The sequence below is a fragment of the Sphingobium sp. MK2 genome, assembly GCF_040170545.1.
GTDB lineage: Bacteria > Pseudomonadota > Alphaproteobacteria > Sphingomonadales > Sphingomonadaceae > Sphingobium.
In genome coordinates, this window is record NZ_JAZDXA010000002.1 from 115,344 (window position 1) to 173,014 (window position 57,671).

The 57,671-nt window shown below is 62.7% G+C and carries 48 protein-coding genes (2 of these 48 cut by a window edge); 17 read left to right on the plus strand and 31 right to left on the minus strand.

Going from position 1 to position 57,671, the window contains the following annotated elements; all coding sequences use genetic code 11:
• Positions 1-581, minus strand: the 5' portion of a protein-coding gene (locus tag V2I08_RS02040) for a dienelactone hydrolase family protein (protein WP_349633678.1). The gene continues 331 nt to the left of window position 1, outside the view; the window shows 581 of its 912 coding nt (coding positions 1-581); its start codon is at positions 579-581; its stop codon lies off the left edge, out of view.
• A 164-nt stretch (positions 582-745) separates the two neighbouring features.
• Here V2I08_RS02040 and V2I08_RS02045 point away from each other — a divergent pair, with 164 nt between their 5' ends.
• Positions 746-1,759: an aldo/keto reductase gene (locus V2I08_RS02045; RefSeq protein WP_349633679.1), complete on the plus strand. Its 1,014-nt coding sequence runs from the start codon at positions 746-748 to the stop codon at positions 1,757-1,759.
• Positions 1,760-1,852: 93 nt separating this feature from the next.
• Positions 1,853-2,758: a CoA ester lyase gene (locus V2I08_RS02050; RefSeq protein WP_349633680.1), complete on the plus strand. Its 906-nt coding sequence runs from the start codon at positions 1,853-1,855 to the stop codon at positions 2,756-2,758.
• Positions 2,759-2,792: 34 nt separating this feature from the next.
• On the opposite strand, the gene V2I08_RS02055 is transcribed toward V2I08_RS02050, so the two are convergent.
• Entirely contained in the window at positions 2,793-3,839 is a 1,047-nt protein-coding gene (locus V2I08_RS02055) for an aromatic ring-hydroxylating dioxygenase subunit alpha (protein WP_349633681.1), read from the minus strand.
• A 120-nt stretch (positions 3,840-3,959) separates the two neighbouring features.
• Here V2I08_RS02055 and V2I08_RS02060 point away from each other — a divergent pair, with 120 nt between their 5' ends.
• Positions 3,960-4,604, plus strand: a complete 645-nt coding sequence (locus tag V2I08_RS02060; RefSeq protein ID WP_349633682.1) for a TetR family transcriptional regulator — start codon at positions 3,960-3,962, stop codon at positions 4,602-4,604.
• 15 nt (positions 4,605-4,619) lie between these two features.
• On the opposite strand, the gene V2I08_RS02065 is transcribed toward V2I08_RS02060, so the two are convergent.
• Entirely contained in the window at positions 4,620-5,681 is a 1,062-nt protein-coding gene (locus V2I08_RS02065; RefSeq protein ID WP_349633683.1) for a LacI family DNA-binding transcriptional regulator, read from the minus strand.
• Positions 5,682-5,914: 233 nt separating this feature from the next.
• Between V2I08_RS02065 and V2I08_RS02070 the strand changes: the two genes are divergently transcribed.
• The 7 genes from V2I08_RS02070 (at position 5,915) to V2I08_RS02100 (ending at position 17,526) form a co-directional block, all read left to right on the plus strand.
• The gene (locus V2I08_RS02070; protein ID WP_349633684.1) at positions 5,915-8,305 is read left to right on the plus strand and encodes a TonB-dependent receptor; all 2,391 of its coding nucleotides are present in this window, start codon (positions 5,915-5,917) and stop codon (positions 8,303-8,305) included.
• A gap of 58 nt (positions 8,306-8,363) precedes the next feature.
• Positions 8,364-10,073, plus strand: a complete 1,710-nt coding sequence (locus V2I08_RS02075) for an arylsulfatase (protein ID WP_349633685.1) — start codon at positions 8,364-8,366, stop codon at positions 10,071-10,073.
• A gap of 71 nt (positions 10,074-10,144) precedes the next feature.
• Positions 10,145-11,779, plus strand: a complete 1,635-nt coding sequence (locus tag V2I08_RS02080; protein ID WP_349633686.1) for a glycoside hydrolase family 3 N-terminal domain-containing protein — start codon at positions 10,145-10,147, stop codon at positions 11,777-11,779.
• Positions 11,773-13,698: a glycoside hydrolase family 3 N-terminal domain-containing protein gene (locus V2I08_RS02085; RefSeq protein WP_349633687.1), complete on the plus strand. Its 1,926-nt coding sequence runs from the start codon at positions 11,773-11,775 to the stop codon at positions 13,696-13,698. Before V2I08_RS02080 ends, V2I08_RS02085 begins: the two co-directional genes overlap by 7 nt.
• A gap of 8 nt (positions 13,699-13,706) precedes the next feature.
• Entirely contained in the window at positions 13,707-14,639 is a 933-nt protein-coding gene (locus tag V2I08_RS02090; protein WP_349633760.1) for a formylglycine-generating enzyme family protein, read from the plus strand.
• Complete coding sequence (locus V2I08_RS02095; RefSeq protein WP_349633688.1) at positions 14,636-16,276, plus strand: sulfatase; 1,641 nt, start codon at positions 14,636-14,638, stop codon at positions 16,274-16,276. Before V2I08_RS02090 ends, V2I08_RS02095 begins: the two co-directional genes overlap by 4 nt.
• On the plus strand, positions 16,273-17,526 hold the full coding sequence (locus V2I08_RS02100) for an MFS transporter (RefSeq protein WP_349633689.1): 1,254 nt from the start codon (positions 16,273-16,275) through the stop codon (positions 17,524-17,526). Before V2I08_RS02095 ends, V2I08_RS02100 begins: the two co-directional genes overlap by 4 nt.
• Positions 17,527-17,542: 16 nt before the next feature.
• Here V2I08_RS02100 and V2I08_RS02105 read toward each other — a convergent pair whose 3' ends face one another.
• The 10 genes from V2I08_RS02105 to V2I08_RS02150 form a co-directional block, all read right to left on the minus strand.
• Positions 17,543-20,569, minus strand: coding sequence for a glycosyltransferase (locus V2I08_RS02105; protein WP_349633690.1), 3,027 nt, complete (start codon positions 20,567-20,569; stop codon positions 17,543-17,545).
• Positions 20,570-20,607: 38 nt separating this feature from the next.
• On the minus strand, positions 20,608-21,738 hold the full coding sequence (locus V2I08_RS02110; protein WP_349633691.1) for a cytochrome P450: 1,131 nt from the start codon (positions 21,736-21,738) through the stop codon (positions 20,608-20,610).
• Positions 21,735-22,586 carry a phytanoyl-CoA dioxygenase family protein gene (locus V2I08_RS02115; RefSeq protein ID WP_349633761.1) on the minus strand — a complete coding sequence of 284 codons (852 nt, stop codon included), beginning with the start codon at positions 22,584-22,586 and terminating at the stop codon, positions 21,735-21,737. Before V2I08_RS02115 ends, V2I08_RS02110 begins: the two co-directional genes overlap by 4 nt.
• Positions 22,586-24,220: a fatty acyl-AMP ligase gene (locus V2I08_RS02120; protein WP_349633692.1), complete on the minus strand. Its 1,635-nt coding sequence runs from the start codon at positions 24,218-24,220 to the stop codon at positions 22,586-22,588. The genes V2I08_RS02115 and V2I08_RS02120 overlap by 1 nt, the downstream gene beginning before the upstream one ends.
• Entirely contained in the window at positions 24,217-25,041 is an 825-nt protein-coding gene (locus V2I08_RS02125; RefSeq protein WP_349633693.1) for a phytanoyl-CoA dioxygenase family protein, read from the minus strand. Before V2I08_RS02125 ends, V2I08_RS02120 begins: the two co-directional genes overlap by 4 nt.
• Entirely contained in the window at positions 25,038-25,925 is an 888-nt protein-coding gene (locus tag V2I08_RS02130; RefSeq protein ID WP_349633694.1) for a glycosyltransferase family A protein, read from the minus strand. The genes V2I08_RS02125 and V2I08_RS02130 overlap by 4 nt, the downstream gene beginning before the upstream one ends.
• Positions 25,922-26,206 carry an acyl carrier protein gene (locus V2I08_RS02135; protein WP_349633695.1) on the minus strand — a complete coding sequence of 95 codons (285 nt, stop codon included), beginning with the start codon at positions 26,204-26,206 and terminating at the stop codon, positions 25,922-25,924. Before V2I08_RS02135 ends, V2I08_RS02130 begins: the two co-directional genes overlap by 4 nt.
• Positions 26,203-27,498, minus strand: a complete 1,296-nt coding sequence (locus tag V2I08_RS02140; protein ID WP_349633696.1) for a polysaccharide pyruvyl transferase family protein — start codon at positions 27,496-27,498, stop codon at positions 26,203-26,205. The genes V2I08_RS02135 and V2I08_RS02140 overlap by 4 nt, the downstream gene beginning before the upstream one ends.
• Positions 27,495-29,222 carry a hypothetical protein gene (locus V2I08_RS02145; protein ID WP_349633697.1) on the minus strand — a complete coding sequence of 576 codons (1,728 nt, stop codon included), beginning with the start codon at positions 29,220-29,222 and terminating at the stop codon, positions 27,495-27,497. The genes V2I08_RS02140 and V2I08_RS02145 overlap by 4 nt, the downstream gene beginning before the upstream one ends.
• Before the next feature lie 121 nt (positions 29,223-29,343).
• Positions 29,344-31,296, minus strand: coding sequence for a polysaccharide pyruvyl transferase family protein (locus tag V2I08_RS02150; protein WP_349633698.1), 1,953 nt, complete (start codon positions 31,294-31,296; stop codon positions 29,344-29,346).
• Positions 31,297-31,454: 158 nt separating this feature from the next.
• Here V2I08_RS02150 and V2I08_RS02155 point away from each other — a divergent pair, with 158 nt between their 5' ends.
• Both V2I08_RS02155 and V2I08_RS02160 read left to right on the plus strand, forming a co-directional pair.
• On the plus strand, positions 31,455-32,045 hold the full coding sequence (locus V2I08_RS02155; protein WP_349633699.1) for a class I SAM-dependent methyltransferase: 591 nt from the start codon (positions 31,455-31,457) through the stop codon (positions 32,043-32,045).
• A gap of 31 nt (positions 32,046-32,076) precedes the next feature.
• Complete coding sequence (locus V2I08_RS02160) at positions 32,077-33,807, plus strand: methyltransferase domain-containing protein (RefSeq protein ID WP_349633700.1); 1,731 nt, start codon at positions 32,077-32,079, stop codon at positions 33,805-33,807.
• 7 nt (positions 33,808-33,814) lie between these two features.
• On the opposite strand, the gene V2I08_RS02165 is transcribed toward V2I08_RS02160, so the two are convergent.
• From V2I08_RS02165 to V2I08_RS02225, 13 genes are all read right to left on the minus strand, one after another.
• The gene (locus tag V2I08_RS02165; protein WP_349633701.1) at positions 33,815-34,975 is read right to left on the minus strand and encodes a GGDEF domain-containing protein; all 1,161 of its coding nucleotides are present in this window, start codon (positions 34,973-34,975) and stop codon (positions 33,815-33,817) included.
• 169 nt (positions 34,976-35,144) lie between these two features.
• Positions 35,145-36,080, minus strand: a complete 936-nt coding sequence (locus tag V2I08_RS02170) for a glycoside hydrolase family 43 protein (RefSeq protein WP_349633702.1) — start codon at positions 36,078-36,080, stop codon at positions 35,145-35,147.
• On the minus strand, positions 36,077-37,288 hold the full coding sequence (locus V2I08_RS02175) for a glycosyl hydrolase 53 family protein (protein ID WP_349633703.1): 1,212 nt from the start codon (positions 37,286-37,288) through the stop codon (positions 36,077-36,079). The genes V2I08_RS02170 and V2I08_RS02175 overlap by 4 nt, the downstream gene beginning before the upstream one ends.
• Positions 37,285-37,671, minus strand: coding sequence for a hypothetical protein (locus V2I08_RS02180; RefSeq protein ID WP_349633704.1), 387 nt, complete (start codon positions 37,669-37,671; stop codon positions 37,285-37,287). Before V2I08_RS02180 ends, V2I08_RS02175 begins: the two co-directional genes overlap by 4 nt.
• Positions 37,672-37,743: 72 nt before the next feature.
• Complete coding sequence (kduD, locus tag V2I08_RS02185) at positions 37,744-38,499, minus strand: 2-dehydro-3-deoxy-D-gluconate 5-dehydrogenase KduD (protein ID WP_349633705.1); 756 nt, start codon at positions 38,497-38,499, stop codon at positions 37,744-37,746.
• A 137-nt stretch (positions 38,500-38,636) separates the two neighbouring features.
• Positions 38,637-39,476, minus strand: a complete 840-nt coding sequence (kduI, locus tag V2I08_RS02190; RefSeq protein ID WP_349633706.1) for a 5-dehydro-4-deoxy-D-glucuronate isomerase — start codon at positions 39,474-39,476, stop codon at positions 38,637-38,639.
• Positions 39,477-39,576: 100 nt separating this feature from the next.
• On the minus strand, positions 39,577-40,185 hold the full coding sequence (locus V2I08_RS02195) for an LUD domain-containing protein (RefSeq protein ID WP_349633707.1): 609 nt from the start codon (positions 40,183-40,185) through the stop codon (positions 39,577-39,579).
• A complete protein-coding gene (locus V2I08_RS02200) occupies positions 40,182-41,576 on the minus strand; it encodes a lactate utilization protein B (protein ID WP_349633708.1) in 1,395 nt (464 codons plus the stop codon). The genes V2I08_RS02195 and V2I08_RS02200 overlap by 4 nt, the downstream gene beginning before the upstream one ends.
• Complete coding sequence (locus V2I08_RS02205) at positions 41,573-42,328, minus strand: (Fe-S)-binding protein (RefSeq protein ID WP_349633709.1); 756 nt, start codon at positions 42,326-42,328, stop codon at positions 41,573-41,575. Before V2I08_RS02205 ends, V2I08_RS02200 begins: the two co-directional genes overlap by 4 nt.
• Positions 42,325-43,293 (minus strand): alpha/beta hydrolase, encoded by a 969-nt coding sequence (locus V2I08_RS02210; protein WP_349633710.1) that lies wholly within the window; start codon positions 43,291-43,293, stop codon positions 42,325-42,327. The genes V2I08_RS02205 and V2I08_RS02210 overlap by 4 nt, the downstream gene beginning before the upstream one ends.
• A complete protein-coding gene (locus tag V2I08_RS02215; RefSeq protein WP_349633711.1) occupies positions 43,290-44,129 on the minus strand; it encodes a rhamnogalacturonan acetylesterase in 840 nt (279 codons plus the stop codon). The genes V2I08_RS02210 and V2I08_RS02215 overlap by 4 nt, the downstream gene beginning before the upstream one ends.
• A gap of 92 nt (positions 44,130-44,221) precedes the next feature.
• The gene (locus V2I08_RS02220) at positions 44,222-44,986 is read right to left on the minus strand and encodes an SDR family NAD(P)-dependent oxidoreductase (protein WP_349633712.1); all 765 of its coding nucleotides are present in this window, start codon (positions 44,984-44,986) and stop codon (positions 44,222-44,224) included.
• A 24-nt stretch (positions 44,987-45,010) separates the two neighbouring features.
• A complete protein-coding gene (locus V2I08_RS02225) occupies positions 45,011-45,838 on the minus strand; it encodes an IclR family transcriptional regulator (protein WP_349633713.1) in 828 nt (275 codons plus the stop codon).
• A gap of 191 nt (positions 45,839-46,029) precedes the next feature.
• Here V2I08_RS02225 and rhmD point away from each other — a divergent pair, with 191 nt between their 5' ends.
• From rhmD to rhaT, 5 genes are all read left to right on the plus strand, one after another.
• A complete protein-coding gene (gene rhmD, locus V2I08_RS02230) occupies positions 46,030-47,214 on the plus strand; it encodes an L-rhamnonate dehydratase (protein ID WP_349633762.1) in 1,185 nt (394 codons plus the stop codon).
• Between the two features lie 18 nt (positions 47,215-47,232).
• The gene (locus V2I08_RS02235) at positions 47,233-48,090 is read left to right on the plus strand and encodes a fumarylacetoacetate hydrolase family protein (protein WP_349633714.1); all 858 of its coding nucleotides are present in this window, start codon (positions 47,233-47,235) and stop codon (positions 48,088-48,090) included.
• Positions 48,087-48,836, plus strand: coding sequence for an SDR family NAD(P)-dependent oxidoreductase (locus tag V2I08_RS02240; protein WP_349633715.1), 750 nt, complete (start codon positions 48,087-48,089; stop codon positions 48,834-48,836). Before V2I08_RS02235 ends, V2I08_RS02240 begins: the two co-directional genes overlap by 4 nt.
• A gap of 70 nt (positions 48,837-48,906) precedes the next feature.
• Positions 48,907-49,809, plus strand: coding sequence for an amidohydrolase family protein (locus V2I08_RS02245; protein ID WP_349633716.1), 903 nt, complete (start codon positions 48,907-48,909; stop codon positions 49,807-49,809).
• Entirely contained in the window at positions 49,806-50,870 is a 1,065-nt protein-coding gene (gene rhaT / locus V2I08_RS02250; protein WP_349633717.1) for an L-rhamnose/proton symporter RhaT, read from the plus strand. Before V2I08_RS02245 ends, rhaT begins: the two co-directional genes overlap by 4 nt.
• 73 nt (positions 50,871-50,943) lie before the next feature.
• On the opposite strand, the gene V2I08_RS02255 is transcribed toward rhaT, so the two are convergent.
• The 5 genes from V2I08_RS02255 to V2I08_RS02275 form a co-directional block, all read right to left on the minus strand.
• Entirely contained in the window at positions 50,944-51,906 is a 963-nt protein-coding gene (locus tag V2I08_RS02255; RefSeq protein WP_349633718.1) for a glycoside hydrolase family 43, read from the minus strand.
• On the minus strand, positions 51,903-53,084 hold the full coding sequence (locus tag V2I08_RS02260; protein ID WP_349633719.1) for an SGNH/GDSL hydrolase family protein: 1,182 nt from the start codon (positions 53,082-53,084) through the stop codon (positions 51,903-51,905). Before V2I08_RS02260 ends, V2I08_RS02255 begins: the two co-directional genes overlap by 4 nt.
• Before the next feature lie 13 nt (positions 53,085-53,097).
• The gene (locus V2I08_RS02265; RefSeq protein ID WP_349633720.1) at positions 53,098-54,600 is read right to left on the minus strand and encodes an MFS transporter; all 1,503 of its coding nucleotides are present in this window, start codon (positions 54,598-54,600) and stop codon (positions 53,098-53,100) included.
• A gap of 84 nt (positions 54,601-54,684) precedes the next feature.
• Positions 54,685-55,800: a glycoside hydrolase family 88 protein gene (locus V2I08_RS02270; RefSeq protein ID WP_349633721.1), complete on the minus strand. Its 1,116-nt coding sequence runs from the start codon at positions 55,798-55,800 to the stop codon at positions 54,685-54,687.
• 6 nt (positions 55,801-55,806) lie between these two features.
• Positions 55,807-57,671, minus strand: the 3' portion of a protein-coding gene (locus V2I08_RS02275; RefSeq protein WP_349633763.1) for a beta-galactosidase. It continues 1,135 nt past the right edge of the window; the window shows 1,865 of its 3,000 coding nt (coding positions 1,136-3,000); its start codon lies off the right edge, out of view; it ends in the stop codon at positions 55,807-55,809.

Consider the following 57,671-nt stretch of genomic DNA (forward strand, 5'->3'; position numbering starts at 1 on the left):
CAGAAGCCGATGGCGGCGATCTTGCCATTGCTGCCCGTCATCGTTCGCGCATGGGTGGCCGCCGCGACGAAATCCTCGCCGATCTTGTTGCGGTCCAGCGTCGCAAAGGCGGTGCGCGCCTTGTCCTCATCGCCCGGATAGCCGCCGATCGTCGTCAGCGCATCGGGCGCGACCGCCATATAGCCATCGACCGCGATCCGCCGGGCGATGTCCTCGATATGCGGATTGAGCCCGCGATTTTCATGCGCGACGATGATGACCGGCAGCTTCGCCCCCGCCTTGCCCGCAGGCCGCGCGACATAGGCGCGTACCGTGCCATTGCCATCGGGCGAGGCGATATCGACATGGCTGATGCTGACCCGCTTGTCGTCGGGCTTGATCACCTGTCCGCGCGCGAAATCGGGGCTGAGCGCGGCCAATGTGGCGGTGGCGGCTACCGTGCCGCCGACATGCAGAGCGCATTGGCTGAGGAAACCGCGCCGGTCGATCGCGCCATGCACATAGGCGTCGAACAGGTCGAGCACCGCGCGCGGGAAGGCGGCGGCTCCTGTCTTGTCTCCGGTTCCTGCGTCCTGGGTCATCTCGCCATCCTTTTGTCCAAGCCCCTGTGGCCGACTATCGCCGCCTTTCCTGCCCAAGCCAATAGGCTGTGCATCATGGGGCACCACGATCCCATGGCTGGCCCCCGGCTCGATCGGTCGCTAAGGGGAGGGCACCCCAACGGAAACAGGATATCGCCTCGCCCATGAGTCCATTGCCCTCGTCCCGCACCATCGCTCCCTTCACGGTCAAGGCGATCGGCCTTGGCTGCATGAACCTCAGCCACGCCTATTTGCCGCGCCCCGACGTGCAACAGGCAGAGCGGCTGCTGCGCCACGCCCTCGATGTCGGCGTCGATTTCTTCGATACCGCAGCGCTTTATGGCTTTGGTGCGAATGAGGAATTGCTGGGCCGCACGCTGATGCACCGGCGCGATGACTTCACGCTGGCCAGCAAATGCGTGCTGGGCGGCAAGGACGGGCAGCGCGGCCTCGACGGATCGCCAGCGGCGATTACCGCGACGCTGGAGGATTCGCTGCGGCGGTTGCAGGTCGAGCATATCGACCTTTATTATCTCCACCGGCTCGATCCCAATGTGCCGATCGAGGAGTCGGTCGGCGCGCTGGTGCGCGCGGTGGAGGCGGGCAAGATCGGCGCGATCGGCCTGTCGGAAATGTCCGCCGCGACGCTGCGCCGTGCCCATGCGGTGCATCCGATCGCGGCGATGCAGACCGAATATTCGCCCTGGACCCGCAATGCCGAAGTTGCGGTGCTGGACGCCTGTGGGGAACTGGGCGTCGGTTTCGTCGCCTTCTCGCCGGTCGCGCGCGGTGTGCTGGCGGGCAGCGTCGGGCCGGAGGGTGTACCGGAAGGGGATGTCCGCGCGTCCATGCCGCGTTTCCACCCGCCGCATCTCGACCATAATCTTCAACTTGCCGCCGCCTTTGGCCGCATCGCGGCGGAGTCGGGCTGCACCATGGCGCAATTGAGCCTTGCCTGGGTCTTGTCACGCCGCCCCTATGTCGTCGCCATCCCCGGCACCACCAGCATCGCCCATCTGGACGAGGATCTGGCGACGTTGACGCTTGACCTGTCGGCCGACACACTGGCGGCGGTGGATGCGCTGTTCACCTTTGAGGCGGTGTCCGGTCCGCGCTATCCGCGCGCGGCACAGGCGCAGGTGGATACCGAAACCTGGGACGGTGAACCGCTGGCATAAGGGGGCAAGGGGGCGGCCATGCGCCGCCCGGATGATCCTTGCTGACAGGCGTTGTCCCTACATCCAAATCTTAAAAAAGACGGAGAGATGATCATGACCACCCCAGCCGCGATGGTTCCGACCCCTTTGGTCAGGATGCGCTCCTGGCTGTTCGCGCCAGGTGACAGCGAGAAGAAAATGGCCAAGGCCGCCGACAGCGCGGCCGACATCGCCCTGTTCGACCTTGAAGATGCCGTCGCTACCGAAAATAAGGGGCTGGCGCGCCAACTCGTCCACGACTTTCTGGCCAGCCGGACCGAAGGCCGCGAACGCCTCTGGGTTCGGATCAATCCGCTGGATGGTCCCTACACGCTGCTCGACCTGGCGGCCGTCATGCCCGCACGACCCGGCGGCCTCATGCTGCCCAAAGTCTATGGGCGGCAGGATGTCGACCGGCTCGATCACTATCTGTCCGCGCTTGAAGTCGCCAATGGTATCGAGCCGGGGTCCACGCCCTTGATCGTGCTGATCACCGAAACGGCCGAGGCCATGTTCCACACCGGCGACTATAAGGGCGCACCGCGCGTCGTTGCGCTCACCTGGGGGGCAGAGGATCTGGCCGATTCGATCGGCGCCAGCAGCAATCGCAATGCCGATGGCAGCTATGGCTTCACCTATGAACTGGCGCGGTCCCTCTGCCTTTTGGGCGCGGCCTCGGCAGGCGTTACGGCGATCGATACGATCCAAGGGGATTTTCGCGATCTGGAAGGGTTGAAGGCACGGGCGGAGAAGGTCCGGCGCGACGGCTATCGCGGCATGTTGGCAATCCATCCCGCGCAGGTCGATGTGATCAACGCGGCCTTCACGCCGACCGAGGAAGAAATAAATCAAGCCATTGAAATAGTTGATCTATTCTCGAAAAATCCAGGCGTAGGGACGATTGGCTATAAGGGTGGGATGCTCGACCGCCCCTATCTCAGCCGGGCCGAGCATTTACTCCGACAAGTTGGAAGGCTGTAAAAAAGCGCAACCATTGTCCGGGTCGCTGTCCGTTTCAGGCGGCCATTGCTTCGGCGCGTATCTGTTGTTCCAATCGACGGCGGACCTTCAGCGCGCCGGTATCGATCCGCGCGCTGATCTCCTTTGGCAGCGTAGCTCCGGACCGCAGGACGGATTCGATCGTCTCGATCGCATCGATATCCTCCGGCTGGATGCGCGTGCCCATACCGATATTCATCGCGGCAAGCGCCGGATTATCCAGCCCGAAATTGCGCGCGGTGTTCACGAAATAGTGAAGCCGGGTCGGGGATGCCGGCGTAATCATGTGCAGGAAATTCTGGATGCCCAAGGCTTTTCCGCTGGTCGCATCGCTGATCGTGCCGCCGGTGCGGATCAGGCACGGACCCATATATTCCGCATCAAATTGTTGATGGACCGGCCCTTGCTGATCGGGGAATTGAAGCTGGATCAGGGGATTGAGCGGAAGATTCTGACCATGCCGCTGAACCGTCAGGCTGCGCTCGCTCTCGGTCAGGGTCACCGGGATTTCCACCACCTTGCCGCCGCCGGGGATGGTCGTGGCATGGATGAAAGTGACGTGGCTCAAATCCAGCAGATTTTCGATTAGCAGCGTATATCGCGCTTCGACTGTCGCCAGCGGATGCTGTTCAACGGCCCAATCCGGATTGCCGGGGCCGATCGCTTCGATGTCGGGCAGCAGGGCGGGATCGGCCAGCGCCTCTTCCCCGGTCCAGATCCAGATGAGATTGCCACGCTCCACCAGCGGATAGCGGCGCAGCGCGGATTTCTGGGGGATGCCCTGCTGGCTGGGCACATGCTTGCACCCTCCATCCGCCCCGAAGATAAAACCATGATAGCCGCACTGAATGGCATCGCCAACCAGATGCCCGCGGACGAGCGGAAAGGCGCGATGGGGGCATATGCCTGCCAGTGCGACCGGAGCACCCTCTTCCGTGCGATAGAAGAGCACCGGCTCACCCAGAATATCCCGTTCCAGCAACGCCCGCCCCAATTCCGATGCATAGGCCGCCACCCACCATTGGTTACGCGGATAGGGTTGATCGACGGTGAGCGGATACATGGCCTTCTCCCAAAATACGGTATGCGTTGTCTCTTTCGTGCTTTGTCACGTGACCAAGATATTTGTCAACCGACAAACCAACGACTTGCATCGACGCGATGAGGTCGGCAGATGAGAGCGATGACAAAAGCAACGACTGCGCCCAAGCCGCTCAAAACAGCCCGCTACGATGGCCAGGAAAATCGGCGCGTCGTTCTCGAAGCGGCATTGCGGGTTTTCTCGGATCTGGGCTTCGAAGGAGCAAGTACCCGCGCGATAGCGGCAGAAGCCGGCATTGAGCAGGGGCATCTGGCCTATTATTTCCCGTCCAAAATGGCCCTTTGGCAGCAGGTCATCGAAACCTTTGCGCGCCAAGGGGAAGCCTATCTACAGGCGCAGCTAACGCCGGAAACACTGGTCGACCCGGTTGCGACAGCGGAAATCGTTTTGCCGCAATTTCTGCGCAGCTTTGCGGCCAATCCCCGCCTGACACGCTTGATGCTTCAGGAATTTTCCGTCCTGTCCGCGCGACATGAATGGGTGGTCGCCAATTTCGGGCAGCCGGTCTGGCAAATGCTCGAACCTTTATTCAATGGATTGCAGGCGCAAGGCCGACTGGCGGGTGCGCCGCCAGTCATGGCCTATTTCACCCTCATCGGCGCGGCGCTGATAACATTTGGCAACCCGGAACTCATCGCGCAATTTTCCGGCGTTGCGGTGGATGACACGGGCTGGGCGAGCCAGGCGATCGACCATATGCTGGTGCCCATCTTCGCCTCCGCCTGAATGGCGGAATGGGCCTCATCCCGGCGGCGGCGCGGTCGACTCCCTGATCGCGAGCATATAGTCGAGATGGGTCGCGCTTTTTACTGGGGCAGTTCCCCCCCGCGCCAGCATGATGCCCAAGGTCGCCGCCTCCGAAGCGATCCTTGCCCCCGGATGGCGAACCGTCGTCAGGGCTGGCCAGATCTTCACTGCAATCGGCGTATCATCGAATCCTGCGACCGACAGATCGCGGGGAATATCCAGCCCCTTGCGATGGGCCAACGAAGTCACTGCCGCCGCCACATCATCATTGCTCGCGAAAATGGCGGTGGGCCGAACGGCCAAGCCGAGAAGCGTCTGCGCCGCATCCAGCCCGGATTCGAAACTCATGTCGCCATCGACGATCAATTCGGGGCGTATCGCGATCCCCGCATCGCGCAGTGCCGCCATATAGCCATCCCGGCGCGTTCTGCTGATCAAATGATGCTCAGCCCCGCGAATGAAGCCGATATCCTTATGGCCGAGGCCAATAAGATAGCGCGTCATGTCGCGCGCCGCCGCAAAATCATCGATGCGAATGCAATATTCTTCCGACAGGTCGTCGCCGGGGGAGAGCGCCACGATCGGCACCGGCGCGTCTTTGGTCAGGCCATGGCTATTGGCGATCTCGCAATAGGGCGGGGCGATCAGGATCGCGTTCGCACCGTTGCTGATAAGGGTCTGAATACCCGCCGCCACTTCCCCGACATCGCCCACTTCGAGCGGCTGCAACAAGAGTTGCGCACCCATGCGGTTGGTGGTTTCCAGGCTGCCGATCAGGATCGAACTGAGAAACGCATTTTCGATATTGCGATACATCAGGCCGATGCGGGTCATGCCGGAGCCTGCCAGCGACTTGGCCGCGGGGTTGAGGGAATAGTTAAGCGTCTTGACGGCATCCATCACCGCCTGCCGCGTGCTCTCGCGAACCTTATGCCGGTTGTTGAGCACATTCGACACGCTCATGGGCGACACGCCTGCTAGCTCGGCCACGGTCTTTATGGTGATCGTCTTTGTCGGCCGTCTCGTCATCATTTTCCCAAACCCATGATCTTCCATAGCTTAAGTCGCTTGGCCTTCAATCCATGAATCGCATGTCCCAATTCGCCCTGTGTCGGAAAAGCGACAGCCACGCCCCGGAAATATATGTAGCGCTACATTTTTGTTTGACTCAAGGGCGTGGAGTCAACATGTAGCGCTACAAGATCGATGGGCGCTTCGGGTCGCACAGCCCATTTTTATTTGTCTGCAAATGTCGGAAATCAATCCGGCTGGCATAAAGGGGAGGTAGTATGAAAGCATCTAAACTCACGCAGCGTCTGTCCGGCTCGTCCATGATTGGGCTAATCGCGACGCTCGCCGCCGCCAACATGACCCCCGCCTTTGCGCAGGACGCAGCAGCCCTCGCCGCAGAACCCAATAACGCCAGCACCGACATTGTCGTCACCGCCCAAAAGCGCGCAGAGCGGCTGCAGGACGTGCCGCTGGCCGTCACTGCCGTTTCGGCCGATACGCTGGCCAACCGCCAGATCAATGACAGCGCCTCGCTGGTTCAGGCCGTGCCGTCGCTGACCTTCCAGCAGGGCGCAACGCCTACCAACAGCAGCTTCCGCATCCGCGGCATCGGTACTGCCCTGTTCGGGCAGGGCGTCGAGGCCTCCGTCTCCACCGTTGTCGATGGCGTCGTTGCCGTGCGCCAGACGCAGGGCTTCACCGACCTCGCCGATATCGAGCGTGTCGAAGTGCTGCGCGGCCCCCAAGGCACGCTGTTCGGCAAGAATGCCACAGCGGGCGTCATCAGCGTCACGACCGCGCGCCCGTCGCGCGATTTTGAAGGCCGGGGCGAAGTGACCATCGCCGAGCATGGCGAATATCGCGCCCGTGGCACCGTGTCCGGCCCGATCAGCGACACGCTGCGCGCCCGCGTCACTGGCTTTTATAACGATGTACGCGGCATTGCGCGCAATATCGCTACCGATAGCTGGGACAATGGCTCCAAATCCTGGGGTGTGCGTGGCAAGCTGGAATGGGACGCGACGGAGAATCTGAACCTTCTGTTCACCGGCGAATATCGCAAGACCGATGCCGATTGCTGTGCTTCGACCTGGATCGCGATCAACAATCCCAATCTTCAGGCGCTGGTCGGCCCGATCAATGCCACGCGCGAAAACCGGACACTCAATGATGAGACGGTGACCTATTCCAACAGCAACCAGCAGACCTATTCGCTGCAGGCGGATTGGGATCTGGGCGCTGCGACGATCACGTCCATCACGGCCTACCAGGACTATTATCTGGAAGTGAACCAGCCGATCGAGCGCATCAACAGCAGCGTTCCGCTCTTCGTCGGCGCGTCGGCCGCCTATGCCGACTGGAGCCGTAACAGCGGCATCGTCGACCTGAGCGCGTTCAGCCAGGAATTGCGGATCGCTAATAATGACAGCGGCGACTTCAACTATGTCGCGGGCGTTTTCTATATGCATTCCGACATCAAGCGGCCGTTCGACCGGCGTCGGGCGCGCTGTACGGCGGGGGTCTTTGGTCAGCCATGCGCGCCTGCCAATACGATCTACCAGTCTTCGGCGAGCAATATCCGCCTGAAGCAGGATAGTCTCGCTGCCTTCGGTCAGGTTGAATATCGCATCGTCGGCGGCCTGAAAGCCATTGGTGGCCTGCGCGTGCAATATGAAAAGGGCACCAACAGCGGCAGCCGCATTTCGCCGCTGGTTCCCGGTGATGCGGTGCTGCCGGGTAATGCGCCAGTGAGCGGATCGATCACGGCGGACGATACGGCGGTCACTGGCAAGGCGGGCTTGCAATATGAGTTCAGCCGCGATGCCCAGGTCTATGCCAGCTACACGCGCGGCTATAAGGGGTTGGGCTATGAAATGGAGATCGGCGCCAATCTGGCCGATCAGAGCGTGTTGGAGCCAGAGCATGTTAATGCTTATGAAATCGGCTTCAAGGGTCGCACGTCAGACGGCGTATTGAGCTTCAGCACCGCCTTGTTCCTGGCGGACTATTCCAACCTTCAGGTGCAGGCCAATCGGTCGGACATTGCTGCAGGCGTTGTTCAGTTCGCGCCAACCAATGCGGGCAAGTCGCGGACCAAGGGTTTTGAGGTCGAGGCGACCGTGCGCCCCGATGATAATTTCAGCCTGACCGGCGCTGTCACCTATTCGGATGCCACGATGAACATCGATGGCCTCAACTGTCCGCAGCAATTTAACGCCAGCGCGCCGGTTCTGTCGGGTATGCCCACCAACATCTGCTACCGCCCGGCAGCCGGTGTCACGCCCATCCAGAATTTGCGCGGCGCGACGTTGCCGGTCAGCCCGCGCTGGAAGATCAGCTTCGCCCCTCGGTATGAAGCGGATATTGCCGGTACCAACCTGGCTGGTTTTGCGCAGGTTGGCGTCAACTTCCAGAGCACGATGAACTTCTCGGTCGAGCAGGACCCGCTGCTGGAACAGCCCGCCTACACGCTGGTCGATGCCAGCATCGGCGTGAAGCAGATCGATGGCCGCTACAGCCTGACCCTGTTCGTCAAGAACCTGTTTGACGAAAACTACCTCACCAGCATCGGCCATACGTCGTTCCTGGGCGGCACCACCGATCTGGTCGGCACCTTCAACAAAGATGCAGACCGCTACTTCGGTGCCACCCTCGGCGTGAAGTTCTGATCGAAGGGCGCGGCGGCACAATGTTGCCGCGCCACTATTTTGAGTGGGAGCGGGTCCGGTGAAGAAACCTCTGTTGTTGGCGGCATCCATGCTCGTTGCGGGATTGGGCTGGTCGGGTGCCAGCGCTGCGCCCAAAGCGGCACCAGCGGCAAAGCCCAATATCGTCCTCATCGTTCTGGATGATGTCGGCTTTTCCGATCTGGGTGCCTTCGGCTCGGAAATCCGCACCCCCAATATCGATGCGCTGGCCGCTACCGGGTTGCGCTATAATCGATTTGACAGCAAGGCGGTCTGCACGCCGACCCGCGCGGCCTTGCTGACCGGCCGCAACAACCAGACAGTGCGGATGGCGGACCTGCCGACCAATCAGCGCACTGACGACATGACCCGCGACCGGGGCGAGATCGCGCTTAATGCGCAAATGCTACCCCAGGCGCTGAAAGCGGCGGGCTATCGCACCTATGGCGTGGGCAAATGGCATCTTGGTCCTGAATATGAGGATGGCAAGCCCGGCAACAACGCCTCCTGGCCGCTCCAGCGCGGGTTCGACCAATTTTATGGCTTTTATCTGGGCTGGACGGATCAATATCGCCCCGACCTGATCGAAGGGAATGAAAAGCTGCCCAAGCCTGAAAAGCCGGGCTATCATTTCTCTACCGATATGGCGGATCAGGCCATCGCCAATATTGACGATGCGGCGGGCAATCCCTTCTTCCTCTTCTTTTCTATGGGTGCGGCCCATGCGCCGCTCCAGGTGCCACGCGCCTATATCGACAAATATCGCGACGTTTATGAAAAGGGATGGGATGCGATCCGCGCCGAACGCTTCGCGCGGATGAAGAAGATCGGCATCATTCCTGACGATACCATCATGACCCCGCGCGCGGCCGGTGATCGCGCCTGGGATGCGCTGAGCGACGACGAAAAGGCGGTCTTTGCCCGCCATATGGCAACCTATGCCGGATTTATCGACCATGCCGACGAACAGATTGGCCGGGTGATCCAGCGGCTCAAGGACAAGGGCCAATACGACAATACCATCATCATGCTGATCTCCGACAACGGTGCCGCGGCTGAAGCCGGGCAAAATGGCGGCTTTGAAACCATGTATCGGCCGAGCAAATTCAGCTTCGCGCAGCAGCGGGAACGGATCGACGATATCGGGACGGTCAAGCTGCACCCGGAATATCCGCAGCCATGGGCCTGGGCGGGCGGTACGCCATTTCGGCGCTACAAATCCTGGCCCTATGCCGGGGGCGTCCGCACGCCCATGATCGTTTCCTGGCCGTCCGTCATTCGCGATAGCGGTGCCATACGCACGCAATTTGTCGACACGATCGACCTTGCCCCCACATTGCTGGATGCGGCCGGGACCAGTTTCGCGCGGACGGTCGATGGCGATGCGCAAATTCCTGTCGCAGGCCAGTCGATCCGCAAGACCTTTAGGGACGCAACCGCAAAAACGCGCTCGGTCCAATATTTCGAACTGCGCGGTCAACGCGCGATCACGTCGGGCAACTGGCGCGCGGTCGCGATGCACCAATACGGTACTGATTTCGCCAAGGATAAGTGGGAATTGTTCGACATTTCGAAGGATTATTCCGAAAGCACGGACCTTGCCGCGCGCTATCCTGCCAAGCTTGAAGAGATGAAGGCGCTATGGTGGCGTGAGGCGCGGAAATATAGCACGCCGCCGCTCGCCGAACCGCCTGAAATATTCGCCAAGCGCGGGCGCTATGTCGACGCTTTTCCCGAAGCGCCCAAATGAAGCTGAGCGTCGACGTTTTGCCGCCCGGTTCCTTCCAACGCATAAGTCCCCTGGCTCTTTCGCCAGAGGATATGCGCTGGGTCGAACGCACGCGCGACGCCCTGAGCGTCGAGGCGCAGATTGCGCAGCTTTTTATCCTCTCGTCACGCCATGACAGCGCGGTGGAAACTGACGAACTGCTCGCCCACGCGCCTGGTGGCATTCATCGCTTCCCGACGCGCAACCTGGATGCGGCCTGGACTGCGGCACGCGATGCGGTTGAGCGATCCGAGGTGCCGATCATTCTGTCGGGCGACATTGAAGGCGGCACCGTCAGCTATCCCTTCACCACCGCCATTCCCAACCAGATGGGCATCGCCGCCTGCGACGATATCGACCTCAGCACCCAACTCGCGACCATCGTCGGTCAGGAAAGCCGCGCGCTCGGCTATAACTGGTCCTTCACTCCGGTCGTCGATATCAACCGTGCCTTCCGCAACCCGATCGTCGGCACCCGCTCCTATGGGTCCGACCCGGACCGCATTCTCGAACAGGCCAAGGCCTATATCCGCGCGCTGCAGGCGCAGGGCGTTGCCGCCTGCGCCAAACATTGGCCGGGCGACGGGCTGGACGATCGCGACCAGCATCTGGTCACCAGCGTCAACGACATGGACTTGGCCGAATGGGAAGCGACCTTCGGCCGCATTTTCCGCGCGCTGATCGACGATGGCGTGATGACGATCATGTCCGCCCATATCGCGCTGCCCGCTTATATACGGGACAAATTGCCGCGCGCGGGTGCGCAGGCCTTTGAACCGGCGTCCGTGTCACGCCTGCTGAACGAAGAGTTGTTGCGCGGGCAGCTCGGTTTTGAGGGTTTGATCCTGTCCGATGCCACCGTCATGGGTGGCATCACCAGTTGGATGGGGCGCGCAGAAGCCGTGCCTGCCATCATCGAAAATGGCTGTGACATGTTCCTGTTCAGCCGCGACCCGGCGCAGGACATGGCCCTGATGCTCAAAGGGCTGCGCGAAGGTCGCCTGTCGGAGCGTCGACTGCATGAAGCGGTCTCCCGCTGCCTATCGCTCAAGGCGAAGCTCGGCCTGCATCGCATGACGCTCGACGAACGGATCGCTCCCTTGCCGCAGGTGCGCGAAGCCCTGCGTCGCCCCGACCACCTGGATGTCGCCCGGCGCGCCGTTGCCGACAGCCTGACCCTAGTCAAGGATCGCGACGCGCTCCTGCCGATCAGCCCCGCGCGCCATCGGCGCATCGTGATGATATCGGACGAAGGAACGAGCTTCTTTGCGGGCGCGCCGGACCGCGACTTCACCCCGATGATGCAAGATTTGCAGGAACGGGGGTTCGAAGTCCGCCAATTCGATCCCGAAGCCATGCCGACGCCGGATGACACCGACCTCGTCCTCTATCTCATCGGCCAGGAAGCGACACCGGGCCTTGGTCATATCTTCCTCGATTTCGCCAAGCTCCACGCTGGTCCCCGCAATGCGATGATCCAGTTCAACCGGGAAATCCCGACGCTGCTCGTCTCCTTTGGCCAGCCCTATTATCTTTATGACGCGCCGAACTTCTCCACCTATATCAATGCCTACGCTTCGCTGCCCGATATTCAGGCGGCACTGGTTGATCGGCTAGTCGGCGATGCGCCTTTCACCGGGGTAAGCCCGGTCGATGCATTTTGCGGGAAAGGGCAGTTACGATGGTAGGGTTGGGCAGATTGCTGGTGGCGACCGTCGCCTTTTTCACTTTAAGTGCGGCCGCTGCGCCGCCATCGGGTTGGCGCGACCTCAATCATAATGGCCGCCTTGATCCTTATGAGGATAAAAGAGTCTCTGTCGACCGGCGGGTGGAGGATTTGCTGGGCCGCATGACTTTGGCGGAAAAGGCCGGACTGATGCTCCACGGCACGTTGCCGACGCCAGGATCGCCAATCGGCTTTGGTGGGATGATCTATGATCAGGCGGCGACCACCCGCCTGATGCGGGATCGCCACATATCCAGCTTCATAACCCGCCTTGTCGTGCCACCTGCGCAACTGGCGGCGCAGAATAATGCGATCCAGAAACTGGCCGAGGCCGGACGGCTCGGCATTCCAGCGACGATCAGCACTGACCCGCGCCACCATTTCCAGGCAACTTTGGGGGCCAGCACGACGGGCGGCGACTTTTCGTTATGGCCCGACATGCTCGGCTTTGCAGCGCTGAACGACCCGGCCGTCATGCGTCGCTTCGGCGATATCGCCCGCGCCGAATATCGCGCCGTCGGCATCCATATGGCCTTGTCGCCCCAGGCTGACCTTGCCACCGAACCACGCTGGGCGCGCTTTTCGGCGACTTTCGGGTCCGACCCGGACACCGTGTCGCGCCTGGCGGGTGCCTATGTCGAAGGTTTCCAGCAGGGGACCGAGGGCGTCACCGCGCAGGGTGTCGCCACCGTCGTCAAACATTGGGTCGGCTATGGCGCGCAGCCGGAGGGTTTTGACGGGCATAATGCCTATGGCCGCCATGCTACCCTGACCGACGCTTCCTTCGCCGACCATATCCGTGCGTTCGATGGAGCTTTGGCGGCTCGCAGCGCTGGCGTGATGCCGACTTATGTCATCGTGCAGGGGCCGAAGGTCGCAGGGAAACCGATCGAGCCGGTCGGCGGCGGCTTCAACAGGCAATTGCTGTCCGGCCTGCTCCGCGGCGACAAGGGTTTTGCCGGGCTGATCGTATCGGACTGGTCGATCACCCGCGATTGCCCGCAGGCCTGCGTTGCGCCCGATGCCGCCAACCCGCAGACACCAGCATCGATCGGCATGCCCTGGGGCATGGAGCAGGCTGACAAGACGGCCCGCTTCGCCAAGGGCATAGCGGCAGGCATCGACCAGTTCGGCGGTGCCGACGACCCTGCGCCCATCCTCGACGTCGTCGCCAAGGGGCTGGTCAGCGTCCAACGGATCGACGAGTCCGCCCGCCGCATCTTGCGGCTGAAGTTCGAACAGGGTCTGTTCGACAACCCTTATGTCGATGAACAGGCAGCCGCACGGATCGTCGGCAATCCTGACGCCCAGCGCCAGGCCGATGCGGTCCAGCGCGCCAGCCAGGTGCTGTTGCGCAACGATCGCGCAACCCTGCCGGTCGCGCCGGGCAAACGCATCTGGCTGCACGGCGTCGATCCGGCTGCGGCCCGCGCCGCTGGCTTCGTCGTGGTGGACGATCCTGCCAAGGCGCAGGTCGCGCTGGTTCGCACCGCGACGCCGTTCGAAACCTTGCACCCCCATCATTTCTTCGGCTCCCGCCAGCATGAAGGGCGGCTGGACTTCCGCCCCGACGACAAGGATGTGCAGGCGATCGCGCGCGCGTCCGCCCATGTCGCCACCATCATTGCCGTGGAGATGGACCGCCCGGCCATCCTGACCGCGATCGAACCCATGGTCAGCGCCCTGATCGTCACCTTCGGCGCGAGCGATGCGGCCGTGCTGGATGTGGTCGCGGGCCGCGCCACGGCACAGGGCCGCTTGCCCTTCTCGCTGCCCCGGTCGATGGCCGATGTCGAGGCACAGCGCCCCGACCTCTCCGATGATGGCCCAACGCCCGCCTATCCGCGTGGTGCAGGCATCATGCTCGGCGGCCGCCAATGACGGAGGGTATGCGCCACCTGCCCGGCGGGGCGTTCCAGATGGGGGCGGACAGTTTCTATCCGGAAGAAGCGCCTGTCCGCCGCGTGCAGGTGGATGGCTTCTGGATCGACGAGACGCCGGTAACGAACCGCGATTTTGCGCGCTTCGTGGCGGCGACCAACCACGTCACGCTGGCCGAGATCGCGCCCGACCCCAGAGACTATCCCGGCATGGACCCGGCTTCGGCGCAGCCGGGATCATTGCTGTTCCAACGCACGCGCGGCCCCGTCGATCTGGCCGATTATAGCCAATGGTGGCAGTTCAGCTTCGGCACCGACTGGCGGCATCCGCATGGACCCGACAGCAGCCTCGACGGGCTGGACGATCATCCAGTCGTCCATGTCGTCTATGCTGATGCGGAAGCCTATGCAAAATGGGCGGGAAAATCGCTGCCGACCGAAGCGGAATGGGAATATGCCGCGCGCGGCGGCCTCGACGGCGCGGACTTCGCCTGGGGCGATGAACTGGCACCGGGCGGCGCGATGTTGGCCAATTATTGGCAGGGCGCTTTCCCCTTCGCCAACACGCTCGACGATGGCTATGAACGGACCTCGCCGGTCCGCACCTATCCCGCCAACGGCCATGGCCTGTTCGACATGATCGGCAATGTCTGGGAATGGACCGTCGACTGGTTCGCCCAGCCCCGGATCGAGCGCAAAGCGAAGGGTAGCTGCTGCGTCCCCGCCAATCCGCGCGGTGGCACGAAGCGCGAAAGTCTTGACCCCGCCAATCCCGATACGCCGATCCCGCGCAAGGTGCTCAAGGGCGGATCGCATCTGTGCGCGCCCAGCTATTGCCAGCGCTATCGTCCCGCCGCCCGCCACCCGCAGGCGGTGGACAGTTCGACCAGCCATATCGGCTTTCGCTGCATCATCCGCGACAAGAAGGAAAACCGCTCATGAAGAACGCCCGCCGCGCGCTGCGCGCCGCTGCGCTTGCCGCTTGCACCCTGCTGGGACCGGGCGTGCTGGCCAAGCCCGTCAATGCGCCGCAAAAGCCGACCAACATGATCTTCGTGCTGGTCGATGACCTGCGCTATGACGCGATGGGCTTTCTGACGCCGGGCCTTCAAACCCCCAACATTGATGCCCTGGCCAAGAGCGGCGTCTATTTCCCCAATGCCGTGGTGACCTCGTCGCTTTGCTCGCCCAGCCGCGCGACGATCCTGACCGGCCAGACCGCGCGCAACCATGGCGTGATCGACAATAATAACAGTTCGGAGGAAGGGCTGACCTTCTTCCCCAAATATCTTCAGCAGGCAGGCTATCAGACCGGCTTCTTTGGCAAATGGCATATGGGTTTCGACACCGATGCGCCACGCGAAGGCTTCGACAAATGGGTCAGCTTCAAGGGGCAGGGCACCTATTTCCCGACCGAATTGCTCTCGCCCGAACGGTTGGCGGCGGGCGAGCGGCAAACGCTCAATGTCGATGGTGACGTGGTCAAGCGCACGGGTTACATCACCGACGAACTGACCGATTATGCCATGAACTGGCTGGAAAAGGGCCGCGACACGTCCAAGCCTTTCTTCCTCTATCTGAGCCACAAGGCCGTTCATAGCGACCCGATGCCGCCCGAACGCTACAAGACCCAGTATAGCAATCTTGATATCAAGCTGCCGGCCAGCATGGCGAATACGCCGGAAAATAACGCGGGCAAGCCTTTATGGGTCCAGAACCAGCGCAATAGCTGGCATGGCGCGGATTTCCCCTATCATACCGATAATCCCATGACCGAGCAGGTCCGCGACTATTATCGCACGCTCAGCCCCGTCGATGACAGTCTGGGCCGGATCATGGCTTACCTCAAGAAGAACAAGCTCGACAAGAATACCATGGTCGTCTTCTATTCCGACAATGGTTTCATGATCGGCGAACATGGCCTGATCGACAAGCGCAATGCTTATGAACCCTCGGTCCGCGTGCCGATGATCGTCTGGGCACCCGGTATGGTGCCCAAGGGCGTCACCAACCCGGCAGTCGTGCGCAACCTCGACCTGGCGCCGACCTTCCTCGACATCGCCCATATCGCCAAGCCGCAGCAGATGGAGGGCAAGAGCTTCCTGCCAGTCGTCGAAGGCAAGATCGACGAGAAAGCCTGGAATCCGGGTGATTTCGTCTATGAATATTATTGGGAATGGAGCTTCCCCCAGACGCCCACGACCTTTGCCATCCAACGCGACCGGGTCAAATATATCCAATATCATGGGGTGTGGGATCTGGAGGAGCTGTATGACCTCAAGACCGACCCCGATGAAATGCACAATCTGATCGCGGACCCGGCCTGGCTCGAAACCAAGATCAGCTTGCGCAAGTCCTTGTTCGACCAACTTGGCAACAAGCAGGGCGCGCATGTTGTTCCCTATACCCGCAAGACGAGTTCGGGGCTGGTCCATCGCAAGATCGACGGCGCGCGCGCGGCCGACTTCCCGGCCGACTGGTATGTTCAGCCCAACCTGCCGTCGAAGATGAACGACCTGTTCGCGGACACGCCTGCCAAGTTGAAGGCGGATTCAGAAGGCAAGGCCTACCGGCCATGATCGGCCAACCGACCGTGGATCAGGGGCGACCGCCAGTATCGCTCGGCTTCATCGCCATCTATGTGCTGGCGCAGTTCGGCATCTGGATCGCGCTGCTGACGCCGGTCGTCATCACCATCGCGTTGCGCGTCAGTGAAATTGCGGGGGAAGCCGAAAAGGGCCGCTGGCTCGGTATTATCCTAGCCATTGGCGGCTTCGTCGCGCTCGTGATCACGCCGATCTGCGGCGCGCTGTCGGACCGCACGCGCAGCCGCTTCGGCCGTCGCCGTCCCTGGCTGCTGGGCGGCCTGTTGGTCAGCGGATTGGGTCTGGCCATCCTTGGCACCGCGCCCAATCTGCTGCTGCTGGGCATTGGCTGGGTCATCTGTCAGGCGGGCTTCAATGCCATGCAGGCGGCCTGCCTGCCCATTCTGCCCGATGTCATTCCTTATCATATGCAGGGTCGCGTTGCTGGCATGTTGGGCATGACATCGACCGCAGGAACCTTCGCTGGCAGTTGGATCACGCAATATACCCAATCGTCGGACCTGATGATGTTCATGGCACCCTTTGCCATTACGGTCGCCAGCATCCTGACATTATGCGTCATCCTGCCGGACCGCCCTGCAGTCAGCAGCGACAGCAAAATGAATCCGCTCATCATGCTGCGCTCGATCTTTGCGCCCTTTCGCGATTGGGATTTCAGTTGGGCTTTCGGCAGTCGCTTTCTCATCATGATGGCCTGGTCGTTCCTGCTGACCTATCAGCTCTTCTTCCTGACCGACCAGTTGGCGCTCAGCCGGTCGGATGCGACGCAGGTCATGGTCAAATCGATGGCGATCATTGCCTCGGCCACCATCGCCATTTCGCTGGTCGGCGGCTTCATCACGGACTGGACCGGCCGCCGCAAACCGCTGATCTTCGTCGCCGCAGCGCTGGAAGCATCCGGCTTTCTGGTCATCGCTCTTGCGCCGTCCGTGTCGCAATTCCTGGTTGGTGTCGCCCTGGCGGGGATTGGCAAGGGCCTCTATTTCGCCGTCGATCTGGCGCTGCTCGCGGCGATCCTGCCCAGTGACGAAGACCGGGCCAAGGATATGGGCGTGTTCCAGATCGCCAACTCCCTGCCGCAATCCCTGGCCCCGGCCATTGCTCCCATCATTCTGGCGGTGGGCAGCGCAAGCGGCAAGAATTACGCAGCCATCTATATCGTCGGCTGCCTGTTCGCCTTGCTCGGCGCCTTCGCGATCAATCCGGTGCGCCGCTCGCGGTGAGCGGCAGCGTCGCGCGTCACTCGCCTTCAAGCACCCGCCAAATTGCGTCGACCCGCGATTGCCAAGACATCTTGTCGACCAGATAGCCGCGCAGCGTGGGGTTGACCGGCGGAATCCATCCGTTCAGAACCGCCTTGAGTTGAGCCATGAACTGGTCGTCCGTATCGGCGACCGCGATATAAGGTGCCAGCTCATCGATGTTGGCGACGGCCGCTGCGACGATCGGCAGGCCGGAGGCGAAATAGACATAGAGTTTGAGCGGGTTCATCCGGTCGCTCAAAGCATTTTGCAGATGCGGCATGATCGCGACGTCGAATCCGCGCATGATCTGCAAGGCTTCTTCATGGGGTCTGACGCCGAGCATATGGATATTGGCGTGACGCTCGGCGATGGTGGCCACCTCCGGTCGGCCATGCGCAGACCCGACCAGCACGATGCTGCCATGGGGGTAGGCTTGCGCGATCCGCTCGATCAACGGCCAGTTCACCCGGTCACGCAGATTGCCGACATAGCCGATGATGGGGCGCGGCAGGTCGCGTAACGCGGCATGCGGTTCAACGTCACCGGCAAGCCGTTCGCACCCATTAGGGACAAGATGAATGTCCGTGCGCAGCGGCGCGAACACCTCCCTTATGGGCTCGCAATTGCTGAGCACCATGTCGGCATCTCGCAATATCGCTTTATAGCCTTCTTCGACGCGCTGCCGATAGGCCGCGCTTGATCCGGGGAAGGTGCGCTGGTCATCGATCAGGTCGGCGATGACCAGCCTGGGTTTGAACACCTCCATCACCAGCGGATAGTCGAACACGAGCGGCGAAACCCATAGCAATGGACCATCCTGCACCGCCGCCTCTTCGCGCAGGGAGCGCAGGAAATCGGCATAGGCTTCCGGCGGTGGCAGGGCTTGCCCAAAGGCTTCGCCTGATGCCGCGCGACCGCGATGCAGGAAGGTGCGGCGCAAAAAGTCCGGCGTGTCGGCCTGGCGCAATACTCGCTTTTTCACGGTCTCGTAAATCTGTCGGCCTTGATGCGCGGCCTGCTGCTGCGCTGCCTCGCTTTGCTGTTCCAGTTCCTGCAGAGCAATCGGCGCGTCGAGATGGATGATGCGGCGCACCTTGCCTGTCTCCAGCATATATTTGGCCAGCATGTCGGGGCGTCGGCCATAGATGTCCGAGTCATTCTGTTTCCACAGGAAGATCATGTCGCGCGGCGCGTCGTCGCGTCTGAGCGGTGGGCGGCGCGCTGATGGTCCAAGCGCAATGCCGGTCTTGCGCGACAACAGCTTGAGCGTCCGGTCCAGCAGCGGCGTGTCGGCCGGGCGTGCGTCCTGCGCGGCGCGATAGGCCAGGTCGAGGCGCGCCGCATTCACGGCATAGCTCATTTCGGTCAGGAAATAGGTGCGTCCCGCCTGTCCCTGCGCCGCAATCTGGTCTGCCGCCACATCGCGCAGGGCAGCATCCAGCACCGCATCGTTCGGCACGGGCAGATAGGCTCGCGCCAGGGCAATATCCTCCAAAGGCGACACGGTGCGGGCCAGCACGGGCACGCCCATGGCCAGCGCGTCGGTCAGCTTGGCGGGCAATTGATAGGCAGCGATCGGGTGGTCGGGGTCTTGCAGGATCACGACGGCATCGGCCATGTTAACGAGTTCGGGTAGGCGATCCCATGGCTGATCAGGATGCAGCGCCAGGCGAATATCCGTATAGGTCGCCAGAGTCTCCGTCAGCGCCTTGTCGCCGATGCGGCCGATAACGCAAAGCGCCAGCCGGGCATCTTGTACGCGGCGCAACGCTTCGGCGACATCCAGCAAGCCCTTGTGGGCGCGCGGCGTTCCCAGGAACAGGATGACCCGATCCTGCGCGCCATAGCCGAACTCCCCCCGCGTCTGGTCGCGATCATAGCGGGCCGGATCGAACAGCGTCTCGTCGCGCGCATGGCGCAACACCGCGCCGCCGAAGCGGCGTTGCAGCGCGATATTGGAGACGGTGACATAATCGGCTTCCGCCAGCAGCGTTTCGCCAAAGCGCGTCCACATGTCGCTATGCGGTATGGTAAAGTCCGAAGCATCCGTTTCCGCCGCCGCCAGCACTTCGTCCCAGTCGGCCGGTGTCCGGTCCTTGACGAAGGCCAGTTCATGATCGTCGACATCGACGATCATGGGGCAATTATTCGCCTGACTAATCAGGTGGCCCAGCAACAGGCTGGGCAGGCGGGGCTTGCCGACATGGACGATGTCGCAGCGCGTGTTGCGCGCCATCTCCGCCGCCCCGCGCAGGAAACTGGCCATATCGCTCGCCGGAAAGCTGCGTACCGGCAACAGGGCGTCGGCGATTGGGGGCCAGATGCTGGTCCCATAGGTCTTGAAGATCGGTCCCACCAGTTCGACTTCATGATGGCGCGCGGCCATATCGGCGAGCAGGAAGGCGCGGCCGACCGGATTATGCGCCATGTCCCAGGATATGACGCACACCCGTTCGGGCCTTTTGGCCAAGGCAGGCTGGTTCGGCAAAGCGCTGCGGGGATGGATGGACAGGGACGCGATCGCCAATGTCCCCGGTCCATCGGCGAAATCCATCGCCAACAGCAGCGGACGACCATCAACGCTCCCCGCCGTTGAGAAATTGCGAACGATTCGTGACCCAGCCACCAGTCTGATCGGCCCCTGCACCAGCGTCTTGTGCAGCACCCGCTGCCCCTTCGCGTCGATGCTCAGCAACACCACCCATTTGAGGATAGGCACGCCGTCTCCGCCTTTGGCCGCCGCGCTGAGCGCCAGGGCATAATCCGCCTGCGCCTCATTCGACTGTTGCGGCAATTGTTGCCAGATCCGCAGCCAGGACGCGCCGTCATAAAGTGTTACCGCCACCCCACTGGGCCGGTCGCCTTGCAGTGCAGGGGTCAGCGCAAAGCGGCTGTTCTTCTTATATTCGACATGCCAGGCACCGCAAAATGCGCCATCATTGTCCGGGTCGCTGTCCGGCAACCAGTCGTCGAACGTCTCGTTCGCAATATCGCAGGCATGTGTCGGCGCGTCATTCATCATGTCTTGAACCGGGGCTTGGGGAGGGGTCGGATCGGTCATCATTGTTCCGCCGCAACAGGGGTCAGTATGAGGGGCAGATGCGCGAACACACGCCAATCCTCATGATCGAGCAAGGCACCGCGCGCTGCGGTCGGGCGTATCTGGAAGCGGTCGATGATGGCCGTCACCATCATTTCGGCCTCCATCGCGCCAAGCAATGGCCCCTGGCACATATGCGCGCCGCCACCAAAAGCCAGCAACGGCGCGTTTCTCCTGCCGGTATCGATTTGGTCGGGGTCGGCGAATGCTTCGGCGTCCCGGTGGGCACTGTCGATCCGCAGCAACACCAGATCGCCCGCCGCGATCGACACATCCCCAATATCGACCGATGCTTGGGCAACGCGCCGGTTGAGACGGCGCAACGGCCCGGCAAGACGCAGCGTTTCGCGAATGAATCCGGGCATCAGCGTCGGTTCCGACCGCAGGCGCGCCTGCCATGCCGGGTTGTGGGCCAATAGGTCCAGAGCCGCGCTGATCGTGCCCGCGATGGAATCCGCCCCGGCGACCAGAAGGAAAGCGATCAGATCGAAAGCAGCATCGTCTCGCTCGGCATCATCGTCCGATGCAACAATGCGCAGTGCGGTGCGCAATCGTTTGGCGGCATTCTGGCAGCCTTCATAGTCCCGCAAACTACAGGTATGCGACCAGGCGCGCGTCACCACCATCGCGTCCGCGCGCAAGGCCATGGCCTGATCGACCGGCAAACCCAGCATCGACGCCAGGATCAGCGAGGGAAGGGGATCAGCCAAATGCTCAACCGCGTCGATCGGACCGCCGGACGGCACCGAAGCTGCGATGCGCCGGGCTTCCGCCAAGATAGCAGGTGCCGGCCAACGCGCCATCCCCTGCTGCACGATCCGGCGCACGGTCTGTCGGTTGGCCAGATGCGGTGGACCATCTTGGAACAGCAGCGTCTGCTCCATCAGTGCCAGCAAGTCCGAATAATCCCGCCTGGCACGCTCGGCGATCCGCTCGACCCGCTGCAGCGGTGACGCCATGCGGAAAGCGGGCGATCGCAATATCAGGCTGGCATCCGCGTGGCGCGTGATGACCCACGGGCCATTACCTTCGCTGCGGAAGGGCGGCATGGCGGGCATAATCGCCCCATCGGGATCGGTGATCGAGGTCATCCCTCAAGGCCTTTGGGTGCAGAGGGTCCGGGTTGACGATCGCCCTTGTCGAATATCACGGCCATCCCATGCCGGATCGATTCACCATGATGCCGAAGCGCATCGGGGTGGAAGGGCGCGGCGGGCGGCTGTTCCAACTGGAAATGGCCATGATCCCGGCCACGGACCAAGGTTGCGAAATTGCGCGCGCCGCTGCGCTGCGCCACGGTGGCGGGAATATAGCGCATCGCAAAGCCGATACGCCGCTCGCTGGACTGGTTGGGTGGCGATCCATGGACGATGAGCGGATCATGCAATGACATTTCGCCCGGATGCAGCCTGACGTCGATCGCCGACCGCTGATCCACGCCGCCGATCACCTCTTCGCGGCGACCCAGCATGTTCAGCCGGTCGCCACTGTCGCGATGGGGCAATATCTGGGTATGGCTGCCTGGAATCATCTGCACGCCGCCATTATCGGGGCCACTGTCGCTCAGCGCCAGCCAGGCTGTCACCGCGCGCGGTGCGTTAAGGCCCCAATGTGTCTGGTCCTGATGCCAGGTGACATGGCGGGGGCTGTGGCCCTCCTTGATGATGAAACTGCTGCCCCAGCATAGCAGGTCCGGCCCCAGAAGATCCTCGATCGCGTCGAGCAGGCATGGATTATGGACGATATCCCATAGCCAAGGGATCAACAGATGCGGCTTGGCGTTCAGCGCAGGCGGCAGCCGCCCGGCACGGCTTGCCTCGATCGCTTCCAGTGCGGAACGAAATTGCGCGGCTTCCGTCTGCGGATATAGGCGAACGGGGAAGACGACGCCGTCGCGACGAAAAGCATCGATCTGGGCATCGGTCAGGCCTTTCCCCATCACATATCCTCCTCAACCAGCGCCTTGATCTCGCCCGCCTGATAGGCGGCGCGCGCCGCCTGCCGTCGGATTTTGCCGCTGGTGGTACGCGGCAGGGTGCCGCTGCCGACAAAGACGATTTGCGGCATCAGGCCGCACCGTTCGCCAACCTGCTGCGCGATCACTCTGGCCCATTCCCTGCGTTCCACCGTGCTGCTGCGGTTCCGCGCGACTTCGCACAATAGCAGCAGTTGCTCCTCATCCTCGACGGTGATGCCGACGGCCGCTACCGCCAGCAGTGCCGGTCCATCCACGTCCAACGCGGCGGCTTCGGCGTCGGCGGCATGGATATTGCGGCCATGGACGATGATGCAGTCCTTGATCCGGTCCAGTATCATCAGGCCATCAGCCCCCCAAATGCCCACGTCCCCAGTGGGAAGCCAGCCTGTCCCATCCTCATCCTCGCGCAATTCGGGCAATGGCACCACGCAGCCCTCCCGCCCTGACCAAAGACCCATGGCGACATGCGGTCCGGCGATGCAGATTTCGCCGCGTTCGCCATCGGGGAGCGGGCGTCCATCCTGCGGATCGCAAATTCTGACCTGCGCGTCGTCGGGTGCCCATCCACAGGAGACATGGGCGCGGCCCGCGCCAGGGACTGCAACCGGCGCGCCATCGTCCCATCGGGTCGATGTCGCCAAAAGCGTGGCTTCGGCCAAACCATAGCAAGGCAGAAAGGCAGCCGGATCGAACCGTGCCGGTGCCAGGCGGTCGGCAAAGGCGTTCAGGCTGCGCAATCGTACCGGCTCCGCCCCGCAAAATGCGACTTTCAAAGTCGACAGATCAAGCGTCGCTGCCTGCTCCGGCGTGACGCGGCGAACGCACAGATCATAGCCGAAATTGGGTCCGCCAGCGGTCGTGCCTCGATGATCGCTGATCGCCTTCAGCCAGCGGAGCGGCTTTTGGATAAAGGCGAAGGGCGGCATCAGCACGGCGGTTCCACCCGCATAGAGGGGATGCAAGAGCGCGCCGAATAACCCCATATCGTGATGCGGGGGGAGCCAATTGACGGCCACGATGTCCGGTCCGCTACCGAACATCTGCCCGATCATCGCCTGATTGGCCATGATGTTGCGATGGCTGATGACAATCCCGCGCGGTGCCTGGGTGGAACCCGAACTATATTGGATGACGGCCGCCGCATCGGGATCGGGGAAGGGCACATCCGCAACGTCTCCCGTCATGGCCGCCGGCTCGATCGGGCGCAGCGCGCCCATGTCGATGCCGTGGTCAGTGGGGCCGATCACGCTGCCCGCGCCCAGATCGGCGACCATCAGGGCCAACCTCCGCCGCGCCTCGTCGCCGGTCGGGGGAAAGGGGATCGGTACGGCAATGGCACCCGCGCGCAGGCACGCCAGCAACGTTATGACGAAAGGCAGGCCCGGAGGCAGGGCCAGGACGACCGGCGTACCGGCAAGGCCCGCCTGGTACAACTGACCCGCCATGGTCGATACTGCTACATGCAGGTCAGCATAGCATGCATGCTCGGTGACCGCTTCGCCCCGTTGCAGGAACCGGATGGCGCTGTGATCCCCACGGGTCGCCGCATGCCGTTCCAGCAGGGCGGGCAAGGTCTGGGCGACGGCCAAGCTCAAGACTGACCCCCCATATTGGGCAGGACATTGCGCATCCATCGGCGCAGCACGCCAGAATATCGGTCGAGCGCGGCCGGATGATAGGCGGCTTCGGGCGCCTGTTCGAGATCGAAATGACCATGGTCCCGCCCGCGCACCAAAGTGGCGGAGGCGCGGACGGGGCCGATGGATCGGAGGTGAGCGGGAATATAGCGGATGGCGAAACCGCAACGGCGCTGCGTCGACATGTTCGCGCGTGAGCCGTGGACCAGCATGACGTCGTGCAGCGACATTTCGCCGGGGCGCAGGACGACATCCACCGCCTTGCTCTCGTCCACCTCGTCGGCGATCGCCTCGCGCCCCGGCAACATCACGTCATTGTCGCGGGTATCGACATGCACCAGGGGCGTCCGATGGCTGCCAGGGCTGACGCGCATGCAGCCATTGTCCGGCAGGGAAGGGGTGAAGGCGATCCAGGCGGTCAGCGCTTGGGGTGCAGACAGGCCCCAATAGGTCGCATCCTGATGCCAGGTCACATGTTGTGGCGTGCCCGGTGCCTTGTCGAAAAAACCCGCTGCCCAGCAGAGAAGGTCCGGCCCCAGCAATTGTTCGACGGGGTCGAGAATGGCGGGATGATGCACAATTTCCCACAGGAAAGGGGCAAGAAGATGCACCTTCACATTATGGCCGGGTGCGATCCGGCCAGCGCGCAAATGAGCCAGCGCATCGACCTGCGCGAGTTGGGCCGCCATCGCGGCCTCGTCCATCACGGGCAAGGGCGCGAGAAAACCGTCGCGCCGATAGCGGGCGATGGCGGCCTCATCGATGCGATGTCCCGTCATGCGCGCGCGCCGATCGGCGGTTGGATGACGGATCGGCTCTGTGCATCATAGAGCCAGCCCGGATCGCGCATCGTGGCCAGCGGTCGACCGCGCCGTTGTCGATACAGGCGACTGCCGGTCTGGAGTATCGCCATCGCGCTTTCCGGGGTACTGGTCGACACGCCGCCATGGATCTGGTGGAACGTCCCTTCGCCCACTATGCGGATCTGCTGCACATCGGGCAGGGTACAGGCCCGCAAATAGGTGTCGGGATTGACCACGCCGCCGCCCGGCTCGACGAACGCCGGGTCATAGCCCCCCAGTTCGTCCCATAGCGGCCGGGGCAGGAACAGCGCATTGCTCTCCAGCATCGGTCCCTCTGGGCCACCGCGCAATTCGCTCGTCGCGACGTCGAACAGGCGATAGCCCGCCTGCGGCCAGTTGATCGTATCGAGCAACTGATCCTCGGCGTGGCGATCATAGCTATGACGCACGCTGTCGAACTGCAGGGTCGGTCCCAATTGATAGTTGAGCGTCGCCACCACGGGCCGGGGATGCAGCGTGGCGGCCGAACGGCAGGCGGCGATCAATCCGGGCGATGCCAGTCGCGCGCCGTCGATCCACACTCCGATAAGGGGCGCGCGGGCAAGCGAGAGCCCATGGTTGATCGCCGACACCGGCGACACGCTGGGCTGGGCCTGTTGCACGATGCGAATATCGGCATCCAGATGAGCCACATCCACCAGGGTGGGTGGCTGGTCGGAACCATTGTCCATCAGGATGATCTCGATATCGGCGCGCGCGATGTCCGTCTGATAGGGCGGGCATAGCGACAAGAGCGTCCGGGGCAGTTCCCGCCGCATATTATAGCTTACCAGCACGATCGAGACGGCGGGTTGCGTCAATCGCGTTGCTCCGCGCCCGCCATGTTCCCGCCCCCATCGCTGGCAAAAGCGGCAACGAATTCGTCGATGCTGGGATTTTCGAACAGTTGGACCGGATCGACCTGCACGCCGAACTCTTCCTCCATCACGCCAGCCATCACCACGGCTTCCACACTGTCGAACCCGTAGGCGTCGAATGTCTGATCGGTCGGCACCTGTTCGGGCAGGGACAGGACGCCGCCGATATAGGCGACCATCCAGGCACGCAGCGTATCACTGTCGCATGGCAGGCGTTGGTTCATGGGTGTTCCTTTGCAATAGGGGACAGGTCGAACAAGCCACCCGCCGCAGCGGGCTGGGTGCGCATCCGGCGATTGAGAATGGGCTGGAGTGCCCAGCCCGGCCCATCATTCGCGATCATGTCGCGCATCCAGCTCAGGGCGAAGTCGCGCCTTTCCTCCCGCCGCTCCACAGGCGCGTCGAAGGCAGCGGTGATCCTCGTCCAATGATGGTCGAGGGCGTCGGTGATCGATGCGGGCAGAAGGCTGCCATCTTGGCGTTGGCCCTTCGTTGATGCCATCGTCAAAGCCTCCTCCCAGGTGCGGGCGAGATCCTGTGGCCGCCCGCAATGCGCCAGAAAGCCTGAAAATTTATTATAGCTGGGCCGGCCGACCAGAATGCCCGGCACACCATAGGCGCTGGCGGCGACATAGCCATGCAGGGACGCGCCGATATAGAGCGCGCTATGGGCGATTGCAGCGCTGATTTCCTGCAGGCTGAGCGGGTCGTCGAGCATCAGGCACGGCGCGCCGAGCGAGTCCGCGAATTGGCGCGCGACCGCCGGATCGTCATGGTTCTGGCCGACGGCCACCAGCATCGGCACCATCCGCCCTGCTTGAGCGAACTGGCGCAGCGCCGATCCAAGCGCCTGGCGATCGACGCCCGCGACCGACCGATTGCGGATATGGATGGCCAGCAATTGTGCGTCGGGCGCTATCCCCTTGCGTGCCAGCAATTGCCGGAAAGGGTCGGCAAGATCGGCCCGTGACCACAGCCGCGGCAGATCGGCAATGGGGTCCGGTACGATCGCGATACTGGCGTCTTCCGTCGCGGGGGCGAGCAGATGGCGGCTGCCTTCGTCGCGCACCGAAACATAGGATGCAGCATGGCGGGCGGCGTCGATCACGCGCCTTTGTCGACTGGAAAAGGGATGCGGCACGCCGGGCGCGTTCCAGGCGATGGGAATATCGCGCAGCGCCGCCGCCAGCGTCGCCCCCAACCAAAGGCCAGCGCCTGCCCAATTGCCAAGCGACGGATCGCCATAATGATCCAGAAAGGCCAGCGAATTGGCGTGGATCATATAGCCGCCGCCGATCAATATCCCGGCCGGAGCGATCGCACCCGACAACATCTCGCCAATGTCGATGGTCGGCATGGCGTCGGGGAAATCGGCCTGTCCGCCGGTCGGCGACACCGCCACCACATCATAACCCGCATCGACCAAGCGCGCGCGCGCCACCAGGGGAAACAGCAGGTCGCCATAATTGTTCATATCGAACATGCCGGATATGAGGATGGTGCGCCGCGCGCTCATATCCCGTCTCCGATGGTGGCCAGCGCCTTGTCGAGCACGGTGAAGAACAGGCCGTTGGCGATGGCATGTTCGATCGCAAAATGGTCGGCGCAGTCCGCGATCGGATGGAGGGTCACATTGTCGAGACCATCCAGGCAGCGGGCCGCCTCCGCATCGGGGGCGTGCGCCGCGCCGAAGACCTGATGCACATGGGTTTGCGGCACGGAACGGATGAGGCCCACCAAGTCCATATCCGCGCTCGTGAAGGTCGAAAATAGCGAAGCGCGCGTGCCATTGGCCGCAACCAGCGCGTCGTCGGCGGCATCCAGCCCCAGATTGACCGGCCCGGCAAAGGATATGGCGGCATGGCTTTCCATCATGGCGGCGCACCGAATGGCCGCGACCCCGGCGATGGATGATCCCATGGTGATGACCGGCACGCCCAACTCATCGACCATGCTGCGCAACGCTTCGATCATGGTGGCATGGTCCGGGCCGAGCGATGCGATGCCGGTGGTGAAACTGCGATGGTTGCGATCGCGCAGATAGAGGATGTTGACGGGGCGCTGGCGCAGCAATCCGTCCGCCAGTCCAAAAGGCAGATAGCCCAGCCCCCCGACGACACTGGCGAACAACAGGATTGTCGCCCGCGCCCCTGCCATGGGCAGCATTTGAACGTCGAGGTCGCACCCATGGCGAACCGCGCGTCTATTGTCCCAGGTCGCGGCAGGATGCCCTGCCATGGCGGTGCGCAACGGCCCTGCCATATGGGCGACGGCATCCAGTGTCGCCAAACGATCGATGATCGCCCGTGCATCGGGAACAGCGCCGTGACGCAGGGCGGCTATCGCATATTGGAACAGCCAGCGCGGATTGCTCGCCTGCGCCGGGGCGCGCTCGCGCAACAGCGCGAACAGCCGCTCGTCCACGCTATCGGACAACGGGCAGCGATTATAGCGGAACAGCAACAGCCAATCGTCCGGCCAGCGTGTCAGTGCTGCATCGAGCAGCGCGATCACGCTGTCGATCCGTCCGGTGAAAATGGCCGCCTGGATCGCGCGTCGGGCGAACTCGACCCGGTCGGGATTGCGATCCATCAATTGCATGGACAGAGCATAGGCGTCTTCGAACCGCGCGGCCGCCAGATGCAGTTCCAGCTCGATCAACCGGCTTTCGTCGGTCAGCGGTCCCCAGGTGCGTGCCTTGGCGAACAATGCTTCGGTTCCGCTTCGATCCTGCTGGCGAAAGCGGATCGCGGCAAGTTTCAGCAGGATGAAGCGATCATCCGGGTGCGACCGCAGCAGGCTTTCCAGATAAATGCGCCGTGCGTCTTGATCGACTATCGTTACGATGATGCGAGACAGTAGCCCGGTTCGCGTCTGCTCTGGCGCGCTACCCGCCCACACGGCCTCACGAAACAGGATGCGGGCATTGTCAGGTCTTTGGCCGCGCAGGAAGAGTTCGACCAGTCGCACCGCAGGCCAGGGGTTGGCGGGGTAATCGTCATGCGCCGTCTGGAAGACCGCCACGGCCTCCTCGACCCGGTCAGTCTTTTCCAGCCAGCCGCCTTCGATAAGACGCAGGCGCAGATCATCGGGCCACCGCCCGCGCGCCAAGGCTATCCGGCGACCGATCGACTTATCGTCCTTTGTCGCTGTCTTCGTCAGCGCTTCCAGTACCGCAATCTCATCGCGCAGGAGAGACGCCGTCACACCATCATCTTTCTTTTCTGCTCGGTGTAACATCGGCCCCCCGTGTACCCCCTGCCTTTATTGGCCATTGCGATGGCTAGTGTATATTAGGCGAAGATTGAAGTCTGATTTGGGTAGTTGCTCAGGAATAGGTCGAGATTGGAGAATAATAATTTCAGATAGTAAGACTGCCGGGTGATCGGATCATGTCGGCGATAGCGCTTCCTTGTATCCAGTCACGCCGTGCCTGTGAGCCCGTTGCTATGCACAACAATGTTTCCGTTTCCGAGTAGGGATCAGACGGATAGGCGAACGTCAGGAAATCACCTGGCAGGTACGTGCCGAGGCGGGCGATGACATCCGTGCCGAAGGCGCGCAGGCGACCATGATCGTCGCCGCGCGGAAATCCCCATTCCAGCGTGGTTTGCCGCGCTGGCACGGTGCGAAAGGATAGCAGCAGCACGCCGTCATCGGCCAAAGCTGCCCGCAGTTGCGCCACGGTCGCTTGAATATCCGCCACCTGTTCGAGCATGTCGAGGCACAATATCATATCATAGCGTTTGTCGGCGGGCGGGGTCACGAGCGTAGAGCCTTCATGCGGTGGCGCAATCAGGTCGAATTGCGCAAACCAGCCGCCTGCCGCCACGCGGTGCCGCCCATATTGCAATCCCGTGGTGCGCAAGGCCGGGTCCGACCGAAGAACTTCCAACACCCGGCGCATGGCACGATGCCGGGCCGTCGCATTGCATCCGGCGCAGATATGGTCATGGCCGATCAGGTCGTCGGCTTGTCGGCGTTTCGGCCGCACCGTCTCGCCGCCGCAGATATTGCAATGGAACGGCTTGCTGATCGGCGATGCTGCCTGGGAGAGGAGGGTGGGCAGGACGGCAACAAAGCTGGCCCAGTCGCGTTGCCCTTCGGGGCGGTCGACGATCCAGTCGCGTAGCTTCTCCATGGCTTGCGCCTCGCGTTCGGTCATCGGTTCCCGCAACAGGGCGCGCAATTGCGCCCAATGACCCGCGATCCGCTCGCGCGCGAGGTTGATGGCGCTCCGTTCTTCCTCGTGCAATGGTGTCATAAGAGCCATTTTGCCCAACGCCTCGGCCCAGCTATGGCTCAGCCGCGCCGTCATGCCGAGTTGCTCCAGAAAGCCGGCGAACTTGACCATGCGTGGCCGGGCAATGACGAGCGCTGGCTTCTCATAGGCAAGCGCCGTGATCAGCCCGTGCATGGAGGAACCGACATAGCAGGCGGCATGGGCGATCAGAGCCGCAATTTCCTTCAGACCTTCGGGCTGATCCAGAATCAGCACTGGTATCGGCAGCAAGGCGCCGACGCGCTGGGCCAGTTGATCGTCACCATGGCAGGGTCCGATCGCGATCAGTACCGGCACCGCGTTCAGCCGATCGGCCAGCGCGGCCACTTGCCTCCCCTGCTCGGCCTCATCCGCGTCGAGATAGCGGCTGTTCACATGTACGGCCACCCAGCGATCGGGCACCGCCATGCCGTGCCGTACAAAGGCCGCTTCCGCGATGGCGCGCAAGTCCGAAGCAGGCCAGAGCGCAGCAAGGTCAAGGGCGGTATCGGGCAAAATCTGGACGGATGCATCGCCCGATTTTCCGAGGAAATTACGGCTTGCCTCGTCCCGCACGGTCACTTGTGCGCTGGCGGCTAGGATGGCGTCGCTCAAGGTTCGCACCGGGCCGCGCAGCAGGGGGTGGGGTAGGCCGGGCGCGTTCCAAGCTATCCGCCCGCCCGTCTGCGCAGCGATCAGCCCCGCGCCCAGCCACAACGCCGCATAGCTCCCTTGTGGGCCAAAGCGTGTTTCGGCATAGTCGGGCAACGGCGTGCTGGTTGCATGAATGATGTTGCCGCCACCTATGACATGCAGGTCCGCCGGACAATCGGCGGCGGTCTCGATCGGCAGACAGGGCACGGTGTCGTCCCAGGCCGGTTTGCCGCCACGCGGGGAATAAGCGCGAAAATCCTCTTCGGGTATTCCCAGCCGGTCGCGCAGCAGCAGCGGAAACAACAGGTCGCCATAGTTGAGGACGTCGAATGTCCCATAAAGCGCGACACGCGGGCCTGCGCCGGGTCTGTCCGGTGGCGAATTATTTGCATCGTTCACGCGGCCAAGCCTCCCATGTCTTGAGGACAGAGCTACTATGGCCTATCGCATTGGTAAACCGCCTTGTTGGCCGATGGACGGGAACATAAGCTATGTTGGAGCAACACGCAGAGCCCCGCTATCAAGCCATTTCGCGACCGTGTGCGGAGGCGGTCGAATTGGCGACCCGCGTTCTGGCGACCCATGCCGACCCGCTTATAGCGGAAGTCGGGATCGGCATCGGTGCGACGTCGCTGGCCTTGGCGCGCGCGATGGACCATCGGGGCACGCTATGGCTATTTGATTTCGATAGCCGCGTCCAGGAATTGCGCGCCGACCTTGCCGACATCGGTTATCGCAATGTCGAGATTGTCGGTAACTCGCGCCGCACCTTCGACAGCTATGGCTGGACGCTTGCCATGCTGACGCGGCGCGCGCGCATCGACCGGCCTGAAGGCATGTTCGACTTCATCTATCTGGATGGCGGGCATCTTTATCAATATGATACCTTGGCAGCGATATGCTGCAAGGAACTGCTCAAACCAGGCGGCTATTTGCTGCTAGACGATTATGACTGGACCATCGCCAAGTCGCCGACGATGCGACCCTCGCACAATCCATCCGTGCTGGCGGATTATAGCGAGGAGCAGATCGAATTGTCGCATGTCGAGATGATATGCAGCCTGCTGCTCGACCCCGACGCAGGTTTCGAACAGATACCCCTGGGCTATCGCGACGTGGAGCATCGGCGCGCCTACCTAAAGCTATGAGCCGGGTACCCAGACGCAGGTTCGCTGCCCTGTGACGAACCTTCGCGCGGCCGACACCGCAGCCCTGGTGGCTCTGCTTGCGCAGGCACCGCCCGGTGCGCATATCATGCTTGATGCGCCGCACTATGATCTGGCGCAGGATGTCTTGCTGGATCGTGGTATCACCGTATGCGGAGCCGACGGACTCCTACCCATCCTGCATTTCACCGATCCGCGTCACGGCCTCGCGATGCGGGGCCATGGCGGCCAGCTTCAGTCGCTGGCGCTGACCGGCAGCGGACATCGGGCAACGCCTTTGCTGACCGTTATGGCTAATGATTGCGTGTTGGACGGCATCCGCATCGTCGGCGTGCAGGGAAGTGGCTTGCGGGCGGAGGGATGCCGACGTTTCACTATCCACGACCTGATCGTTCAGGATGCAGGCCAGCAGGCCGCGACATTTACCCGGTGCGACCAGCTTCGATTGACGGTAAAAGCCCGCAACATCGCCCACCGCGCCGCCGCGCCCGCCATCCGTCTGATCGATTGCGACGGATTTTCGATCGATGCCGACATTGACGATGTAAACGGTAGTGCGATCACTATCGAGCGTAGCGAAACCGGAGAAAGTGCGTGTGCCGGGGGCATCAGGCTGCGTGCTAGCAAGGTGCGGCGTGCGTTGTCCCTGCTTGGTCGCCGGGATGCGCCGATCGAGGCGATTACCGCGGATGTCGATGCAGGTACATGGACGGAATGCGCCATGCTGCTTTCCAATGTCCGGTCTGTCCGTGTCGATCTGACGCTCCGGTCGACGGATATTTTGGCCTCGCTGATCTTCAATGGCGGGTTCGGGGTGCGCGACAGCCACATAGATATCCATCAGCCCGCGGATGCAGCGGCCCTGCCGTCATCGCTCGTGCGCGGATCGGACCAAAATTCCAGCAACACCATCAATACGCATGAACTGGCAACCGCTGACACAGCGCCGACGGCCTGGGCCGTGGCACCTGCCTTGCAGGCGCGGCTGGACGCGATCGGCAGGCCTGGCTTTGCCGTTTATGAAATAGCGGACCGCTGCAGCCTGTGTGGGTGGGAAGGGCAGTTCCGCCGCACCCACGCCAGCGAACGGGAGACGCTGGCCTGTCATGATTGCCGGGCCACATTGCGCTACCGCGAGCAGGCCAAGATCCTGGTCGATCGCTTGGGCGGCGGGCGTTTCGACACGTTGGCCGCGCTGGCGGCGTCGGACATATTGCCGAAACTGGACATATTCGAAGCAGGCTTTTCCGGGCCATTGCGCCGCTGGCTTGGCAGCGCGCGCCGCTACGAACAATCCTTCTATGAACCAGATGTGCCGAGCGGAACGCGGCGCGGGGCATTGACCTGTCAGGATCTGATGGCGACCTCCTTTGCCGATGACAGTTTCGATGTCGTCATCACGTCCGACATGTTCGAACATATCCGCAAACCGATGCTCGCCTTTGCTGAAATCTATCGCATTCTGCGCCCAGGCGGATTGCACATATGGACCGTACCGATCGGCATGCCGCCGCCGCCGGTCACCCGCGCGCGCGTAGACACCAGCGGGCCGGAGGACGTCATGCTGTTACCGCCGGTCTATCATGGATCGGGTGCAGACAGCCTGTCGCTGGTCTATACCGATTTCGGCCGGGATATTGACCAGATATTGTCGACCATGGGGTTGCCGACCACCGCTATTCCCTATCTTGGCGGGGCTGGACATGTTGTCGGCGTGACGCTCGTATCGACAAAGGCGCTTTAGGCAGCGCTCAGGCTACGGCCTGCCCGGATTGCCGCAAATCCTCTGTCGTGCAAAAATGTACCTGCGCCTTGCCCTTGGCTTTTGATCGATACAGCGCCGTATCGGCAAAGGCCATCAACCGCTCAAGCTCCAGGCCGAATTCGGGAGACATGGCGATCCCGACGCTAGCCGTAATACGCATCTCTACGCCATCAATCAGATAGGGTTCGCTCAACTGCTTGATGATCCGCCGAGCGAGCAGGTCAGCCTGATCCTGATGTCGCACCTGGCATTGCAGCAAAAGAAACTCGTCGCCCCCCAAACGGCACGCGACATCCTCTGCCCGGATCATGATTTGTAGGCGCCGTGCGACTTCCCGCAGCATCGCATCTCCGGCAGGATGGCCATAACGATCATTCACGGCCTTGAAGCCATCAAGATCAAGATAATGGACTGCCATCTGCTCATCCGCCGCGGATGACTGGACGTTGGCCTGGAATGTTTCCCGCAGAAGAAGGCGATTGGGCAAGCCGGTCAGCGGATCGTAGCGCGCGAGCGTCGCCAGGTCATGTTTGGTGGTCAGATGCTCGACGGACGAGATATATAGATGCCGCACCGACTGCAGGCTCATCAAGGTAACGGCTACAAGCAGAAACGCCTGCAACACAAAAAATTCAGGATGGGGCAATTCGTCAGCGCCACTCGCCGCATGCGTCAGCATGGCGATCGCGGTTGGCCCGACGACCAGCAACAGGCTTATGAGGCATAGTCGGGGACGAGAAGCATTGCGCGACACGATCCCGGAACCAAATGTGAAAATCAGGCTGATCGTGCCGATATGGACGAGCGGTTCGTGCGCGGAGAGGGCGCGTATATGGAGCCCCGCCAGCAAAAGCGCGGATATATAAGTCAGGAACGCATAACGCCCCTCCCAGACTTTGAGGCTCGCAATATCCTGATCCGTCCTGCCTGCGGCACTATAGGCTTTTATGAGCCAGACACGCGCGATGGTAACGAGCATCGCGCTGCCCGTCAGGGCCGCGATCAGGGGGTCCTGCCATTTGAGATAGATAAGCGTGCCGACGAGAAGATAGAGCAGGCCAAAGGCCATGATCGGCGTTGCCATCGTAAAGAGCGTAGACACAAGGTCGCGATAGACAGCGTCTGGCAACATCGCGTCGCTGACCATTCTGGATGGCGAAGATCGGTGATCCGTTCCTGTCTTGGCGCGTCTCTCCATACGCCATCATGACAGTATAAATCTTAACACAATCCTACCAATGCGCTGAACGGTTGAAACACCCAAAGGGGTGAAAATCCGGTTCCTGTCGAAGGTGAAGGCACGTCGTTCGTCTCGCTCAGATAGCGTCGATGACCTTGCGCGGCACAGGGAGGAGGGAGCCATGACGGGCGCCGATCGGCAGGATCAGCCGGTCGCTGACATCCTGCCATGTCGCCATGTCGCGGGTCATCGCAGCGCCCCAGCGACCTTCCTTGTAAATGTCGTAATAGCAGACCAGCGCGTCGCCGACCTGTGCGGTCATCGGCCCTTCGACCCAGGCAGGCGAGAAGGGTGCGGACAGCGCGCCAAAGGGGCCGGACGGGCTATGGGCGCGCGCGCTGCGCAGCCATTTACGCGGTGGGTCAACTGTCTCATCCTTGACGATCAGGTACAGGCTACCGTCCGGCGCGTGCGCGAAACTGCCGTCGATGACGCTGAAGCCTGGGTCGTAGAGAGGCTGGGCTGGCGTGAAGGTGCGGAAATCTTGCGTGGTGCAGGACCAGAGGCGGTGATTATAGCCCGATTCCGACGTGCCTTCGGTCTCGCGATAGCGGCCGACGACCGTGCTGGACCAGAAGAGCAGCCAATGCCGCGCGCGTGGATCGTAGATGGCTTCGGGTGCCCAGCAATTGCGCGTACCGGCTATGTTCGCCATGACCGGAATAGCCTGTTGCGGCGACCAGTGGACGAGGTCGCGACTGGTGGCATGGCCGATTGTCACGCCCTCCCAGGCGGTGGTCCACAGCAGATGATAAGTGGCGCCATCCCGAAACAGGAAGGGGTCGCGCAACAGCTTCTTCTCGCCGACCTGCGGCACCAGCAGGCTGCGCCCGCCCGCTAACGAACGAAAAGTAAAGCCATCGTCGCTGGCAGCGAGTTTCAGGCCATCCGCCTCACCCTTGCCGGTGGTGAAGTAGGCGAAGACCAACGGATCGGCCTCGAAGACCGGGCGCGTGGCGCAGGCGGTGAGCGCCAGCGCCCCAGCGCCCAGCGTGAAGTCGCGGCGGTTCACGGTCGGTAATCCTGCGCCATCCGACCATAGAGATCGAGCAGGGGATTGGCGACATAGTCGCCGCCAACGCCCATCGGCCCTGTCGGTTCTGGCTTGGGTGCTGGCGCAGCGATGGCAAGGCCGCCGGGCGCTTCAGCGCTGTTGATGCCTTGGCTCAGCAGGTCGGGTTTGGGGCCTTCGCCGGCATTCTCGCCATTGCGATCGAAAATCGCTTCCTGATGGCGGGTCGGTTCCCATATGAAGGTGCCCCAGCCACGCTTGTCCGGCAGGGCGTGGACAAGATCGTTGATATAGCGTTTGCGACTGGAATATTCAGCGACCAGCAGCCCCTTGCCGGGATAGCGTTTGAGAAACTGGTCGAAGCTGTTGGCCCAGTCGCCCTGTTGCTGCTGCTGATAGGCGGAAAAGCCGATGACGTCGAAATCGACATTGCGTGCCACCAGCGCGTCAGTCCATTCGCGCACGATGCCCCAATGACGGCCCAGATGATTGTGCAATTGGATGGTGATGCCCGGTTCGGCGCGGCGCGCACCGGCTATGCCAGCGCGCAACAAGGCGGCGAAGGCATCAAAACCACCAACCTGGCCGACTTTGGCATGATTGGCGTCGGTGATGGGGTTGCCGGTAGGCGTGGACAGCTTCACCCGACCATGGGGCCATAATAAGCCAAAGGTCGTTTCGTTGCCGATCACCGCCATGTCGACGGGCGCGCCGCCCGCGCGCATCGCGACCAGTGTGTCATGTGTATGGGTATCGACAGCCTTGGCGAGCATGGGCATGTCATAGCCTGCCCAGGCATCGGGCACGCCCTGATGCTCCGGGTCGGCCCAGTTGTCGCTATAATGAAAGCTCAGGACCAGATACAGGCCCGCGTCGCGGACGCGGCGGCCGAGCTTGACGGTCTGTTTCAGTCCGGCCCACGCCTTGTCTGGTTCCCGCTTTGAATAGCCTTTTGCCGGATCGACGAAGATGCGCAGGCGAATGGCGTTGAACCCTGCGTCCCGCAACAGGAGGATGGGGTCTTTCTGCTGATCCTTGACGAAATAGCGTGCACCGGCGGCTTCATCTTCGGGAATCCAACTGATGTCCGCGCCGATCAGGAAGGGGCCGGGGCGTGCGCCGGTCTTTTGGGGCGCGGCCAGTGCAGGCGTGGTCAGCAACGGCAGCGCGGCGAGGCCAAGCGTGGCGCGGCGGGTGAGGGCGGTCATCCGCGGATCACCAACTGATATTCGGGGACGAGGCGAAGGGTGAGCAACTCCGCGACCTGGTCCGCTTTGGGCAGTTTCGCGCGGGCGCTGTCGTCCAGATAGATGGGGGCGTCGGCGCGCAGCGGCAGGATGGTCAGCGTCCATGGCCGCCCCAACCGATCGGCAAAGCGCTTAAGGCCGATGCGCCAGACGCGGCCATCCCAATAGGCGTCGTCCAGCATATCCATGCCGTCGAACAGGCGACCTATGTCGCCACGCCAGTCAAGCTCCAGAAAGGCGTCGCCGGTCGCCAGCGCATCCCTTGGCGGCGTGAAGGTGAAGGCGGCGGCCAATGTGGCAAGGCCAGTGACGGTAAGCGCGGCACGCCTGTCGATATCGGGCATCCATCCTCCTCTGTTTGGTCGTCCGTTCGCCCTGCGCCTGTCGAAGGGCGTTGCTTCGCGCGGGTCAGGCGATCAGCGCGCGAGCCACCCGCCATCGACCGCAAGCGTATGCCCATGAATATAGCCTGCCGCGCTTGACGCGAGGAACACGGCGGCCCCGCCAATGTCGGACGGATCGCCCCAGCGGCCTGCGGGGATGCGCTCCTGAATCTGGCGGTTGCGGGTCTCGTCGGCTTGCAGCGCGGCGGTGTTGTTGGTGGCGATATAGCCCGGCGCGATGGCGTTGACGTTGACGCCCTTGGCCGCCCATTCGTTCGCCAACAGCTTGGTCAGGCCAGCAACACCGCTCTTGGACGCGGTGTAGCTGGGCACGCGGATGCCGCCCTGAAAAGACAAGAGCGAGGCGATGTTGATGATCTTGCCCGCCCCCTGGCCGATCATATGGCGACCCGCCGCCTGGCAGAGGAAGAACAGCACCTTGAGATTGGTGTCGATCACCGCGTCCCAATCCGCCTCGGTAAAGTCCACGCTGTCGGCGCGGCGGATGATCCCGGCATTGTTGACGAGGATGTCGAGGCCACCGAGCTTTTCCAGCGTCTCGTCCACCACGCGCTGGACCGGCTCTATGGTCGACAGGTCGGCGGAGATGATCTCCGCCTTGCGGCCCAGCGCGCGGACCTTTTCGATGGTCTCCTGCGCCGGGGTGCGGCCGACCGCGGCGATATCCGCCCCGGCCGCAGCCAGCGACAAGGCGATGGCCTGGCCAATGCCGGTATTCGCGCCAGTGACGATGGCGACTTTGCCGCTGAGGTTGAAGGGGTTGGTCACAATAATTCCGTTCGTTTCGAGCCCTTCGACTGCCTGCCAAGGCAGGCGCTCAGGACAGGCCAGGGTCGAGAAACCAGCCGGGCGCCGTGCGAGCGTGTCTCGACTGCGCTCGACACGAACGGCTCTCTCACTTTGAGTCAGGCGAGCTGGCAGATATCCAGCACATTCATGTCGGTATAATCCTGATTCTCGCCCGCCATCGCCCAGATGAAGGCATAGGCTTTGGTGCCCGACCCCATATGCACCGACCAGGGCGGCGAGATCACCGCTTCCTCATTGGCCATGACGATATGCCGCATCGCATCGCCTTCGCCCATATAGTGGAAGACGCGATCCGATGGCCCATCCAGCTCGAAGTAGAAATAAATCTCGCTGCGCCGCTCATGGATATGCGGGGGCATGGTGTTCCAGACCGAACCGGGCTTCAGCACGGTCAGCCCCATGACCAGTTGCGCGCTGTCGCAGATGCCGGGGATGACGAGCTGGAAGATGGTGCGCTCGTTGGATTCTTCGAGGGAGCCGCGTTCGAGCGCATTGGCATCGGCGATGCCGAGCTTGCGGGTGGTGAACCCCTTATGCGCCGGGCAGGACGCGAGATAGAAGCGCGCGCCTGCGCCCGCGAACTGCACGTCCTTCGCGCCCATGGTGACATAGAGGCAATCCTTATTGCCCAATGTGAAGCTCTCGCCATCGACAGTGACGGTGCCTTCGACGTTGGAGACGTTCACCACCGCCATTTCGCGCCGTTCGAGGAAGGGATGGCCCGCCGCCGAGGCAGGCTCAGTCTGCGCCGGCAGCGCGACCGGCCCATCTGCCACCGCGACCCCGCCGATCACGAAGCGGTCGGCATGGGTATAGTTCAGCACACACTCGCCATCGCGGAACAGCCCGCCGATCAGATAGCGATCGCGCAATTCCTCATTCGACACGCATTCCATCATGTCGGGGTGGGTGGCGTAATAGGTCTTGTCGAACATGATCGGTCTCCTGAATGGCTTTGCCAAGTCTTATAGCGTCCAGTGCCACGAAGGAAAGTATTTATCCCTTAATGTGGAATGATGATCCGATATGCGGTCGCTATTCCTGTGGCAGGATGACGTGCAGGAAGCGCGGGCCGTGCGCCCCGCGAACATAAGTGCCCTCAATATCCGTCGTGCCGGACACGCCGGTGATCCAGTAATGGGCGCGGGGTTGTGGCCCCGGCAAAGGCGCGTCCTCCAGATGGGGGGAGATGTCGCGGGTCGCCAACAACACGATATGATGCAGCGTCAGAAAATTGGGCAGCATCGGCGCGACCGGACTGGTTTCGAAGATCAGCGATCCGGTTTCAGCGATACCCCTGCGCGCAATGGCGAGGGTAGCGCCTTCGTCGGGGGCGGCATCGGCGTGCAGGGTGAAGGCGGACCAGTCGCATACCGCCAGGCGCGGGTCGGGCGGGAAACACAGGGTCAGGGGTTCCTGTTGGTCGGTCAGGTAGCGTGCGATGGCAGCGGGCAGTTCTGCCAGGCTGGCGATACGGTCATGGCTGGCATTAACGCTGTGCAAAGCGAGACGGGCGAGAAATTCGGCTTCAAGCGCCGAGGCGTCCACCGCCGGACGTTCGGGGGCGTCGAGCAGGGATGCGGCTTCTGAAGCGATCGGCTTCGGGCCTTCCAGACGGGCGAGGATGGCGTTGCGGGCGCTCATTTACGCTGCTCCTGCTGATATTGCGTCATGAAGCTGCGCGCCGCCGGTTTGGGCAGGTCGCGATGCTTGGTCCAGCCGCCCGCCAGCGGCAGGCTGGCGATCCAGCCATTGCGGCCGATCAGCCGCATCGCCCGGATCGCGACGGTAGTGCCAAGGCGATAGAGCGCAGGACGGCGCGCAACCCAGGCCCAGACGCCCAACCCCCAGCGCATCGAGGTCGGCTCCAGCCCTTCGCGCCAGCTTTTCTCGCGCCAGCCCTTGAGCAGCGTGGGCAGCGGGATCTTGACCGGGCAGACCTCCTGACATTTCCCGTTCAAAGTGCAGGCGTGGGCAAGGTCGCGATTGGGCGCCAAGCCGTCGAGCGCAGGCGTCAGCACTGCCCCCATCGGCCCCGGATAAGTGCCGCCATAGGCATGGCCACCAATCTGGCGGAACACCACGCAATGATTCATGCACGCGCCGCAGCGGATGCAGCGCAGCATCTCCGCCAGACCTTCCGCACGCATCTTGGTGCGACCATTATCGACCAGCACGATGTGCATCTCCTCCGGCCCGTCGCGGTCACCGGGGAGTTTGGGACCAGTGTAGAAGGTGGTATATTGGGTCAGCGCCGCGCCGGTGGCGGAGCGGGCCAGCATCCGCAGCATATGGATAGCGTGGGGCATGGACGGGACGATCTTTTCGATCCCGGCGGTCACGATATGGACGCGCGGCGGGACCAGCGAGAGTTCCGCATTGCCTTCGTTAGTGACGGTGCAGACCGCGCCGCTATCTGCGATCAGGAAGTTAGCGCCCGATATCCCGACATCCGCGCCCAGCATCGCCCCGCGCAGTTCGCGTCTCGCGCTTTCGGCCATGGCGGCGATAGTCTCTTCCACGTGCGGATTGGCGTGTTTTGCCTTGAACAGGGCTGACACCTGGTCCCGCGTCTTGTGCATGGCGGGCCAGATGATGTGAGACGGCCGTTCGTCGGCCAACTGGATGATATGTTCGGCGAGATCCGTTTCGACTCGGACAATGCCTGCCTCCTCCAGCGCATGGGGCAAGCCGATTTCCTCGCCCAGCATGGATTTGGAACGGGCGACCGTCCGTGCCCCCGCCGCCTTGCAGATGTCGATGACGATCCGACAGGCTTCGTCCGCCGTCTGTGCCCAATGGACCTGCGCGCCCGCCGCTATGGCGCTGGCTTCGAATTGTTCGAGATAGGGGCCAAGATGCGCGATCACATGATCCTTGATCGCAGCCGCGCGGGTGCGGGCCGCTTCGAAATCGGGAAAAGCATCGACCGCGATGGCACGTTTGGCCTCCGCCGTCCCGGCGGTGCGCTCGACCGCGATCTTGAGGATCGGGTCGGCGAGTGCGGCGTCGACGCGATCGGTAAAGCCGCTCATGCTTCCTCGCCGATCGCCGGGCCGTCGCCCATGCCCGCGATCAGTTCGATGGCATGATAGGCGCGAACCTTGCTGCCCTTGCGATGCAATTTGCCCGCCATGTTCATCAGGCAGCCAAGGTCGCCCGCCAGCAGCAGGTCCGCGCCGGTGGTGTCTATCGCGTCCGCCTTCTCGGTGACGATGGCGTTGGAGATGGCGGGATATTTGACGCAGAAGGTGCCGCCGAAACCGCAGCAGGTTTCTGCCCCTGACAGCGGTTTGAGCGACAGGCCATCGATCGCGTTGAGCAGGCGACGGGGCTGCGCCTTGATCCCCAGTTCGCGCAGGCCGGAGCAACTATCATGATAGGTTGCGGTGGCGGGCAGGGTGACTCCCTCCGGTTTCCAGCCACAGACCTCATCCAGATAGGCCATCACTTCGAACGTCTTGGCGGCAACGGCCCGTGCGCGCGATTGCCATGCTGCATCATCGTCGAACAGTTCGGGATAGTGGCAACGGATCGTCCCGGCGCAGGAGCCGGAGGGGACCACAACCGCCTCATAGGGTTCGAGCGCCTCGATCGTCTGCTTGGTCAGCGCCACGGCATGGGGCCGGTCGCCGCTGTTGAGCGCAGGCTGGCCGCAACAGGTCTGCCCCTGCGGCACCACGACGGTACAGCCCGCCGCTTCGAGCGCACGGATCGCGGCGAAGCCGATGCGCGGCCGCATGACATCGACCAGGCAGGTGACGAACAGGGCGACATTTGCGCTCATAGGCCGTGGCGTCTCGCGAAATTCAGGAACAGGTCGGGCCAGGGCGCTGGTGCTGCGGGCGCGGCGACAAGGCCAAAGCCATGGCCGCCATTCTCGAACAGATGACACTCCGCCGCTATGCCTTTGGCGCGCAGAGCAGCGAGCATGGCCAGGCTGTTTTCGGGCGGCACCGCCTTGTCGTCCAGCGCATGGGCCAGAAACACAGGCGGGGTCTTTGCACTCACATCCTGGTCGAGCGAATAGGCGCGCATCCGTTCGGCGGTTGGATAAGGACCAAGCAATTGTGTGCGCGATCCGCTATGGACAAACGCGCCCTCCATCTGGATCACCGGATACATATAGGCCGCAATGGCGGCCCTTATCGGTTCGCGGTCGGCGGCGTCTACCGGCGTATAGCTTTCCTGTGGCTGACGGCTGGTCAGCCAGGCCGCAAGATGCCCCCCCGCCGAAAAGCCCATCACACCGATCCGGTTCGCGTCGAATTTTTCCCGCGGGGCCAGTGCGCGGATCAGGCGCAGAGCGCGCTGGGCATCCTGCAACGGTGCCTCTGTGCCTGCTGCCCAGCTATCAGCGGGCAGGCGATAGAGTAGCGAGAAACAGGCATAGCCCGCCTGCGCGAAATGGCGGGCAATATTATAGCCTTCATGGCCGATCGCGACACGGGTATAGCCGCCGCCGGGGATGAGCAGGATCGCCGCGCCATTGGGCTTGGCGGGGCGCAGCAAAGTCAGCGTCGGTGTCACCACATGCGCAAACACGCCGTCATCCGGGCCGCTATCGGGGCGGCGGAGGCTTTCGACCTCCTGCACCGTGACCCGTTCGCCACCCGGCGCTTTGCCGGGCCAGATCGGAAACCGCTCGAACCCTTGGGGCAGGGGAAAGCTCTGCGCCATAGCAGGCGTAGCCAGCGTGGCGGAGGCCAAGGTTCCGGCAAGGAGGGTGCGACGGTCGATCGGCGGCGTCATTGGCAATCCGTCCTTCCAAGCGGGGTGGTGCGAGTGGGGGCCGGGCGCGGGGCCGCTATCGTCGCGGAAATGGGCAGGGCGAGCGATTTCAGGCCCTCGGCGACCAGATCGGCCACCTGCCGGGCGCCCAATTCGCTGAAATGCGTATTGTCGCTGATGCCTTTGGGGAAGGCCGCCACATTGTCCTGCGCGCTGTAGTGGAGGTAGAACGCTTTCGAACCATTCGGCCCGGCGCGATCGAGCCATGCCCGCGAGCGGGCTTCCAGGTCGATCAACGGCGTACCCGTCTTGATCGCCAGATCGCGCATAACGCCCGACCATGCGGAAAAATCCGCGACGGCGCGGCCGTCCGGTCCGAAATTGCGCCGCGCTACGGGGGTGACGAGGACGGGCACGCCATCCGCCATCCGCACATCACGAATGAAGCGCAACAGATTGTCACGATAGTCGGTCTGCGCCGGTGCCCAGCGTTCCGGCTTGGCCCGCGTCGCATCATTATGGCCGAACTGGATCAGCACCGTGTCGCCGGGCAGGATATCGGCACGCAGCCGGTCCCAGCGCCCCTCCGCCAGAAAGCTGCGGGTCGAGCGGCCGCCCATGGCATGGTTGAGAATGCGGACCTTGGGCGCCACGGCGCAACGCAGCATCGTGCCCCATCCCGTCTGCGGATAGCGCGCCGGGGCATAGTCGGCAGCGGTGGAATCGCCCGCGATCAGGATGGTGTTGCCGGGCGCGGTGGCGTTTGCGGGAGTGGTGAGAATGAGGGTCGGCAGCAGGTAAATGGCAAGCGAGCGCGTTATCCGGCTTCCGTTATTCCCGCGAAGGCGGAAACCCATCTCCCAACCTTGCGACCGACGAAATCGTGGAAGATGAATCCCTGCCTTCGCGGGGACCACAGCAAAAATATGCCGGATAAGCGTGCCCAACATTACTGCAAATTCACATACATGCCGCCATCCACTAGCAGCGCCGCGCCGGTGACATAGGCGGCCATGTCCGACGCCAGGAACACGACCGGCCCCGCCAGATCCTCCGGCGCGCCCAGCCGACCCAGCGGCGTGCGCTGCTCCATATAGGTCCGCTTTTCGACGTCGGCGAGGTCGTCCTTGTTGATCTCGGTCAGGATGGTGCCGGGCAGCACGCTGTTGCAGCGGATGCCATATTTTCCGAGCGCAATCGCGGTGGACTGCATCAATGAATGAACCCCCGCCTTGGTCGGCGTGTAGTGGGTTTGATATTCGCCGCCCACAAGCGCGGAGATGGAGGAGACGGCGACGATCGAGCCGCCATGGCCTTGTTTCACCATCTGCTGCGCGGCAGCCTGCACCATGAAATACGCGCCATGCAGGTTCACCTTGAAGGTGCGCTCGACCACGTCGACCGGCATGTCGAGAAAGGCGTGAAAGGGGCAGATGCCCGCATTGCTGACCATCACATCGACTTTGCCAAAGGCGTCCACCGCTTTTGCCACGAAATCCTGTGCGGTCTGCGGATCAGCAACGTCGCCCTTCACCGCGATGGCACGCTGGCCCAGTGCCTCGATCTCGGCGACACAACTCGCGGCAGGCCCGTCGCTATTGGCATAGTTGATCGCGACATCGGCACCATGTTGCGCGGCGCCAATAGCGGCGGCGCGGCCGATGCCGGTCGATGCGCCGGTGACGAGGACGGTCTTGCCTTCAAGCAGTTTCATGGGATCGGGCCTTCCTTTGGCTGGTTACCGCCGTGCAGGGCGGTTGGGTGGTTTGACGCCGGGGGTCCAACCCAGATCGGCGCTGATGGCGTGAGCCGCCGCACGAACATCGGCGCTCAGCGCCTGCATCCGCTCGTCGTCCATATATTGGGCCGCGCTCGACAGGCTGATGGCGGCCACGATCGCCCCTGCGGCATCGCGCACAGGGGCCGCGACGCAGCGTATCTGGTCCTCATTTTCTTCGAGGTCGAACGTGCGCCCCTGCGCGACATAGGCGCGCATCCGGTCGAACCAGAGGGCCGCATCGGCATCATGGGTGCCATCGACGCGCTCGGCGTCGAACAGCCGGGTCCAGACCGTTTCGCTGTCGTCCAGTAGCAACGCCTTGCCAAGCCCGGTCGAGGTCAAGGGATGACGATCGCCGATGCGGCTGGATATTTCGACGCGGCGACGCCCGGCTATCTTGTCGAGATAAAGCGCCTGATCGCCATCGAGTCGACCCAGATGCACCGTATCTTCGCTCGCGGCGGCCAGGGCTTCCAGATGCGGGCGGGCGATCTGCACCACATCGGCCTGCGCTTGCGCCAGGAAACCCAGTTGCAGCAGTTTCGGCCCCAACTGATAGCCTTCGCGCGGCAGGAAGGTGAGGAATCCCCGGTCCACCATCGCGTTAGCGAGGCGGTGGGTGGTCGACCGGGTGAGGCCCATGCGTTCGGACAGGTCGGCGAGCTTTACCGGCCCGTCGATCACTTGGTCGAGCAGGTCCAGCCCACGCTGCAAGGTCTGCGACCCGGCGGCTTTCGACTTTTCCTCTCGTTCACCCGATTCTGGATTTGACGTTTTCTGTCTCATCTAATAACACTCTATCCCACAAAATGAGAAAAACAAGGGCGAAGGCGAGGACCAAGCGTGATTCTTTCGAACATGCCCCCGTGCCTTCTGTCCGACCTTTATCGCCATTTTGCTCAGATTTTGGAAGTTTCTGCCGTCTTGTCCCATATATTGGACGCCGGCATGGTTCAGGGAGTGTGTGCGTGCCGATCGTGACCTTGCCGAAAATCAAGCATGTCCGGGCCTTCACCGTGCGCGGTGGCGGTGCCGACTATCATGACCAGGGCGAAGGCCACTGGATCGACGACCATATTGCGACGCCGATGTCGCGCTATCCCGAATATCGCCAGTCGCGCCAGAGCTTCGGCATCAACGTGCTGGGTACTTTGGTCGTTGAGATCGAGGCGGAAGATGGCACGATCGGCTTTGCCGTGACGACCGGCGGCGAGCCCGCCGCGTTCATCGTCGAAAAGCATCTGGCCCGTTTTCTGGAAGGCCGCTCGCCCACCGATTATGAGAAAATCTGGGACCAGATGTATTTCTCGACCCAATATTATGGGCGCAAGGGTCTGGTCGTGAACGCGATTTCCGGGGTCGATCTGGCGCTGTGGGATTTGCTGGGCAAGTTGCGGCAGGAGCCGGTCTATCATCTGCTGGGCGGCGCGGTGCGCGATGAGCTGCAATTCTACGCCACCGGCGCGCGGCCCGATGTTGCCAAGGAATTGGGCTTCATCGGTGGCAAGATGCCGCTGCACCATGGTCCGGCTGAGGGGATCCAGGGTCTTAAGAAGAACATCGCCGAGCTGGCCGATATGCGCGCAAAATGCGGTCCCGACTTCTGGCTGATGTGGGATTGCTGGATGGCGCTTGACGTCGATTATGCCACGCGCCTCGCCATCGCCGCGCACGACCATGGGTTGAAGTGGATAGAGGAAGCGATCAGCCCCGACGATTATTGGGGCTATCAGCAGTTGAAGCGCAACGTGCCCAAGGGGATGCTGGTGACGACCGGCGAGCATGAGGCGACCCGCTGGGGCTTCCGCATGTTGCTGGAGATGGACTGCTGCGACATCATCCAGCCCGATGTCGGCTGGTGCGGCGGGGTGACCGAATTGCTCAAGATCAGCGCACTGGCGGACGCTCATGGCAAGATGGTCGTGCCGCACGGTTCCTCAGTCTATTCCTATCATTTCGTCATTACCCGCCACAATTCGCCCTTCGCCGAATTCCTGATGATGCATCCGGGGCCGACCGAGGTGGTGCCGATGTTCCATCCGCAATTGATCGGCGAGCCCGTGCCGGAAAATGGTCGGCTCAAGGCCAGCGCGCTCGATGCGCCTGGTTTCGGCGTCGAACTGAACCGCGATATCGCGATGCACCGCCCCTATACGCACTAAGCAAGAAGCGAGATTGCCATGAAATTCTGCCGTTTTGGCCCGCGTGGCCAGGAAAAGCCCGGTATCGTTGATGCCGATGGCAATATCCGCGACCTGTCAGGAATAGTCGCAGACCTGACGATCGAGACGCTATCCGTGGCCAAGGCTGCCGACATCGCGTCGCTGCCGATCGTCGAGGGGACGCCGCGCTATGGCGTGCCGTTGAAGGGCGTGGGCAAGATCGTCGCCATCGGCCTCAATTATGAGGATCATGCGATCGAATCCAACCTGCCGATCCCGACCGAACCGATGATGTTCATGAAGGCTTTGTCGTCGCTGAACGGCCCGAATGACGAGGTTATGCTGCCCAAGGGTGCAACCCATGGCGACTGGGAAGTCGAGCTGGGCGTCATCATCGGCGAAACCTGCCGCTTCGTGAGCGAAGAGGACGCGCTGTCGAAGGTCGCGGGCTACACGCTGGTCAACGACGTGTCGGAACGCTTCAACCAGAAGCAGCGCGGCACCCAATGGAGCAAGGGCAAGGGGCATGACACTTTCTGCCCGACCGGCCCCTGGCTGGTGACGCCCGATGAAGTGGGCGACTGTCAGGATCTCGACATGTATCTGGACCTGAACGGCAACCGGATGCAGACCGGCAACACCCGCACGATGATTTTCAACGTAGCGCAGCTCATCTCTTATGTCAGCGAATATATCACGCTCTATCCCGGCGACCTGATGATCACCGGCACGCCGCCCGGCGTTGGCGAGGGCAAGAAGCCGACTGCCATTTACCTCAAGGCCGGTGACGTCATGGAACTGGGCATCGCCAAGCTCGGCACGCAGACGCAAAATGTCGTTGAGTGGCGGCATCTGGGCGACGAGGTGCTCGGATGAGCGTCTTTGCTGGTCGTTATGAAGGACGCTGCGCCATCGTCACCGGCGGCGCGTCGGGCCTGGGCAAGCAAGTCGCGGCGCGCATCGTAGCCGAAGGCGGCAAGGTTGCCTTGTGGGACGTGAACGCCGATGCGCTGGCGGAAACCAAAGCGGAAATCGGCGCGACCCATGTGGTCGCGCTCGACGTCTCCGATCAGGCGGCGGTAGAGGCGGCAGCCAAGTCCAGCGCGGAAGCACTGGGCAAGGTCGATATTCTCGTCTGTTCGGCCGGGATCACCGGCGCAACCGCGACCGTCTGGGACTACCCACTCGATAGTTGGCACAAGGTTATCGAGATAAACTTGAACGGCCTCTTCTATTGCAACCGCGCGGTGGTGCCGTTCATGCTCGAAAATGGCTATGGCCGCATCGTCAACTTGGCCTCGGTTGCGGGTAAGGAAGGCAATCCCAATGCCTCCGCTTATTCCGCAAGCAAGGCTGGCGTGATCGGGCTGACCAAATCGCTGGGCAAGGAACTGGCGGGCAAGGGCGTGATCGCCAATGCCCTGACCCCCGCCACCTTCGAAAGCCCCATTCTCGCACAACTGCCCCAAAGCCAGGTCGATTATATGCGCTCCAAAATCCCGATGGGGCGCCTGGGTGAAGTCAGCGAATCCGCCGCCATGGTCTGCTTCATGGCAAGCGAGGAATGCAGCTTCACCACCGCGTCGACCTTCGACACGTCGGGCGGTCGCACCACGTTCTGACACAAGTCGCGCGGCGCGACTGGCCAGCCAAGAGCCAGCGCGCCGCCTGTCTCCAAGGGAGAGGACGGCCATGATCCCCTTTGTCGATGCGCATATCCATTTATGGGATCTGGCGCATATCCGCTACGACTGGCTCAGTCCGCCTTTTGCCGAGGATGGGCCGAACGGCAGCGTCGAACCGATCGCGCATGATTATGGCGTCGCGAATTATCGCGCAGACCTCGCACGCTGGAATGTCATTGGCGCCGTGCATGTCGATGCGGGCGCGGCGGCGGACAGCGCTCTGCGGGAAACCCAATGGCTAGATGGCCTTGCTGCGATCGAGGGGCTGCCCACGGGCATCGTCGCCTTTGCGGCGCTAAATGATCCGGACGTCGATGCGCTATTGTCCGCGCATGCCGCGCATGATCGCGTCAAGGGCATCCGCCATATCGTCAACTGGCACCCCGACCCTCGGCGCAGCTACACGCCCACTGACTTGACCGTCGATCCGCAATGGCAGGCAGGCTATGACTTGCTGGCAAAGCACAACCTGTCCTTCGACCTGCAATGCTATCCGGGGCAGATGCCGGGACTCGTCCCGCTGATCGAGCGCCACCCGGACATCCCCGTCATCATCAACCATCTCGGCATGCCGGTGCTGACCGACGCGGACGGTGTCGGCGATTGGCGGCGGGGGATACAGGCGCTCGCAGCGCTGCCGCATGTTTCCGTCAAGCTATCGGGCATGGGCTTCATCCGCCGCGACTGGAGCCGCGAGACCATCGCGTCCTTCATCCGCGAAACGATCGACATGTTCGGGGTCGATCGCTGCATGTTCGCCAGCGACACACCGACCGACAAGCTGTTTGGGCCAATCGACCGATATATGGAAGCCTATCACGCCATCGTCGCCGATTTGCCGGAAGCAGACCGCCGCGCGCTGTTCGGCGGCAACGCCAATCGCCTTTATCGCCTGGGACTTGATATATGATCGGCAATCCACTGCTCGGCGTCTTGTTCCACTGGCTGGGCGGGCTGGCGTCGGCCAGCTTCTATGTCCCCTATCGCGGGGTGAAGCGGTGGAACTGGGAGATTTTCTGGCTGACCGGCGGCATTTTCTCCTGGGTCATCGCGCCCTGGTTCTTCGCCTCGGTCCAGACCAACGATCTGATGGGCGTGATGGCCCAGGTGCCCGGCTCGGTCGTCGGCTGGTGCATATTTTTCGGTTTCCTATGGGGCTTTGGCGGGCTGACCTACGGCCTCACCATGCGTTATCTCGGCCTTTCGCTCGGCATGGCGGTGGTGCTGGGCCTTTGCACCGTGTTCGGCACGCTGATCCCGCCGATCGTCGATGGCAGCTTCATGACGGAGATTGCAGGCACGCTGCATGGGCAGATCGTGCTGCTGGGGCTGGCCGTGACCGTGCTGGGCATCATCGTCGTCGCGATGGCAGGCGCGCGCAAGGACGCGGCGCTTTCGCCTGAACAAAAGTCCGCCGCCGTTGCCGAGTTCGACTTCAAGAAGGGTATCGCCGTCGCCATCTTCTCCGGCATCATGTCCTCCTGCTTTGCCTTTGGCCTTGCGGCGGGCGAACCGGTCAAGGCGCTATCGGCTGCCGCCGGGACGGGGCCGCTCTGGACCGGCCTGCCGACACTGTGCATCGTCATGTTCGGCGGTCTCATCACCAACGCGGTCTGGTGCGGGTGGCTGATCGTCAAGAACAAGTCGGCGGGCCAGTGGCTTGGCGCGCCCGACGCGGATGGAAAGCGCCCGGCGCTGCTCCCCAATATCCTGCTCTGCGCACTGGCAGGTACGGCCTGGTATTTCCAATTCTTCTTCTACACGATGGGCGAAAGTCAGATGGGCCGCTTCGGCTTTTCGAGCTGGACCCTGCACATGGCGTCGATCATCATCTTCGGCACCTGCTGGGGCTTCGCCTTCCGCGAATGGAAGGATGCAGCCCCCGCCGTTCGGCGCATGGTATGGAGCGGCGTGGGCCTGCTGGTCTTCGCCACGCTGATCATCGGCTATGGCAACAGGATGGCGGGCTGATGCTACAAGTACTGGCGCTTATGCTGATCGCCGGTGCCTGATATTGTGCGATCGTTAATTCTCGATCGGTGGATCAGGGGTGCAGCGCGACCGACACCTGGGCGTTTCGATCGACCGAAATAATCCCGTCCTGTTCGACCAGTTCCGCGATCTGGATGACGCTGCGGCGTTTCCAGTCGGGATTGGTCCGCGCTTCATCCTCGCCATCCTGATGGACGAAATAGAGGATGTAAGCCCGCTCGCCCGCGACGATGATGTCAGGATGCTGGCCCTTGGCGCGGTCGGTGGGATGGATACCGGGAGTGCCAAGGATATAGTCTTCCTGCCGCGTCCATGTTTCCGCGTCGTCGGACCGCATGACCAGCAACCCTTTCCAGGCGTCGGAGATCAGCCACCAGCGTCCCTTCCAGCGGAACGCTTTGGGGCCTTCGCCCGGCGTGTCGGTCAGGCGTTTGCCAACCGTCCAGTGGACCAGGTCTTTGCTGTCCGCCGTGCGGATCGCCTTATTCTCGCGCTCGTCGTTGAAGAAGAGGCGATAGCCCCCGTCCGGCAGCGTTATGATGCTCGCATCGATCACCCGGTCGGAGCCAAGATCGAGCCGCTCGCCACAGGTCCATGTCGCAAGGTCCGGGCTGGTCAGATGGACGATGAAGCGCGGCGCGTTCCAGTCGCGGAAGACTCCCGGCACAACGGTCAGCCACATATGCCATTGTCCGTCGAGAAACTGGACTTCTGGTGCCCAGAGCGTATCGCCGGTGCAGCTTTGGGGGATAGCGGCCGTCCCGCTGTAACGCCAGTGCGCGCCATCCTTCGACCGGGCGGTGCCGATCGTGGTGCCATGGACCCACCGCACGTCCTTGGCATCCGCCATGGGCAGGTCGGCGCGGCGGTTGGTGTAGAACATCACCCATTCGCCGCTGTCTCGGTCATAGACGGTCGAAGCATCGGCTGCCCCATCATGAACAGGGTCGCGATAGAGGGGCTTGGGCGCGATCGATGCGCTGGCGGCCGCGACCAGAAGCAGCGCAGCGATCATCGAAACAGCCGCAGATCGAACGCTGTTGCCATGGCTGCAAATCCCGCATCATTGGGGTGCAGCGCGTCGCCCACATCATAGGGTTTCGCCATCCGCGCCGGATCGGCGGGGTCGGCGATCGCCTTGGCGAGATCGACCATGCCATCGGCTTCGTCGGTCGTACGGATCCACTCATTGACAGCGACGCGCACGGCCTCGCCCTCTTCGCTCCAATAGCCAGCACCCTTATAGGGCAGGATGGTGGCGAGGATGACTTTCACGCCGTTGCCCTGGGCGCGGGCGATCATCTGGCGATAGGCACCGATCAGATCGTCTGCACTCGGCAAGGGGCGTTTCTGCGCCGTCGCCGCGCCGATATCATTGACGCCCTCCAGGATCACCACATGGCTGACGCCGGGCACCGCCAACACGTCGCCGTCGAAGCGGGCCAGCGCATTATAGCCGCTACTATCGGTCAGAAGGCGATTGCCACTAATCCCGGCATTGGCGATGGCGACATTCCCCCGCCCCGCCTTCTGGAAGCGTTTGGCGAGCAGGTCAGGCCAGCGCCGGTTGCTGTCATTGGTCGCGCGCACACCATCGGTGATGGAATCGCCCAGCGTGACGATGGTGGGAACAGGCCGGGCGGTTTCTACTTCCACGGCGGACAGGATGAGGCGCGGCTCGATGGTCGTCGCCCCGGTCAGGTTGATCGCGGCGGTCTGGTCGCCCGGCGCAATCCAGTTGGTAGCGGCGGCATAGGCATGGACGGTGGGCGTGGCTGCGCCCTGCGGCAGATGGATGCTGATCGTCAGGCGGGTGAGTGGCTTGACCGGCAGGTCGATCGGGTCGCTCAGCAGCGGCGCGCGCGGGGAAAGCGTCGCCCCCTGCACACGGTTGAACGCGACGACGCGGTCTGTGCCGGGCAGGATCGCGCCATCCTCTCCGGCGAGCGCGACATGGACGGCCCCAATCGTCAGCGGCGCAACCGCCATTTCGTTGGACAGGCGCAGGCGGATACGCGCCCCGCCACTGGACAGGCGAACGACCTGCCGCACCGTGCGGTCGGTCAGGTCCGGGCGCTTGTCGACCGGGGCAGTCCATGCGAGCGGCGCGGCCATCCAGCTACGCGACCAGTGCTGGGCCGCAGCGGGCGTGGCAGTCAGGACGAAGGCGGTAAAGAGCATGAGAGGGCGCATGATCGATCCTTTGTCAGCGGGCGACCGGGTTTTTGCCCCATAGCTGATCATAGCGCCAGCCCGACAGATCCTCGACGATACGGCCCGCTTCGGGGCTGGTCGGGGTCCGCCCGCCGCCCCGCAGATGCTCGATCTCAGCCATCAGGACATCGTGGGTGGCGGGGCTGAGGCGGAAGCGGATGGACACCCATATGCCAAAAGCCAGCATGCCCACCGTCCCGATACCGAGCAGCAGGGCGATCGTGAGGATGGCACCATAGCTCTGCACAGGCGCACCGGAAACGAAGCCGCCCGCCTGCATGATGAACCCCACGCCCGCGACGGCGACGGCCTGCGTCGCCTTGCGCACGAAGGTCATGACACCGGCAAAACTGCCCTCGCGGCGCTGTCCAGTGACGATCTCGTCCACGTCCGCCATATAATTATAGGTCGCCCAGGGGATATAGTTGAGCGCGCCACGACCCAGGCCCGCCAGAATGATCGGCAGCCAGATCATCGGGCTGCTCGCCGGAATGTCCAGCACCCACAGACCGATGAGCGTCAGCGCACCCGCCGCGAAGCTGGCCGCCGCAATCTGATAGGCACGCGACGGCGACGCCCGCAGCGCCAGATTGATCGCGATAATGACCGCCACGAACTGGACGATATACATGGTGCCAAGCAGCCCCGACGCGATCGCCATCGACCCTGTCAGTGCGAAGATGACGAAGAAGGTGAAGGCCGCGTTGAAAATATCCTGGCTGATATAGCCCCCCAGATACATGCCCAGATGCAGCCGGAACGCGCGAATACGCATGGTTGAAAAAAGGTTGCGATACAGCGCCTTGAACGCCTGCCCCATGCCAGCCGTCGGCGCAGCCTGCGTCAGCGGCACCCCACCCGGCATATGCCGTTCCCAACTGAACAGATACAGCAGCCCAGCCGTCAGCATGAACAGCGCGGCAAAGATGATGCCCATGTAAAAAAACGTGTCGGCACTGTCGCGACCCAGCGTCGTGATCAGCCACAGCGGCAGGAAGCCCGCCAAAATGGCCGACGCCTGCCCGAACAGGATGCGTGCGCCTGCGAACTTCGCCTTGGTCTTATAATCGCTCGACATTTCGGCAGCCAATGTCTCGAACGGGATGATCTCCATCGCATAGACAAGTTCGAACAGCACATAGCTGACGAGATAATACCAGAAGGTCTGGCCCGGCAGCCACATCAGCGCGAAGCTCGGCAGCAGCGGGATTGCGGCGAGGATGAAAAAGCGTCGACGTCCGAAACGCTGGCCAAGCCGCGTGCTGCCGAAATGGTCGGAAATATAGCCGATCATCGGCGAGGCAACGGCGTCGAGGATGCGCGCAACCGCGAAAATCGTCGCCGCCTGTCCGGCGGAAAGCCCGCAAAACTGGGTGTAGAAGATCAGCACCCAACCGGAAATGACCGCCATCGACCCAGCGCCCAGTACGTCGTTGGAGCCATAAGCGAGATAATTGCGCAGGCGAACGGGGCGGATTGGCGCTGTTTCAGGCATGTTAGGCTCCTCCACCATATTTAATTCTGGCCCCGGACGGCGGCGCTCCTTCCAAGACCCGCCGCCGTCCAAGCTCGCATTATGTCAGATATAGCTGCGCAGGAACTCGCCCAGCGCGCAGATGGCGAGGCTCTGCCCGTAGGGCATGGAGGTCAGCGCGATATCCTTGTAGAATTGCTGGGTGTCGCCCATCGCGGTGCCAAAGCTCACCTGCTGCAACTCGCCCGCCGCGTCGATATTGGCCAGCACGCCGCGCACCGCCTTGATGCCGACCGCTTCATAATGGCGCGGCAGGTAACCCTTCCGCACGGCCTTGAGGATGCCATAAGCGAAGCCGGCCGTGGCCGACGCTTCCAGATAGCTGGTCGGATCGACGATCAGCGTGTGCCACAGGCCCGTATCGGTGTCCTGCGTCTGCGCCAATGTCTTCACCTGCGCGGCCAGCGTGTCGATCAGGAAGGTGCGGAACGCATCGCCTTGGGGCAAATCCAGAATCTCGATGATTTCAGGGATGGCGATCGTTACCCAACAATTGCCGCGCGCCCACAGCGCTTCTGCAAAATTATGACGGCCGTTGAAATCCCACCCATGGAACCACAGGCCCGTCTTGGTATCGAACAGATATTTGATGTGGATGAGGAACTGGCGCTTGGCTTCCTCGACATAGTGAGGGCGGTTCAGCAGCAGGCCGATCTTGGCCAGCGGCAGCACCGACATCATCAGCGTGTCGTCCCACATTTCGCCCGGATTTTCGTCATTATAGACGATATGCTGAAACCCGCCCTCTTCGGTCTTGGGCAGGCCATCGGGCGCCATCAACCATTCTGCCCAGGTGTCGAGATAGGGGATGTAGCGCGGGTCAGGCTCATGCTCATACAGATATGCGAGCGTGATGAAGGGCGCCATGGTGTTGATATTCTTGGTCGGCGTGCCTTCGGCAAAGCGATCCTCGAACCATTGCTTGATGATGCCCAACGCTTTTTGGTCGCCGGTCTGCTCATAATAACGCCACATGCCGAACAGGCCGATGCCATGGGTCCATTCCCACCCGGCCCAACCTTTGGTGTCGATGATGCGGCCATCCTCCAGATGGAGCAGGAACTCGCCGGTCTCGTCCTTGATATTGACGAGATTGTCCATCAGCCGGTCGATGGCGTCGACCACTTGGGCGCGCGGGACATCATGATTGAGTGCGGCCACTTATTCTTACTCCTTAAGGTCTGAAGGTGCGTTTGGCGCGGTAACCATCTGCACTGGCAGACCGCCTTTCACGGAATGAAGGATGACGAGGTGCACGGCTTCGAGCGCATCGCCGGGCTGCCCGTCGGATGTGACGGCCAGCGCAACATGGTTCTTGCCCCGGTGGTTCAATATGCCTTCGGGGATGGGGAAGGTACGCTGCGGCCCGACATGGGCGATGAACTGCCCCATGTTCCAGCCATTGACGAACATCAGCACGCGATAGCGAACCGGCGATCGCGGCTTGGTCGCGTCGCCGAAGCTGAGCGCGATGGTCGCGTCCTGCCCCTTGGGCACGGCCAGGTCGAAGCTGGTGCGATACCAACTGGTTCCCGCTTCTGCCTGCGCGGCGGGGACGGTCGCCTTCGCCCAGCGTTTGTCATCGAAGCCGGGCAGATGCCATCCCATGCGCTCGCCATAGAGGCCGCCATTATTGGCTGGACCGCGTGTCGGATCGGCCAGCGTTTCGCCGCCGCGCTTGCCCTGAATCTTCCACATAATCGGCACGGCGAAGCTGCGCCCGCTGGAGCCACCTTCCAGCGATGCGGAGATCAGGCCACGCGCTTCCTTGTGGAAATCATCGCTGTCCAAATCCCAATTATGACCATTGTTGCGGACCATGACGGACAGGATATGCTCGCCGCTCTGCGCACTGGCGGGCAAGGCAAAGCGCGCCGTGCCGGTGGTGATCGGCCGGGGCAGGCCGCCTGGCGTTTCCGCTTCGCCGATAAATTGCCCGTCGACCCAGGCTTGCACCAGCCCGGACCCGCCCGCGCCATAATAGAGCGACAGCGCCTTGGCATCGGGCGTGCCGGTGAAGCGGCCGCGATACCAGACATCGCCATCGTGGAAGCCATAGGCGTCCATGCCCATATTCGGCTGCCCGTCGGGCCGCGCGGTAATGCTGGCCGATGCGCGATTGTCGATCGCCTGCCAGCCGCTGTCGTCAAACGCCGGGTCCGCTTCCGGCGAACCCTTGGCCATGCGCCAGTCGGTCAGCGCGGGCAGCGCGAACGTAGCAGGACCGACGAGCGGCTGCGTGGCGGCAAGGCTGCCCGATGGCGTGGCGCGGGTGGCGATCTTCGTGCCGTTCCACGTCACGCTGCGGATAGCGCCCGGCGCCCAGATTTCGAGCGGGCTTTGCGTCGCGGTATCGCCGGTCAGGGCCAGCGTGCCGCCCTTCACCGTCGCATGGCGCACCAGTTCCGGACCACGGATCAACATGTCGCCCTGCCGCCAGTAGCGGACGGCTTCGGCTTCGTCGCCAAGGATCACCGTCAGCGGCGGCCGCCCGCCACCCTCGATCCGCACGATGGCGCGACCTTGATGGCTGTAGCTGAGTTTCAAGTCACCCTTCGCCGTGTCGAAACGGCTGGTGGCTTCCCCCTCGATCACGGTCACGGTCGGCGCGCTGATGTAGCGCAGCACGGTCTCGCCCGGCTCCCCAGCGCGGCCATAGAGCAGCATCAGGTCACCCTTATCCTGCCGCTGCGCCGATTGTAGTTCCGATGTGGAATAGACCAGTCTCTGCCCACCCAACGTCACGCCCGCCACCAGCCATTTCGCGTCAAAGCCATTGAGGCGCATCGGCACGGTATAACGGCCATCGGGCAGGTCGGCGGTAAAGGAGAAGCTGTCGTTCGTCTGCCCGTTGGACGGCTTGTGCGTCACCATCAGGAAACGGGCGTCAGTCTCCGGGCTTTTATTATGATAAATCTGGATATTGGGTGATGTGATGTCGACCGGCCCGGCCGGGATCATGCCCGCCAGATCGGGAACGGAAGCGATCAGGCCGCCCAGTTGCTTCATCTCCTGCGCCTTTTCGCGCAGCG

Bases quoted from the DNA above. Each gene is read 5' to 3' on its own strand.
- V2I08_RS02050 (WP_349633680.1), top strand. From the start codon at position 1,853: ATGACCACCCCAGCCGCGATGGTTCCGACCCCTTTGGTCAGGATGCGC.
- V2I08_RS02080 (WP_349633686.1), top strand. From the start codon at position 10,145: ATGCGCTGGGTCGAACGCACGCGCGACGCCCTGAGCGTCGAGGCGCAG.
- V2I08_RS02070 (WP_349633684.1), top strand. From the start codon at position 5,915: ATGAAAGCATCTAAACTCACGCAGCGTCTGTCCGGCTCGTCCATGATT.
- rhaT (WP_349633717.1), top strand. From the start codon at position 49,806: ATGATCGGCAATCCACTGCTCGGCGTCTTGTTCCACTGGCTGGGCGGG.
- V2I08_RS02105 (WP_349633690.1), bottom strand. From the start codon at position 20,569: ATGATGAATGACGCGCCGACACATGCCTGCGATATTGCGAACGAGACG.
- V2I08_RS02215 (WP_349633711.1), bottom strand. From the start codon at position 44,129: ATGGGTTTCCGCCTTCGCGGGAATAACGGAAGCCGGATAACGCGCTCG.
- V2I08_RS02145 (WP_349633697.1), bottom strand. From the start codon at position 29,222: ATGTTACACCGAGCAGAAAAGAAAGATGATGGTGTGACGGCGTCTCTC.
- V2I08_RS02140 (WP_349633696.1), bottom strand. From the start codon at position 27,498: ATGAGCGCGCGGCGCACCATCCTCATATCCGGCATGTTCGATATGAAC.
- V2I08_RS02095 (WP_349633688.1), top strand. From the start codon at position 14,636: ATGAAGAACGCCCGCCGCGCGCTGCGCGCCGCTGCGCTTGCCGCTTGC.
- V2I08_RS02255 (WP_349633718.1), bottom strand. From the start codon at position 51,906: ATGATCGCTGCGCTGCTTCTGGTCGCGGCCGCCAGCGCATCGATCGCG.
- V2I08_RS02235 (WP_349633714.1), top strand. From the start codon at position 47,233: ATGAAATTCTGCCGTTTTGGCCCGCGTGGCCAGGAAAAGCCCGGTATC.
- V2I08_RS02115 (WP_349633761.1), bottom strand. From the start codon at position 22,586: ATGGGGAAAGGCCTGACCGATGCCCAGATCGATGCTTTTCGTCGCGAC.
- V2I08_RS02210 (WP_349633710.1), bottom strand. From the start codon at position 43,293: ATGACGCCGCCGATCGACCGTCGCACCCTCCTTGCCGGAACCTTGGCC.
- V2I08_RS02265 (WP_349633720.1), bottom strand. From the start codon at position 54,600: ATGCCTGAAACAGCGCCAATCCGCCCCGTTCGCCTGCGCAATTATCTC.
- V2I08_RS02045 (WP_349633679.1), top strand. From the start codon at position 746: ATGAGTCCATTGCCCTCGTCCCGCACCATCGCTCCCTTCACGGTCAAG.
- V2I08_RS02245 (WP_349633716.1), top strand. From the start codon at position 48,907: ATGATCCCCTTTGTCGATGCGCATATCCATTTATGGGATCTGGCGCAT.
- V2I08_RS02195 (WP_349633707.1), bottom strand. From the start codon at position 40,185: ATGAGCGCCCGCAACGCCATCCTCGCCCGTCTGGAAGGCCCGAAGCCG.
- V2I08_RS02060 (WP_349633682.1), top strand. From the start codon at position 3,960: ATGACAAAAGCAACGACTGCGCCCAAGCCGCTCAAAACAGCCCGCTAC.
- V2I08_RS02065 (WP_349633683.1), bottom strand. From the start codon at position 5,681: ATGGAAGATCATGGGTTTGGGAAAATGATGACGAGACGGCCGACAAAG.
- V2I08_RS02110 (WP_349633691.1), bottom strand. From the start codon at position 21,738: ATGACCTCGATCACCGATCCCGATGGGGCGATTATGCCCGCCATGCCG.
- V2I08_RS02240 (WP_349633715.1), top strand. From the start codon at position 48,087: ATGAGCGTCTTTGCTGGTCGTTATGAAGGACGCTGCGCCATCGTCACC.
- V2I08_RS02125 (WP_349633693.1), bottom strand. From the start codon at position 25,041: ATGACGGGACATCGCATCGATGAGGCCGCCATCGCCCGCTATCGGCGC.
- V2I08_RS02205 (WP_349633709.1), bottom strand. From the start codon at position 42,328: ATGAGCGCAAATGTCGCCCTGTTCGTCACCTGCCTGGTCGATGTCATG.
- V2I08_RS02200 (WP_349633708.1), bottom strand. From the start codon at position 41,576: ATGAGCGGCTTTACCGATCGCGTCGACGCCGCACTCGCCGACCCGATC.
- V2I08_RS02260 (WP_349633719.1), bottom strand. From the start codon at position 53,084: ATGCGCCCTCTCATGCTCTTTACCGCCTTCGTCCTGACTGCCACGCCC.
- V2I08_RS02175 (WP_349633703.1), bottom strand. From the start codon at position 37,288: ATGACCGCCCTCACCCGCCGCGCCACGCTTGGCCTCGCCGCGCTGCCG.
- V2I08_RS02090 (WP_349633760.1), top strand. From the start codon at position 13,707: ATGCGCCACCTGCCCGGCGGGGCGTTCCAGATGGGGGCGGACAGTTTC.
- V2I08_RS02135 (WP_349633695.1), bottom strand. From the start codon at position 26,206: ATGAACCAACGCCTGCCATGCGACAGTGATACGCTGCGTGCCTGGATG.
- V2I08_RS02225 (WP_349633713.1), bottom strand. From the start codon at position 45,838: ATGAGACAGAAAACGTCAAATCCAGAATCGGGTGAACGAGAGGAAAAG.
- V2I08_RS02100 (WP_349633689.1), top strand. From the start codon at position 16,273: ATGATCGGCCAACCGACCGTGGATCAGGGGCGACCGCCAGTATCGCTC.
- V2I08_RS02055 (WP_349633681.1), bottom strand. From the start codon at position 3,839: ATGTATCCGCTCACCGTCGATCAACCCTATCCGCGTAACCAATGGTGG.
- V2I08_RS02165 (WP_349633701.1), bottom strand. From the start codon at position 34,975: ATGGTCAGCGACGCGATGTTGCCAGACGCTGTCTATCGCGACCTTGTG.
- V2I08_RS02220 (WP_349633712.1), bottom strand. From the start codon at position 44,986: ATGAAACTGCTTGAAGGCAAGACCGTCCTCGTCACCGGCGCATCGACC.
- kduI (WP_349633706.1), bottom strand. From the start codon at position 39,476: ATGTTCGACAAGACCTATTACGCCACCCACCCCGACATGATGGAATGC.
- V2I08_RS02085 (WP_349633687.1), top strand. From the start codon at position 11,773: ATGGTAGGGTTGGGCAGATTGCTGGTGGCGACCGTCGCCTTTTTCACT.
- V2I08_RS02180 (WP_349633704.1), bottom strand. From the start codon at position 37,671: ATGCCCGATATCGACAGGCGTGCCGCGCTTACCGTCACTGGCCTTGCC.